Genomic DNA, 57,671 nt, shown 5'->3' with positions numbered 1-57,671 from the left:
ATCTTCGTGATGACCGGGGGTGGTCCGGCCAATTCGACGCAGATCCTGTCCACCTATATTTTCACCACTGCGTTCCGCAAATTGGACTTTGGCTATGCCTCGACCATTGCGGTGGCGCTGCTGATTATCCTGTTGGCCTATGCTGTCATCCTGCTTTGGATGCGCAAGCGGCTGGTCAAGATCTGAGGTTTTCCAATGGGTTCTGTCGCACGCTCAAGCAGCCGTCATCCGGCACTGGCGTTCGGGAAATATGCCGCCATCGCCTTCTATCTGGGCTTTGCGCTGTTCCCGCTTTACTGGCTGATGAAAATCGCAATCACACCGGATGCGTTGATCTTCTCAGAGGGCACGCGGATGCTGCCGTCCGCCGTAACGTTCGAGAATTTCACCACGGTGCTGTTTGAGACCGAGTTCCTTGCCTATTTCCGCAACTCGCTGACAGTATCGCTGGGGACTGCGTTCTTTACCACGCTGATTGCCGCCGGGGCGGGCTATGCTTTTTCGCGGTTTGTCTTTGCGGGCAAGCGGATCATCATCGCGGTGATGCTGATCACCCAGATGTTTCCGCTGCTGATGATCATTGCTCCGATCTACAAAATCGTGGCCGACCTCGGGCTGCTGAATTCGCTCACCTCGCTGATCGTGGTCTACACCGCGTTCAACATCCCGTTCGCCACCTTCCTCATGCAATCCTTCTTTGACGGGATCCCGAAGGATCTGGAAGAAGCCGCGATGATGGATGGTTGCTCGCGGTTTCAGGCGCTGCGCACGGTTGTGTTTCCGCTGACGCTGCCGGGGCTGGGGGCCACGCTTGGGTTTGTCTTCACCGCCGCGTGGTCTGAGCTGCTGTTTGCGCTGATGCTGATCTCGAAAAATGACGCGATGACTTTCCCGGTCGGGCTGTTGACCTTTGTGTCGAAATTCTCGGTGGACTGGGGACAGATGATGGCGGCTGGCGTGCTGGCGCTGGTGCCGAGCTGCCTGTTTTTCATTTTCATACAACGCTACCTCGTGCAGGGCCTCACGTCCGGCGCGGTCAAGGGATAGGGGGCCGGATCATGGCACGGATCGAACTCAGAGATGTGGCGAAACGCTATGGCGCCGTCGAGGTGCTGCGCGATATCAATCTTGATATTCGGGACGGTGAATTCATCGTCCTGGTGGGGCCATCGGGCTGCGGGAAATCTACGCTGCTGCGGATGATTGCGGGGCTGGAGCCGATCACCTCCGGTGATTTCGAGATCGACGGGCAGCGTATGAATGACGTCCGCCCGCGTGATCGCGATATTGCGATGGTGTTTCAGTCTTATGCGCTCTACCCGCATATGGATGTGGCGCGGAATATGGGGTTCTCCATGGAGATCCGCAAAGATCCCGCAGAGGAGCGCCGCTCCCGCGTTGCCAGAGCGGCGGAGACACTGGGGCTTTCATCTTTGGTTGATCGCCTGCCCAAGGCATTGTCTGGCGGTCAGCGGCAGCGCGTTGCCATGGGGCGCGCCATTATCCGGGATCCACGTGCGTTCCTGTTTGATGAGCCGCTGTCCAATTTGGACGCTGCATTGCGCGTTGAGATGCGGCTGGAAATTGCCCGGCTGCACAAACAACTGGGCGCCACCATGATTTATGTGACCCACGATCAGGTGGAGGCGCTGACCCTCGCCGATCGCATCGTGGTGTTGAACGGCGGCGATATTCAGCAGGTCGGCTCGCCGCTTGAGCTTTATGAACGCCCCGCCAACAAGTTTGTCGCGCAGTTTATCGGGTCACCCACAATGAATATTTTACCGGTGTCCGGTGCGGCCTCTGGCGTGATGGCGACAAATGGGATGATGCTGACGCTGGATCATATGCACGACACGGCTGCAGCGGTTGAGCTGGGCATCCGGCCTGAACATCTGGATGTGGTCGAGCCGGGCGAGGGGCATCTGATCGCTGTCGCCGATGTGGTGGAGCGCTTGGGCTCTGACACCAATATTTATGCCAAAGTTGACGGGCTTGGGCCGCTGATGGTCCGTAAGCACGGCAATGTTCCGGTCCAGAGCGGAGAGCGTCTGGGCTTGCGCCTGCAGGCCCAAAATGCGCATATTTTCGATGATCGCGGCATTGCCCTCAGGCCTGCAGCCTGAGCCGTTGCGATTGCGACCCTGGCAGCAAAAGGAGAGCAGCCGATGAGCACCCATTCCGCAGTCGGAGATCTGTCCGCGCCCGGGGTCTGGTTGGAGGATACGGGCCATCAGGCCTATCTGAGGGCAGATGCCAGACGGCAGCTGGATTTCTTCGCAGGCAGTCTGCGGGCGGTGCCGGGGTTTCACACTCTTGATGCAGCTGGTCGGCCCTTGCCGGATGACAAGCAGGAGCTGCATACCACCACACGGTTGGTCCATTCCTACGCGTTGGCGCATATCTGCGGCTATGCGGGTGCGGAGCAGATGATCGATCACGGTATCGCCTATCTCAACAGCCACCACCGCGATCAGATTCATGGCGGATACCTTTGGGCGCTGTCCGGAGATGCCATCGCGGATGATCGCAAGCTGGCCTACGGTCATGTCTTTGTCCTGCTGGCTGCGGCCTCGTCGAAACTGGCCGGGCATCCCGGTGCCGATGCCTTGCTAAGTGATGTGGCGGAGGTTCTGGATCAGCGGTTCTGGGAGACGGGGCCAAAACGATTTGCCGACGAATGGAACCGCGACTGGACACCGTTTTCAACCTATCGCGGGATGAACGCCAATATGCACGGGGTGGAAGCACTGCTGACGGCATATGAGGCCACCGGTGAGACGGTGTTTCTGGACCGCGCAGGCCATATCCTCGATTTTTTTGTGGGCGAGGTTGCGCCCGCAGAGAGCTGGCGCCTGCCTGAGCATTATACTGAGACCTGGCAAATCGACCGCACCTATGCCGGGGACCCAATGTTCCGGCCTGCTGGGACCACCCCTGGGCACTCCTTTGAACTGGGGCGGTTGATGTTGCAGCACTGGGATCTGGCAGGACGGCGCGATACGGGCGCTCCGACGCGCGCGCGCAGCCTGGTTGAACGGGCACTTGCCGATGCCTGGTTAGCTGATGGTGGTTTTGCCTATACGCTTGATTTTGAAGGCAAGGTCGCGATGCGTAACCGGTTCTGGTGGCCGGTGACAGAAGCGATTGGTGCCGTCGCTACGCTTGTGAAACTGGACGGCAGAGACGAAGACGAGCAATGGTATCGCCGCCTCTGGGGATTTGCGCAGGCGCATTTCATCGATGAAGACCGCGGCGGCTGGTATCCTGAAATTGATGGGAACGGACAGGTGACGCGGACGATCTTTACCGGGAAGCCGGATATCTACCATGCATTACAGGCCTGCCTGCTGCCGCTGGGGGCGCTGCCGCTGGGCCATGTGGCGGGGCTGAAGAAATTGCCCGCGCCGCTGTTGTCCTGAGCGGGGCCGGAGGCGCCTCAATCGAGTACCCGGCGCGCTTGGCAGAACGCGCTACCCTGCACTGGTCAATCGCGGCAAAATACGGACGTACAGAGACCAAAAAGGGCTTAGCGTATACACGCTAAGCCCTTGAAAACTTTGGCTCCGGCGGTAGGGATCGAACCTACGACCAATTGATTAACAGTCAACTGCTCTACCGCTGAGCTACGCCGGAATGTGGGGCTGATATATGGCCTCAGTTCTGGCGCGTCCAGAGAAAAAATGCGCTGGTTTCAAATTTTTTCGCTCCGGGGAACAGATCATTGCGCCAATGGTCAGAGACCCAAACTTGCCACTATGCCGCCGGGCAATCCTTGATGGTTTGACACCTTTCGCCAATCAATGCCGGAGTGCGCTGTCAGCCTACTGCCAACGCTGAAACTATGGTAGGCTCATCCCGAGGTGGGTTTGCGTTTGCAGCGCATCCGACGTTCGAAGCGGCGGATACCGTGGTCCATCAGCGCACCTCCAATGAAATGACGGGATTGAAAAACCGCGTCTCCCTTCGCTGAATGGCGGCAAATTATGTCGTTACACTGTTGCTGAGGGCCGTTCCTGAGGATGTCGGGTGATCATTATGGCACAGACATAGCATGCCCAGCGGCGCATGCACGAAGGGGGATGACATGGCGAAACTGACACATCCTGGCAAATGGCCGCCCACTGATATTGCTGGGGGCACAGCACCGCGGGCCTGGTTGCGATATGAACGGCAATATCCGGGGTCACGCCGCCCGTCGCGCCTGATATCGCATCCGACAGTGCCTTATGTGGCTGCGGCGCGTGTGGGCGGTACGGATGGTGAGATTGATCTGGCGGCGTTGAGTGCGGCGGCAGAACATTACCTCAAACAGCTGAAGCAGTATGTTAATGCAACGCCGCCGCCGCTGGGAAAGGCTGACCCGATGCTGGATCTGCTGGCCGATGTTGCCGCAAGCGGCAGCCTGCTGCATTGGTGTGATATCTGGCCCAAAATTGATGCCGAGCCAAGCCGTCTTGACGGGCAGATCGCCAGTTGGAACATGTCGCGCCATCCAAAGAGTGCGATGCCGGGCACCGTCATTCTGGTGGCGACAGAAGGCATTCCTGACCCCATGCATGGATCCTTTCTAATGCGGTTTCCGTCCGCCGGATTTCGGGTCCCGGTTGAGGTGCGCGCCACCGCTGATGGCTTTGATCTGGTCATCCGTGGCTTGACTGCGGAGTTTCCCGGCGGGTCCCATCAAGCGCTGTCATCGCTGCTGGCAGGACGCAGCGATGCTGAAAAACGAATGGTGCTGGGCGGATTGTCGCGCAGCCTCTCCGGCGTTCCCTTGGGGTTCCAGGCCGGTGTTGCACCGGCAACATTGGTTGCATCCTCCGCGACCGATGCCGACGATGCGCCCGTCGAGGCTGCGGTCTCAGACGACGGCAGCAGTACGACATCGCCACCGCCCTCTGATCCGGCGCCTGTCCCACCGACACCGCAAGCCGGTGCGCAGCCTCCGGCCCGATCCTCGGTCTATCGGATGATCTCGATGCTTGAGGATAACATTGCTAAGCAGGCCGGAGTTGTTCCGAAGTCCCTGTTGCTGCAGGACATTCGGTTTTCGGCGGAGCCTGAGAACGTCACCGACGGGGCCTGGGATATTACCCTGACCCTGCTGGCGCGTGGGCAGGATACGCCGCGGGGCGAACCGGTCAGTTATCGTCTGACAGTTCGGGTGCGTCTGGCGGAGCCAGGCGCAAATGAGGTTGAGTTGCTCTCGGTCACGCGGGTGCCGCTCGTCAGTCACGCGGTGGCCGGAACGGGGGTGCCGCTGCCTTTTGTGCGGGTATTTCCGGTGCCGCCGCCCGATTGGCGGGCCCCGTCGGGGAGAGTTCCGCCGCACCCCGCACCACCGCTTGCATGGCGCCGCCCGACGCGGCCGGACAGGATTTTGGATCTCTTCCGGGAAGACCGGGCGATTCCGCTGGCTCTTGGCATGAAGATGCAGCAACCGGCCTACGAGGTGCGCAACTGCCCGCGATTTGTGCCTGGCGACGGGGAGGGCCGTTTCCCCAAAGCCCTGCCGACCATCGGGTTGTCCGATCTGCCGCCGCGCCGCAATGTATCCAGTGCAATCAGCGCCTACTGGCACAGCAAAACCTTCTTCGACAATATGCGTGGGCTAGGCCTTGCACCGGAGAGTTACATGGCCACGGCGGAGGGGCCGCTGGCGGTGCACTACCGGTCGGGGATCGTGCCAGGGCCGGGCCGGGATGGGCGCACTATAAATGCCCAGGTGCGCTATGAGGTGGCACCGGATGCCACCCTGCAGAGCAAACCCAGCATCGATATGCATCTGGCGCTGGCCAATCTCAACCGTTGGGCGAGGGTGAAGACAGGAACGCCGGACAGTCGATTGGAGCCGTTGGGTATCGCCAGCTGCGGGCGTTGGATGTTGCATGAATTCGGGCATTACCTTTTGGCGGCCCGGATTGGGCAACTGGAGTTCGACTTTGCGCATAGTGCAGGGGACTCGCTGGCGGCAGTGTTCTTTGATCCGTTGTCCGATCTGTCCAGCCCGACCTATCCCGGCGATCCGAGGATGCGGGGGTGGACGTTTCCCTTTGTCTTTGCGCCGCGGCGGCACGACCGGACGCCCGCAATGGGCTGGGGCTGGTACGGGTTGCTGAACCGCTCGGTAATTGAGGATCCGCCTGATTCCGGCAGCGAGCATAAGGCCTATCTGACCGAGCAGATCCTGTCGTCCACCTGCTTCCTGCTTTATCGGTCATTGGGCGGCGATACGCTTGCAGGTGCGGAGGCAGACTGGACACAGCGCACCCGGGCCTCCGATATGACGCTATATCTGCTGATGCAGGGCATGGCCGGGCTGGCACAATCGCCGTCACGCGCTGAAATGCTGGAGGTGGGCATGGAAGAGGCCGGCTGGAGCGCCTCGGCCTCCGTCCCCTTGCCAAGAGGCGGAGCAGACTGGCAGCCCGCCACCTCTCACAAGGTGACGCGATGGGCCTATGAAACCATGGGCATGTTCCCTTCAGATCCGAGTGAGATCATCAGCAAGGCGGGGGCGCCGCCGCTCGTGGATATCTACATTCGCGACCGCCGCCCCAATGTCTTCCCCACCGGGGACGGGCCGGTGGAGGTTGGACCGGGCAGCTATGTGCCCGTCTCGCTTCATTGGGCCGCGGATGCCAATTGGGTAATGCCCGGGTGGTGGCCGAGCTGTGGCAACCGGGGGTCCGTCGCCGCCAATGGCGCGCGGCTGCGCGCCTGGGCCGGTTGGGTGCTGAGTGACAAACCGCTTGCTCAGATCATGGAACGCAGTGTTGTCTGGCACGGGGACCTTGATATCGGGCCGTTTGACATTGCGCCGGGCGGGGCCGACATGGCGCTGGCGCAGACCGATCAGCAACAGATCACGCAACTGACCACAGCAGCACGCAATGCCGCCCCTGCCGGAACCCAGCTGGTGGCCTTCTACGAGCTGAGCCAGATCAATGACCGTGCCAACACCGACCCGTCAGCCGGGTTCACAGTCATGATCGGGCCGGGGGCATCACCCCCGACGACGGTGCAGGCGCTTGTTGATTTGGTTGCCGGTGACAATAATCTGGGCCTGCATATGGAAGGTTAAGAGGCCCCGGCGGACGTGTCATGTGATATCAGCGGAGACCCAGGGTGTCGGCCATTCGGTCTTCGCCTTTTCCAGGATACGGTGCAGCGTGGGCACCGAGATATGCGCCCATGGGGTGCCGCCGGCCGCCGGGTTCACAGGGGCACTGTCCATCAGGCAATACCAGATCCCTGCCGCGATATGCCGCCCTGCGGTCGAGTCGGAGGAGTAGTGAACCCCGATCCGTTCGCGGTTCACCGCAATCCGGTTCGCCATGGTCAGCAAAGGCGAGGCGATTACATCGCTGCCAAGCAGATCGTTATAAGTTGGCTTGCGCAACAAGGTGCCGGCCGGGATTTGAACATCCGTGCCTGAGCCATCGGACTTATACCCTTTCACCACACCAAAACGCTGCGCCACACCCGGGATTTCCAACAACAGCAGGGACAGGAAATGTGCGAGGAACGCATGCCCACTGGGAAAGGCGGGATGGGCCGGTGGACCGAAGGGCACCGTCAGCCCGGGCCGCAGTATCGACGGGCGCACCCGTTTGAAATAGGCCTTGTAACTCATATAGGCGACATTGCCGACCGCCAGTCCAAGATCAATAAGCTTGAGCGTGAAAGGATGGTCAAAGCTGTTGGCCCCCAGGAAATGGATCAGATAGGCCGGCAGGCCATCGGCCTGAATATCGCATTCAACCATATATTGCTGACGATCATCCTCCATATACATCTTGAGCACTTCCAGCTCGGCGACAATGATGTCAAAGGCGGCCTCAGCCGCAGTGCGCGATTGTGCAGCGGTGCCGGTTCTGACGTATTGCCAAAGCAGATCCTTGTCTTCCAGCCAGCGATTGCCGACATGGGCCGGATGCCAGTTGTTAAACTGTGATGCAAATTCCAGCGCCGCCATGGTGCCGGGTTCGGATCTGTCGGCGGCCCGCAGCCATTCCCCGAGATTGGGGTCAAACGGCAAGCTCCAAAACCGCAGGGCAGGGTCCCAGTCTTCGGTCGTCCATTCCAGCGCCACGGGATAAGCGGCAGTGTCTGTCGGCAGCTGATAAGGGCTGATGATCATCGACAGAGGGAACGGGTCACCGCCGTTGTTGTCTGGGCTGAAGTCCAGCGTCCAGGGCAGCAGCCCCAGCTCCTTGGGTGTCGCGTAGTAGCTGCGCAATGTGCCGATCCCAGCGTCAGCCCCATTGCCGAGCAGATAGCCGTTGTCCTCAAGTCCGAGGCCCAGCCCTGAGCCGAGCCCCAAACCGTTCCCGAGTCCGAGACCGGATCCTAGTCCAAGACCAAGGCCGGATCCCAAACCCAGGCCAAGCCCCAGGCCCTGACCCGCGCCCAACCCGTTGCCAAGACCGAGTCCATTGCCCAATCCCAAACCGTTTCCAAGACCCAGACCATTGCCGAGGCCCAGCCCCAACCCGAGACCCAGACCGTTCGACGCACCTTGTGAACTGCCATGTTCCGCCATCATAAATCCCCCTTAAATCGTTGAATACGAGTTAAAAAACGTCCTACGTGGCTGCTGATATCTGGCCTTTGCCGGTCTGCCTCTCATGTTATTTTGTTATTGTCGGGTATCCCGATAATGCGCTGTGGCTGCCGTTTACTCGGGCAGTCCCGCGCGTATCAAACCGTCGATCAGACGATCCAGGGCCTCCTTTGATTTCAGCGGATACCAGGTCGCAAATTTCGAGACCGAGAATCCGGGATCGAGAGCGAGTATTTCCTGCGCTACTTTGTGCGCATTTTCGGCCTGACCGCTGAGGGCAAAAGACGCCGCAAGCAACCGCAGGCTGGCCATGAAACGGGGCTTGTTGCGGCGGGCGTTTTTCAGAAAACGGATCGCCTCCGGCAGGTTGTCATCGACAAATTCAGCGAGGCCAGCAGCGGTCAGAAAAAAGAAACTCAGAGGATCGTAGGGCGCCAGCCGCCAGACATTGAGGAGCCTGTCGCGGGCCTCTGCACCGTCGCCGAGGTAGGCATATGTCGTCGCACTCAGCCCCCAGGCCAGCGGCAGGTTCATATTATGCGCCAGCGCGTCCTCAAAGAGTTCCAGCGCGTCTTCCGGGCTGTTTTCATGCAGGCTGAGCACATGCGCGCACACAGACAGCGTCAGCGCGTCATCCGGGTCCAGTTCCACCGCGCGCCGGGAATGGTTGATCATGGTCAGTATGTCGTCACGCGGGTTGTGCGAATGGCCCTCCGCCAAAAAGAAATTCATACACCAGGCGAGATAAGCGTGGGCCTGGGGATATTTTGGATCAAGTGAGACGGCGCGCTTCAACAGGGCAATTGCCTCTTCATAGCTGTGGTCGTCCAGCTGATAGAGCCGGGCGAGGGCGCGCAGCACACATTTATAAGCATCCAGACTGTCAGTGCTGCGGGCGCTGATATGTTCAGCCTCCGTTGACAGCACCTTAGGTTCCAGCATCGCCAGCACACCGGAGGCGATTTCATCCTGAAAGGCAAACAGTTCCTGCAGATCCCCGCGATAGGTCTGAGCCCAGATGGCGCGGTTGCGCAGCACATCCATCAACTCAACAAAAATACGCAGCTGATCCCCGTGTCGGTCGACCGAACCAGTCAGCAGATAGGAAACCCCGAGGCCGCGACCGATCTCGGCCGGGTTCTCGTTGCTGCCCCGGAATTTAAGTGTCGAGGTGCGCGCCATGACAAACATCGTGCGGCTGCGGGACACACCTGAGATGATCTCTTCGGTGATGCCGTCGCCGAAATATTGCTCCTCAGCCTGCGCGCCGCGATCCTGAAACGGCAGCACCGCCAGCGTCGGGCGGTTTTTCCAATCGGCATGGGGGTGCAGGGGAACGGTATCACCGCTGCCGTCGCAGACCTGATAGACCTGAACCGGGCGATCAATGTTCTTCAGCAGCGGCGATCCAAGGTCGTGAAACCGCAGCGACAGTTTTCCGCGCACGATATCGCGGACCATCTTGGTGACCACCACGGTGCCGGGATCGGCCAGTTGATGAATGCGTGAGGCGATGACAACGCCATCAGATTGCACAGTGCCCTGATCATCGATCACGTCGTCAATATTGACGCCAATGCGGATCTTCATCGGGTTGGCATCGTCATTCTGCTGGCCCAGCCGGTCCTGAACCGCCATGGCCCATTGCACCGCATCTGTGGCGCTGGAGAATTCCACCAGCAGCGCATCTCCGGCATCGGACCGCCGCACGCCGTCGTAACGCTTCAACTCATCCAGCAGCACTGTATCGCGCAGGTGACACCAACGGCGCACCGTATCCGTTGTGCTGATTTCGATATGCCGCGTGTAATCGGCCACGTCAGCAAAGGCAAACGCCGTGAGCCGCGTAGAGATCTTGGGTAGGATTGTCGGGATGGGCCCCTGCATGGATGATGTCCTGCCGCCAATAGGGGGGCAGTATATCGAATAGTATAGAATTATAAAGAATGTAGCGCAGGGGAAGTCGTATCTTCGCCGACCATCCGCAAATCAGAGAACCCGCTGGGTGATCAGCTTTTGGAGATCTCAACCTCCGGGTAGACTGCGGTCTTTTTAACGACGCCGTAGACAAAGCTGGTGTCGATGGAGCTGATACCGCCAATGGGATGCAGACGCGCGCGCACGAAGCGTTCGTAATCCTCCAAATCCGCCACCACCACGCGCAGCAGGTAGTCGGCCAGGCCGGTCATCACAAAACACTCCAGCACCTCCGGTGTGTCGCGGATCTGGCGTTCGAAATTGGCCACCACGCTTTCCGTGTGGTTCTCAAGGCTGACCCGGACAAAGACCGTGACCGGCAGCCCGTAGACCTTTGCATCGACATCGATACTGTAGCCCTGAATGACATTGGTGTTTTCCAGAATACGCAATCGGCGCAGGCAGGGTGAGGGGGAGAGATTGACCTCAGCCGCGAGGTCGAGATTCGTCATCCGCCCATTGCGCTGCAGCGCCCGGATTATTCGGCGATCGGTGGCATCCAGTTTGGCTATCTCTGGCATAATATGCCAATCCTTTTCCAGTTTGAGGGTAAATTAGCAACTAATCACCAGCGTGGCCATCCTAAGATGCTGGAAACACAATAGGGTGATTTCCATGACAAAAACCGGCTCCAGCTTCTCCACACGCGCAATCCACCATGGCTATGACACGCAGTCGCAGCAGGGATCGCTGAACCCGCCGCTCTATCTGACGTCGACGTTCACCTTCGATTCCGCCGAGGCTGGTGGCGAGATGTTCACGGGTGAGCGCGAGGGGCATTTCTACAGCCGGATCTCCAACCCGACGCTGGACCATCTGGAGCAGCGCATTGCCAATCTGGAAGGAGGCGAAGCAGGGCTCGCCACGGCGTCCGGCATGGGCGCGATCACTTCGACGCTATGGTCGTTCCTTGCCGCGGGTGACGAGATCATCCTCGACAAGACACTCTATGGCTGCACCTTCTCCTTCATGACCCATGGTTTGCCGCGTTTTGGTGTGAAGGTGCGCCTTGTGGATATGACAGATCCGACCAATCTGGCAGAGGCGATCAGCCCAAAGACCAAGCTGGTCTATTTCGAGACGCCGGCGAATCCCAATAATCGCTTGATCGACATTGCTGCGATTTCCGAGATTGCGCACAAAGCCGGTGCCAAAGTGGTGGTCGACAACACCTTTGCCACGCCGGTCCTCACACGACCGATCGAACTGGGCGCAGATATCGTGGTGCATTCGGCAACCAAATTCATCAGTGGTCATGGCGATGTCATCGCGGGGCTGGTGGTGGGCTCCAAGGAGGATATCACCCAGATCCGTCTGGTGGGGCTCAAGGATATGACCGGTGCGGTCATGTCACCCTTCAGCGCAATGCTACTGATGCGCGGCCTGAAGACGCTGGAACTGCGCATGGAGCGCCATTGCAAATCCGCACTGAAAGTCGCTGAGGCACTGCAAGCGCACCCTGCGGTAGAGCGGGTCTATTATCCGGGCCTTGATGATTTTGCCCAGGGAGATCTGGCGCGGCGGCAGATGTCGGGCTTTGGTGGCATGATCCCGTTTGAGGTGGTCGGCGGCAAGGCCGGTGGTATCGCCATGATGAACCGGCTTGAGATGATCCAGCGCGCGGTCTCGCTAGGTGATGCGGAGACCCTGATCCAACACCCGGCCAGCATGACCCACTCGACCTACACCCCTGAGGAACGCGCCGAACATGGCATCGCTGAGGGTCTGGTGCGGATGTCGGTAGGGCTTGAAGGTGTCGACGATATCATCGACGATCTGATGCAGGCGCTGTCCTCGCATAACGCCTACGCCGCTGCCTGATCTCGGCTGTGCCCGGCGCCCCCGTTGGGGCGCCTTATGGTGACGGCCGCGCCCTTCGGGCCGCTCCATGTAAAAGGCCCCCTCCGCACTCCGGCGGGAGGGGTAGCTTCGACTTATGCCAACGAGTTTGACCATGACCCCGACAACCGCCGCGCCGCCACCCTCTCCTGAAATGCTGAAGACGATTGAGCAGCGGTTGCTGTGGCTGTCACATTGGATGATCCACAACGCCAACCACCTGCGCGCCAAGGAAGATGGCATCAAGATCGGCGGCCATCAGGCCAGCTCTGCCTCCATGGTGTCGATCATGACCGCGCTCTATTTCAGCGCGCTGCGGCCCGAGGACCGGGTGGCAGTGAAACCCCATGCCTCGCCAATCTTTCATGCGATCCAGTATCTGATGGGCAATCAGACCCGTGAGAAGATGGAGAATTTCCGTGGTTTTGGCGGGGTGCAGAGCTACCCGAGCCGGACCAAGGATATTGATGACGTGGATTTCTCCACAGGATCTGTGGGGCTTGGCGTGGCGATCACCTCTTTTGCGTCCATGGTACAGGACTACATCACTGCGAAATCCTGGGGGGCAGACGCGCCGCAGGGGCGCATGGTGGCGTTGGTCGGCGATGCAGAGCTGGATGAGGGCAATGTCTATGAATGCCTTCAGGAAGGCTGGAAGAACGACCTGCGCAATACCTGGTGGATCATTGATTACAACCGCCAATCCCTTGACGGGATCGTGCGCGAGGGGTTGTTTCAGCGGATTGAGAAGATCTTTGACGCCTTTGGCTGGGATGTGGTGAAGGTAAAATATGGCGCCTTGCAACGCGCCGCGTTTGAGGAGCCGGGCGGCGACAAACTGCGTCAGTGGATTGATGATTGCCCCAATCAGACTTATTCGGCGCTGACCTTTATGGGCGGGGCTGTCTGGCGTCAGCATCTGATGGAGGATCTGGGCGATCAGGGGGATGTGACTGCACTGATCGAGCGGCGTTCGGATGCGGATCTGGCAGCCCTGATGGAAAACCTCGGCGGTAATTGCGTGACCACCATGGCCGAAACCTTTGCCGCCATCGACCATGACCGTCCGGTTTGTTTCCTGGCCTATACGGTGAAGGGGTGGGGCACGCCCATCGCGGGCCATAAGGACAACCACGGCGGCCTGATGAACAAGACCCAAATGGCCGAATGGCAGCGCTATATGGGTGTCGCTGAGGGTGAGGAATGGGCGCCGTTCGCAACGGTCGAAAATGTAGCTGCGCTGCAGGGCTTTCTTGATCAGGCCCCGTTTTTTGCCAAGGGAGCGCGGCGCTATCAGGATGCGCGCTTACCCGTGCCAACGGTGGAGGTGAAGACCGATCGCGAGATGTCGACACAGATGGGATTTGGCAAGATCCTTGATGATCTCTCCAAAGGTGACAGCGACCTGGCGACACGGATTGTCACCATGTCACCGGATGTGACCGGGACCACCAACCTTGGCCCTTGGGTGAACCGGCGCAAGCTCTTCGCCCGCACGGCTCAGGCGGATGCTTTCATCGAGCATAAGATCCCGTCGACCGCCAAATGGGAGTTCACACCGGACGGCCAGCACATCGAGCTGGGCATCGCTGAGATGAACTTGTTCCTGCTGTTGGGGGCTGCCGGCCTGTCTCAATCGCTGTTTGGCAAGCGGTTGATCCCTATTGGAACCGTCTATGACCCCTTCGTCGCGCGCGGCCTCGATGCGCTCAATTATGCTTGCTATCAGGATGCCCGTTTTATGATCGTGGGCACACCGTCGGGGGTGACACTCGCGCCTGAGGGTGGTGCGCATCAATCCATCGGCTCGCCGCTGATCGGGATGAGCCAGGACGGGTTGGCCGCGTTTGAACCTGCTTTCGTCGATGAGCTGGCGGTGATCATGGAATGGGCGTTTGATTATCTTCAGCGTGACGGCGAGGGCGACCCGGATGAGCGCACATGGCTGCGCGATGAGACCGGCGGCTCGGTCTATCTCCGGCTGACCACCAACCCGATTGAACAGCCGGGCAAACGTGTTGACGATGATTTCCGGCAAGGCGCCATTGATGGCGCTTACTGGCTGAAAAAGCCGGGGCCGAACTGTGATGTCGTGATCGCCTATCAGGGGGCTGTTGCACCGGAAGCCATTAAAGCCGCTGCCGCCATTGGCGAAGGCCGCCGTGACGTGGGCGTGCTGGCGGTCACCTCGGCCGACCGGCTAAATGCGGGCTGGACCGCAGCGCAGCGGGCGCGGGCCCGTGGTCTGCCGCAGGCACAAAGCCATATCGAGACGTTGCTCGCCCAGCTGCCCAGCCATTGCAAGCTGATCACAGTGATTGACGGGCACCCCGCAACCCTGAGCTGGCTGGGGAGCGTTCAGGGTCATCAGTCTATTCCGCTTGGCGTCGAACATTTTGGTCAGACCGGTACCATCGGTGATCTCTACCGCCATTTCGGCATCGACGCGCAAGCCATCACCGCGGCTGCAGACGGGTTGACGGCAGGGCGACGGCTGAAGGTGGTGTAACGTCTGACCTCTCCTGAGGCAGGTCAAAGACTACAGATGTGGAACATGAAAAAGGCGCAGTCACCTGCGCCTTTTTTGAAATGTGATTGCCCTATGTGAAGGCGATCAGCTGTCAGTCTCCTGCGCCTCGCGGAAGATCCCGACCAGTCGCGTCACATCACCATTGTCGTCGCGAATAGCCATCCCCTGGCTCTCCACCTGGATCTCGACGCCATCAGGACGGATCAAACGTTTGATGAATGAAAAACCGTTACCCGTTTCAATGGCCTCGGAGACGATGCGCTGCACATCCTCACGGTCATCGGGGTGGAAGAAGGCAATCGCGCTGTCGATTTCCGGACTGTACTCCTCGGGTTTTACACCATGGATCTCATAGACCTTGGGCGACCAATAGGGGGTCTGGCCATCCGCATCAATGGACCAGAAACCGATCCCGACCATGTCCTGAACCAATTCGGCCTGCATCAGCAGCTCTTCGGCCCGTTCGCGTGCCTCCACGGTTTCTGTCACATCGGTGCCAATGGTGAAAACAGTCGGTTCCTCGGTGATGTGATGCGGGAACCGATGGCGGTCCATGCTGATCCAGCGGTCGCCCTCACCATCGGGCAGGCTCACTTGCAGCAATTCATTGTCGAACCCGTCCTTACTGTCGAGTACCTTTGCATCTTCCTTGAGCATCTGTTCATCGGCACCGGCGTCAGATGCGAGGGAAAACAGGTTCTTTGACAGGGCTTTCCCACGGCTCAATCCCAGGAGTTCCGCATAGGCTGAACTGATCCGGAGAATCTCACCATTGCGGGTTCGGTTCAGCAGAAGCAGCTTGGAATTGTCGAGGATCATTTCCATCTCATGGGCCATGCCGGGGAATTCCGACACCACCATGGTCACGCCGAGGATCTGTCCATTGACATCAAAGTAGGGCGAGCAGGTCAGCCGGATGCGGGTGCCCTTGGAGGTGAATTCCTCGGTCACGGTCTGGCCAAGGCGCAGCGCCTCGCTGCAGATCGGTGCCAGGATCGGAAAACCTTCGGGCAGGGCACATTGGCTGATGTGCGGGCTGGAGATGGGGCGGCGGATATTGAACATCCGGGTTGCCGCCAGAGTTGCCTGAGTGATCTGCAAAGCGCTGTCCGCCACAACAATCGCCAGCGGCGTGCTTTCGAGAACGGAGATCAGCTCGCCGGTACGACCACTCAGCTCGGACGCGGTGACCTGCAGTTCCTCGTTGACGGTAATCAGCTCTTCGTTGGTGGATTGCAGTTCCTCGTTGGAGGTTTCCAGCTCTTCATTGGTGGCTTGCAGCTCCTCGTTGGTGGATTGCAGTTCCTCATTGAGCGATTGCAGTTCCTCATTGGAGGTTTCCAGCTCTTCAATGGTCTGCTGCAGCGCTTCGCGGGTGGTTGCGACCTCATTCTCCAGGTTGCGGATCCGCTCAAAGGTGGCATCGCCTTCTTCGCCTACAATCGGTGCCTCATTCATCCGGGACCGGTCAACCGTGACCGGCGTGAAGACCACCAGCGCGGCGCGTTCGCTGATGTCCTTGGCGATAATCGGATAGACGTCGAGACGAATCTCCTCGTCATCATTCTCTGCCAGCAGGTGGCGCACGCCGCCCTTATGGGCCCCGTTTTTCAACGCGATGGTAATCAGGCTGCGGGCCTCTTCGCGCAGGGGGCTGCGCAGCAGATCAAGATGCATCCGCAACGAGCTGGTCTCATTGACCTCGATAAACTGACTGACCGAGCCATAGACCCGCGCGATGGAGAAATCTTCGGTCACCAGTAGGGAATTCTTGCCCAGAGACTGCGCGAGCGCCTCGAACAGCTGGCGATCCGTTGATGGCCCTTGCGGCGCTGGTGGTTTGATGGTCGGCCGTTGCGCCATCATCGGCACAGACGGCATGTTATAGGGTTGCTGGGTCTGATGTGCGCGCAGAGATCGCTTACGATAGACATGCGATGCAGAGCGGTCCTGGACGAACAGTTCATCAGATCCGGCGACACTCTCGGCGGTGCCGAGGAACAGCAGCCCATGCGGTGACATCGCATAGTGGAACCGCGACATGACTTTCTGCTGCAGCGGGTTGCCGAAATAAATCAGTAGGTTGCGGCAGCAGATCAGATCTACCTTCTGAAACGGCGGATCCTGACAGACGTTGTGGTCGGAGAACAGAACCGCATTGCGCAGGTTGTCGACCACCCGGACGCCATCGGTCTGGCGGATCAGGTATTTATCCGCAAGTTCAGAGGGGATATCGTTCAGCGCCGCAAGGCTGTAGACCCCTTTACGCGCCGTTTTCAACGCATCCTTGTCGATATCGGTCGCGAAAATCTGTACCCGTGATTTGAGCTGATTGGTCGGGTTGCCGAGCGCCTCAGAGACCACCATGGCAATGGAATAGGCCTCTTCGCCGGTGGCGCAGCCAGCCACCCAGATCCGCAGCGGGCCGGGACCGCGCTCCTTGATCAGTTGGGGCAGCAGCGCTTTCAGCAACTCGAATTCTTCGCGGTCGCGGAAAAACCGCGTGACCGAAATCAGCAAGTCCTTGAACAAGGCATCAACCGCATGAGGGTTGTTGCGGCAGAACTGGGTGTATTCCTCCTGGGTTTCGATCCCAAGGGCAATCATGCGCCGCTCGATCCGGCGGCTGATGGTTGTCTGTTTGTAGTCGCGGAAATCCACGCGGGTGCGCGCCAAAAGAATTTGTAGCAGATCCGACACCGGCGAGTCCCGCAGGCTGTTCTCATGCCGGAAGGAGGTGAAATCACGCGGGGAAGAGAGGATCTTCTGCAGGTTGGCGCCGATATCTTGCGGCCGCAGCACGAGATCGACGCAGCCGGTCTGCACCGCAGCTACAGGCATTCCATCGTATTTCGCGCTTTCGGCGTCCTGCGCAATGGTAATGCCGCCGGCCTCTCGAATGGCCTGTACACCATAGGCGCCATCACTGCCGGTCCCCGAAAGGATGATCGCCATGGAGTTGTCGCCGTTCTGCTCCGCAAGGCTGACCAGGAAGCGGTCGACCGAGGGGCGCGGCGTACCGGGTTCGGCATTGGGATCCTGCAACAGGTGCAGGCGACCATCTGAGAAGATGACATCGCTCTTGGGCGGGGTGATATAGACGACATTGGCCTCGGGGATCGTGCCATTTTGTATGGTGCCGACCTTCAGCTGGGTCTGCCGCGCCACCAGCTCCGTCATCAGGCTTTTGTGGTGTGGCGACATATGTTGGACAACAACATAGGCCGCAGGCACATCCACCGGGAGCGTCGCAACCAGCTCACGAATGGCTTCAAGTCCGCCTGCGGAAGACCCGATGCCGATAATGGTCAGGTCCTGAGTTGTTTGCGTTGTCATATGTGTGCCTATCGTCTACCGTCTTTTTTATCTATTAACGCCTTCAGCGCTACAAGGTCCATGACCAATTGGGAAAGAGTTCGATCTGGGAGTGAGCTGACATGGCGTGCTAGGTTTGGGGGCGGGATGAAGAAATTACAATTTAGGGTTGCATAAAGCTTGACTGAGATTGTTACCCCAACCTACGCTGTATCAATGGTTTGTAAACTACTCCTAACTAGAAATTAAAACATCTCCAGTGATACAGGTTGGGTGTAATGAACGTGGTGGCTATGACTGACAGTACCGAGACTGGAGAAGACCAACAACGGTTCATCGTGAACCTGATGGCAGAGAAGGGGGAGACGCCCTATGTCCGGTCCTGTGAAGTGGTCAGTTCCGCGTTCCGCAACCGAACCTCATTCGTGAATACGATGCCGCTTGAGGAGGTGTTTTGCGATCCCATTGCCGAAGGATTGAACGACTGCGTCAACCTGCTGTCGGGCGAAACACAGGTTATTTCTCTGCCGTCCCTCATCCTTGAAGTGCCAGGCCTGGTGCTGGCTGGGGCTCATGTCCTCGCAACCGTTAACGATGATGGCAGTCAGTCGATCATCATCCGGTTTCGGATCAGTCTTGGCGGGATCGGCTATGCATTCCGCCCTGATGTGGGCTTCGGTGCCGGGCTTGAGGATCTGACCCGAGAGGTGAGCGCGCAGGTGCTGACCGATCTGGCATTGCCGCTGCTCAATGTGCTTTCCGCGACAGAGGCCGGTCTGGTCGATGCAGAGAGTGCCATCGGATCCCTGAGCCAGCAGCTCGCCGACCGGGTTCATGAAATCCGCTTTCAGATCGAACTTGTGAAACGCTATACCGACGGTCTTGAGCGTCAGCGCAATAACCCTAAAGGCGCGGATGCCGTGAAAGATCAACCGCGCCGACTTAGTTCCTGCTAACGAATACTATTTCTTCACAGCTCTCAGTTGTTATTAATGTTATTGCGATGGCTGACCTACCACGCAATACATTCTGTCATAGGCGTTTGCAGTCCCATCTTATGGATCTCGCGCTTAGTTCCGGTTAAAATCCCTCAATCGCGTGCTCGTCGTTGTATGTGACAATAGTCCTCTTGTCATATGCGACGCCGCCTTCCACGGTGTGCTCTCTCCCTACCGACATCAGGTGACGTAACGGTGGTTCTCCATCGGAAAATCCCGACATGACCGCCGTGCCTGCCGCGATGATAAGTTTTAAGGTTAGATATTTTAATCTTGAAATAAATGCGGACTTCGGCCTAGGCTTCCTTAAGGGATCGATAAAGCGATCCTTGGACATCGTGTGATCGGTCTCCTGCGCATGTGCTCTGCCTCCGGTATGAGTGCGCCCGCGCAGGCCGACAAATGTGAAGAACGCCGCAAAAAGCTGGCGCAGCGCAGTCCAATCAGAAAGAGTAAGCGGCGGGGAGTTGCCACAGAAGCGGCCCCCATTGCTCAGACAGATCAGGGAGATGGATCAATGACGACACTGAAGACCATGGCACTGGCCACAGCCGTATCAACACTGGCCTTGGCCGCCGGCGCTGAGACAAAGATCGGTATGATAACGACGCTCTCCGGTGGCGGCGCGGGCCTTGGCGTTGATGTGCGCGACGGCTTCATGCTGGCAATGGAACAGGCGGGCCGCGACGATATCGAAGTGGTGATCGAAGATGACCAGCGCAAACCTGAAAGCGCTGTGCAGATCGCCGATCAGATGATCCAATCGGAAAAGGTCGATATTATGACCGGCATCATCTGGTCGAACCTTGCAATGGCGGTGGTTCCGGCGGCAACGGCACAGGGCGTATTCTATCTGTCGCCCAATGCCGGCCCGTCAGCGCTGGCCGGGAAGCGCTGCCATGAAAACTACTTCAACGTGGCTTGGCAGAATGACAATCTGCATGAGGCGGCGGGCGCCTACGCCAATGATGCGGGCCTGAAAAACAGCTACATTCTCGCCCCGAACTACCCGGCGGGCAAGGATGCATTGACCGGCTACAAACGGATGTATCAGGGCGATCTGGCGGGTGAGACCTACACCAAACTGGGGCAGACTGACTATGCTGCTGAGATTGCGCAGATCCGCGCCTCCGGTGCCGACAGCGTCTATTTCTTCCTGCCGGGCGGTATGGGGATTTCCTTCCTCAAGCAATATGCAGACAGCGGTGTTGATCTGCCGGTGGTTGGCCCGGCCTTTAGCTTTGATCAGGGCATCCTGCAGGCAGTTGGTGGCGCGGCCTTGGGCATCAAGAACACCTCGCAGTGGAACAAGGATCTGGACAACCCGGCCAACACAGCCTTTGTCGCCGCCTTCGAGCAGAAATATGAACGTCTGCCGTCGTTGTATGCAAGCCAGGGTTATGACACCGCGAACCTGATCCTCAGCGCGCTGGACAAGGCAAGTGTCGATGACAAAGAGGCCTTTCGCGCAGCGCTGAAGGCGGCGGAGTTCGAGTCCGTTCGCGGGGATTTCAAATTCGGTGACAACCACCACCCGATCCAGAACATCTATGTCCGTGAAGTCATTCAAGAAGGCGATGTTTTCACCAACAAGATCATCGCAACCGGTCTGGAAAATCACGCGGACGCCTACGCGGCTGAGTGCAAGATGTAAGACCGCATGGGGCGTGCGGGCCGGTGAGAGATCCGGCTCGCATCACCCAATTCCAATTGCTGCGGGGCGTGATGCCTCTGCCTTGGTGGAACTAACTCATGTCCCTCATTCTTATTCTGGAGCAGATCCTGAACGGATTGCAGTTCGGGGTGATGCTCTTTCTCATGGCGGCCGGCCTGACCCTGGTCTTTGGCGTTATGGGGCTGATCAATCTGGCGCATGGTGCGCTTTATATGGTTGGTGCCTTTGCCGCCGCTGTTGTGGCCGCCTGGACCGGCTCTTTTGTCCTGGCCCTGATCGCTAGCCTGGCAGCCGCCGCTGCCGCCGGCGCGCTGGTCGAATTCCTGGTGATCCGGAAACTCTATGACCGGGATCATCTGGATCAGGTGCTGGCCACCTTTGCGCTGATCCTGATCTTCTCGGAGGGCACGCGCTGGGTCTTTGGATCCTTCCCGCTGTTTCTGGATGTGCCGAGTTATCTTTCGGGTCCGATCAGCCTGCCGGGGGGCATTGAATACCCCCTCTATCGTCTGACCATCATTGCCATTGGCCTGGTGGTTGCAGCCGGTTTGTTCTGGCTGATCGCACGCACGCGCATCGGCATCCAGATCCGCGCCGGCGAAAGTGACCGGGAGATGATCGCGGCCCTTGGTGTCGATATTTCAAAGCTTTACACGCTGGTCTTCGCCCTTGGTGCTGCACTGGCCGGATTGGCCGGTGCCTTGGTCGGAGCCATCCAATCGGTGCAGGTTGGCATGGGTGAGCCTGTGTTGATCCTTGCCTTCGTGGTGATTGTCATTGGCGGCATCGGCTCGATTAAGGGCGCCATGGTCGGCGCGCTTTTGGTCGGGCTCACGGACACGCTTGGCGGCGTGTTCCTGCCGCAGATGTTCGCGCTGTTCATGGAACCGGCCAGTGCAACATCCGTCGGGGCATCGCTGGCGTCGATGCTGATTTACATCCTGATGGCGGTCATCCTGCTGGTGCGCCCGTCCGGTCTCTATGGGGGGCAGCACTGATGAACCGTGAAAAACTGTTGAACGCTGCGGTGATCCTGCTGCTGCTCGCGATCCCACTATGGGCGCATATGACAGAGGAGCCGTTTCTGATTACTCTCGCAACGAAGGTGGCCATCCTTGCGCTGGCGGGGGTTGGTCTCAATATTGCACTGGGGATTGGCGGTCTTGTAAGCCTTGGCCATGCGGCATTTTTCGGGATCGGTGGTTATGCGATGGGCATCCTGGCCGCCCATGCGCAGAATTACGAACCACTGGCCGAGTGGCCACTGCTGATCGAAGGCACCAACCAGATGCCGGTGATCTGGCTGGTGGCGGTTGTTGCCAGTGCGCTTGCAGCACTGGTGATCGGCGCGCTGTCGCTGCGCACCTCGGGCGTCTATTTCATCATGATCACCTTGGCCTTTGGTCAGATGCTCTACTACTTTGCCATCAGTTGGTCAGCCTATGGCGGTGAAGACGGGCTATCGATCTGGGTGCGCAATGAGTTTCCGGGTATGAATACGTTGGCTCCGCTGCAGTTTTTCCTGATCTGTTACGCCATTCTCTGTGTCGCGCTGTGGTTTGCCGCCCGACTGGCGCGCGCGCCCTTTGGTCTTGCGCTCTCTGCTGCGCGTCAATGCGAGGCGCGGGTGGAGACGGTTGGCATCACCCCTTACCAGCTGCGTCTGACGGCCTTTGTCATCTCAGGAGCGATCACCGGTCTGGCCGGCGCGCTGTTTGCCGATCTGAATCGTTTTGTCAGCCCCACCATGCTCAGCTGGCACACCAGTGGCGAGATCATGATTTTTGTTATCATCGGCGGCGTCGGACGGCTTTTCGGCCCGGTGATCGGGGCTGCGCTGTTCATTCTGCTGGAGCACCTTCTGGGTGGGATCAGCGATTACTGGCAGATCTATCTGGGCGGGCTGCTGCTTATCATCGTGCTTTACGCCCGTGGCGGCGTGATCGGTGCGATCAGCGGACGGGAGGTGGCCCATGACTGATCCAACGGGCGCAAAGCAGGTTTTGGAGGTCAGGGATCTTAGCAAATCCTTTGGCGCGTTGCAGGCCAGCAAGAACATCTCGCTGGATCTGCGCGCCGGTGAAATCCATGCCTTGATCGGTCCGAACGGTGCCGGAAAATCAACACTTATCAAGCAGATATCCGGGGAACTTCGTCCTGACAGCGGGTCCGTTTCGCTGCTTGGTCACCCGGTGGATGATCTGAGCCGTGTCGCACGAGCCCGGATGGGGCTGGGGCGTACCTTCCAGATCTCAGCCCTCGCGATGGACTTCACGGTATTGCAAAACGCGGTGCTCGGCGCGCTTGGCGCGCGGGGTGGCGTGTTTCGGTTCCTAGGCAATGTGATGCGGGACAAGGCATTGGTGGCGCAGGCGGAACAGGCCTTGGAGCGCGTGGGCCTACTGAGCGACGCAAAGCGGCGGACCGCGGACCTGTCACATGGCCAACGGCGCCAACTGGAGGTGGCGGTGGCGCTGACGCTGCAACCACGGCTGTTCCTGATGGATGAGCCGATGGCAGGCCTTGGGGCAGGTGGATCGCAGGCGCTGACAGGGTTTCTGAACACCCTGCGCCATGAGGCGCCGATCCTTCTGGTGGAGCATGATATGGATGCTGTCTTTGCTTTGGCGGATCGGATCAGCGTGTTGGTTTATGGCGAAGTCATCGCCACCGGCACCACCGATGAGATCCGCAACAACGCAGAGGTGCGACGCGCCTATCTGGGTGAGGAGGAGGCGGTATGACTTTGCTATCTCTAAAAAAAGTTACTGCGTCCTATGGGCCCTCTCAGGCCTTGTTTAGTGTGGAGCTGGACATCGGCGAAGGCGAGGTGGTGGCGCTGATGGGCCGCAACGGCATGGGTAAGTCGACCACGATCAAGACCATCTGCGGCATGTTGCCAGCGAGTGAAGGCACGCTGAATTTCGCAGGAAATGACCTGCGCAAGCTGCCCTCACATAAGATCGCGCGCTTGGGTATCGGGCTGGTGCCTGAGGGCCGTCGATGTTTTGCACCGCTCACGGTCGAGGAAAATCTGAGAGCTGCTGCAAGGCCCGGCCCCTGGGATTTCGCCATGGTCGCAGACCTCTTCCCCCGCTTGGCGGAGCGGCGCGATCAGACCGCGTCTTCTCTCTCCGGAGGGGAGCAACAGATGCTCGCCATTGGTCGTGCGTTGATGATCAACCCGCGTCTGTTGATCCTGGACGAGGCGACCGAAGGCCTCGCTCCCGTGGTGCGTCAGGAAATCTGGGCGGCGATTGCGCGGCTGAAACGCGACAGTGGTCTGTCGATCCTGGTGGTGGACAAAACACTGCGTGAACTCGCCGCCGTGGCGGACCGAGCGGTGATTGTGAACAAGGGCGCGACGGTCTGGACGGGTGCAATGGACGCGCTGACTCCCGAGCTGAAGGACCGCTATCTGGGCGTTTAGACAGGTCCCTGGCTTGGACTCGTGACCCGGCTTTGCTAGGCAGGGCAAAACACTCCCGGCCAAGGAACCCACCATGCCTGCAATCACCCTCTGCATTCCCGCCTATGCTATGGGCGGGGATGGTGCGCGCTACTTGGCGGATTCCTTTGACCATCTCTGCCATCAGAGTTTCAGCGATTTTGATATCGTTGTATCAGATCAATCCGATGATATGGCGGTTGCTGAGGTCTGTCAGACCTATGCCGACCGGCTGACCATCACCCATCTGTGGAACCGCGAGGGGCTGCGACAGGCATCGGCGAATGTGAACAACGCGATAGCCCATGCAACCGGCGATATCATCAAGGTTCTGTTCCAAGATGATTTGATTATAGACCCCAACGGGTTGGCGCACATACATGATGCAATGGGGCAGGGTGCGGACTGGTGTCTCTGCGGCTCTGGCGTTACGCGGGATGGCAGCAGTGTGACCCGTCCGATGCGACCTCGTCTGACGGATCGGATGCATTTTGGCAAGAATACCGTTTCCAGCCCCTCTGTTCTCGCCATGCGCCGTACCTCCGCGATGGAGTTCGACGAAGCCTTGATCTGGCTGATGGATGTGGACCTCTACAAACGTCTGTGGGACGCCTACGGAGATCCGGTGGTGGTGCCCGACACCGTGATCGCCAACCGTATGCATGAGGGGCAGGTCAGCGCGTCTGTCAGCAAGGCGTTGCGGCAGAAAGAGCTGCGATACATGGGCAGAAAATTTGCCAGGACCACCAGTTTTCGCGGCTGGTTGGAATATCTGCGGCAGCGGCTGAAGGCGCTCTAACATCGAAACGTCAGAATACATCTATGGGCAGCCTGAGATGATGCCCATAGGTATTTCAATTACTTATCGGGGCAAGTGAATGTTAAATCGCTCTCGTAAAGCCTGATCCAGAACTGGATCAAATTGTGCCTGCGAGGCTTGGCTCAGGATCTGTTCCTTGCGAGCTATCGCCTTTTCGATGAGGTCGGGTTTGTCCAGTTCAGCCCATTCCTTGGGAGAGGTGCGATCCCCGAATGTGGGATAGACAAAATCCTGCTGCATCCGGCTCAGCGTAGCGTCCGTGCCCAAATAGTGGCCAGTTCCGCTAAGGCAGACTTCAGCGATCTGATCGATGGCAACGGTGTCTTCGCTCACCTCAATACCGCGCACGCAACGCAGCGCCTGGCCGAGCATATCGTCGCTCAGGATCAGCGACTCAAGGCAGAAACCAAGCAGAGAGGCATGCATTCCGGCCGCCTCATACACCATATTGCACCCCGATAGCCCCGCCATCACGTTGGAGCACATCTGCTCCCATCCGGCCTGCATGTCGGGCAGTTTGCTATCAGAGGCGCCAGCGGCGGCGCCGCCCGGCAGGTCATAAAAATGATGCATCTGCGCGCAGCCCGCAGTCAGCAGGGCCTGCTCCCCGGATCCGATCGACATCGCCCCGGTTCGCAGATCAAGCCCGAAAGGCCAGGTGCCAAAGATCGCAGGCGCCCCGGGTTTGACGGCGTTGACGTACACCAGACCGGCGAGGCATTCGGCAACCGCCTGCACAATGGCTCCGGCAATCGTTGATGGTGCGGTGGCGCCGGCCATGCCCGCGGACAGCAAGAGAACCGGCATACCGCCCTTGATGCACAGCTCCATCACCTCGCAGCTTTCGGTGGCAAACTTCATCGGGGGCACAACAAAGCAGTTGGAATTGGACATAAACGGACGCTCGCGCCATTTGTCCTCACCGCCTGCAATCATATGCAGCATTTCCAATGCCGGCGGCACATGGCTCGGCTCGGTAAAGGATGTTCCGATATGTTTCAGCGTGCCAGAGCAGCTCGCGTAGACCGTATTCAGGTCCATTTCCATATTGTCGAGAATATCGCGGCACACCATAGGCCGCTGCAGGAAGTGGACGTTGTCCAATTGGTCGGTGATCCGGGCCGCGTCGTGCAAATCCTGCACGGTTGAATCGCGATATGTCCGGCCATGAACATCAACCACATGGACCGCAGCACCGGCGGTGCCGTAATGCACCCGCGTGCCTGAGAGTTCGAGGTCGTTCTTGCCGTCCCGGCTGAACAGGGTGACCGATCGGTTGGCCTTGGCAATCGTGTCTTCAACCAGGGCACGGGGGAACCGGATACGGCCATCGTCGCCTTCAATGCAGCCCGCAGCTTTCAGATAGGCAACCCCGCTTGGTGGCGCGTCGGCAAGGCCGATCTGCTCCAACGCGTCCAGCGCGGCTTCGTGGATACGTGCAACACCGGCGTCGCTGAGCGGGCGATACAGGCCGCCCTCCAGCCCGGCCCGAACGGGGCGCAGATGGTCGGCGAGGGGGGCTGCGCGGGCAGCACGGCGGGCAGCGCGGCCACCGCTTCGGGACGCACGAGGGGAGTTCGATTGATCTGTCATAAGGTCTCTCTGGGTCTGAAATGGAAGCTGATCGTTTCAGATCCGCCTCGGTCGTCCCCGCGCCGCCCGACCACGGGACGCGCCGATTGTGCGGCCGATCAGACTGATGAACCACCGTTCTCCTGACTGTTTCCCTGGCTGGCTGGCTGCCATGTCACTGCTCCGTTGTCGTCTGTACATCGTTGCACAGAGGGCGACCGATTCTATCTCATTTGCGACTTATGTGAAATTTGCGACCAATATTTCACAACGGAGATGCGCCAACTGCCAAATTCACCTCCGAGCATGATCGGTAAAAATGTATAAATATTAGCGCGTTAAAGGGTGAATTTCGTCTATATTGGTGTTACCAACTGAGGCACTCTGAGAACGCCATCATGCTGAACCCGGTGTTAAGCATTTGCAGAGATACTGGTCGGAGATGGGCAATCACGCGCGCCTGAACGGCGCGCCGTCAAAAAAAGGGCAGTGCCGATGACACCGGCCTTCATTCGCAGCACAGACCATGATCTCTCGGCGCATCGTAAGCAGCGGCGCCGGTGGCTTCGGACAGATGGTAGCGGATCAGCCCGGTGGGCAGCGATTGCAGGCCTCACGGCGGCGGCCCTTGCGGCTGCGCCCGGTTCTGCCGGTGACTGGAGTGGTTTTTTCCTCGGTGCCTCCATGGCGCGCGCGCAGGCCGCGCAATCAGTGCGGGGTTCAGTAAGCGCGTCGGGGCTTCACCTTGGCTATGATCATGATTTTGGTCGCGTGGTGCTGGGCGGGGAGGTCGAGGTTGATCGCAGCGGGCGTGTCCGCTCTGACCTGACGGAGGATCAGACCCGGCGGATCAAACTGCGGGCGGGTTACGATATGGGGGAGACGCTGGGATATGTCACCGTCGGCTCAGCCCGCAATGAAACCGCCACAGATAGCGACAACGGGGCGGTTTATGGCCTTGGGCTCAGCTACTCCCTCAACCGGGCTCTGCGTGTCAGCGGGGAATACCTGCATCAGGACGCAAGCGATGGCGCCGCCGTTCAGACGCCCTCGCGTGATATCCTGTCGATCCGCGCATCTTTTCAGTTCTGACGCCCCCCCTCTCACCATCCGTCAATAGGCGTGGCTGCCGGGATCGACCTCTTGGGGCTAGTGTCCAAACACACCTAGATCTGGCCATCACTTCGCAGCGTCTCATCCATCGTCGCGCGACTGGCGCAATGGGCAGATCAAGAGTTGCATGACGGCCCCGGTTTCAGAAGCCAGATGAGCGGTGGTTGGCCGGTCCGGCAAGGCACCGGCGCGGATTTGCCAATCGGCGATTAGACGCCCGAAATCAATCGGCAGGAACCTGCCTCACGCCCCTATTTTGGGCCAAATAATGCGCAGAAATTCGGAAAAACTCGACGGGGTCTGGAACAAAACCGCTGTCGATCTTCTTTAGGAGGGGCAGACGCGAGAGTAGCGCGTCTTTGAAAAGACACATGTCGAAAGACAGACAAGGAGAAGTCGAGATGACTCGTATCGTATCCATGGCCGCCATCGCCGCCGCCCTGAGCACCCCAGCCTTTGCCGGCAATCTGGAAGAGCCCGTCGTGGCCCCAGCCCCTGCCGCACCGCCCGTCGTGGTTGCCAATGACGGTGGTGATTGGACCGGTGCCTATATCGGTGGCCAAATCGGGCAGCTGGACGCAGACACCAGCAACGGCCTGTCAGGCGATGATGTCTCTTACGGTGTGCACGCTGGCTATAACTATGATTTTGGCCGCTTCGTGCTGGGTGGTGAGATTGACTATGACGCTACAGATGTCGATCTGGGCGGCGGTGCCGCCACTGTGGACTCCGTGATGCGCGGCAAGGTGAAGGCCGGGTATGACTTTGGTCCCGTCCTCGCCTATGTGACTGGCGGTGTGGCGCAGGTCGACACCTCTGTTGGTGATGAAACCGGTGAATTTTACGGTATCGGCGTCGCCTACCGCGTGACCGACCAATGGACTGTCGGTGGTGAAGTGTTGGAGCATGACTTCGATAATCTGGGCAGCTCCGGCATCAGCGCCGATGCGACCACCGTATCGCTGCGGGCTTCCTACCAGTTCTGATTTGCCCCCCAGTGATAACAGCGGCGCGTCCATTTCGATGGGCGCGCCGTTTTGCGTCGGCGTGAGGCTTAAGTCTGAATTGCAGGCTTGGCGGGGCTTTCTTGCTGTGTTATGCCAATCTTATGAACCGGATTTGCAACATTATTACCTGCTGCATTACCTGCTGAAATAGTCAGCGGGCTGGTTTCTGTCGTTCCCTTCTTTTGAACAAGTTGCTAAGCCCGCGCTGCGCGCCGCGTACCTGCGGCACCCGTTGGGAGATTGGCCAGAGGCGCATTGCGCCGCGGTCAGACGAAGGATTTGTGATGACGACGATCAAGCTGCACAACACCCGCACCAGAGGCAAAGAGGTGCTGAACCCGATCAATCCCGACGATGTGCGCCTCTATCTCTGCGGGCCGACAGTCTATGACCGCGCCCATTTGGGCAATGCGCGCCCGGTGGTGGTGTTTGACGTGCTATATCGCCTGTTACGCCACGTCTACGGCACTGATCACGTCACCTATGCGCGCAATTTCACCGATGTGGATGACAAGATCAACGCAACAGCGCTGGCCCGCAAGGAAGCAGGCGCGCCGGGCACGCTGGAAGAGCTGGTGCAGGAGCGGACCGAGGAAACCATCAGTTGGTATCTGGCGGATATGGCTGAACTGGGCGCGCTGGAGCCGGATCATATGCCGCGCGCAACTGCCTATATCCCGCAGATGAGAACGATGATCAAAGAGCTGATCGCCAAGGGCCATGCCTATGCGGACGGCGCCGGTCATGTGCTGTTCTCGGTGAAGAGTTACAAGGATTACGGCGCGCTGTCCGGCCGGTCGGTGGACGATATGATTGCCGGTGCGCGGGTTGAAGTGGCGGATAACAAACGCGATCCGATGGATTTCGTGCTGTGGAAGCCCTCCACCGATGAGCTGCCCGGTTGGGACAGCCCCTGGGGCCGGGGTCGTCCGGGCTGGCATATCGAATGCTCCGCCATGAGCCACAAGCTGTTTGGTGATAGTTTCGACATTCACGGCGGCGGCAACGACCTGATGTTCCCGCATCACGAGAATGAAATTGCGCAAAGCTGCTGTGCCCATCCTGAGGGCGATTTTGCAAAAATCTGGCTGCACAATGAGATGCTGCAGGTCGAAGGAAAGAAGATGTCCAAGTCACTGGGCAACTTTTTCACCGTGCGCGACCTCTTGGATCAGGGGTATCCGGGGGAGGTGATCCGGCTGGTATTTTTGCAAACCCACTATCGCAAGCCGATGGATTGGACCGACAAAAAAGCAAAGGAAGCAGAGGCAACGCTGCGTAAGTGGTATCAGCTTGCGGCAACGGCCCTAGACAATGAAGAACCATATGTTGGGGTGATCAATGCACTATCCGATGATCTAAATACAGCCCAAGCAATTGCCGAATTGCATCAGCTTTCTCATGCCGGAGATGCTGCAAGCATGCGGGCTAGTTTGAAGTTCATGGGTCTTATGGGTGCGGACACTCCAACATGGGCTGCCGGTGAGAACATTGATCTAACCTTATATGAGAGAAAACTATTCGATGCGCGGGAAGTCGCTATGCAGAGTAAGGATTTTTCCGAGGTTGACCGCCTGAAGGCGGCCTTTGTTGCTGCCGGGGTTGAGGTCCGGATGAGTAAGACCGGCGTTGAACTGGTGCCCGGCCCCTCATTCGATGCCAGCAAACTGGACGCGATCTAGCACCAAAACAGACCACTGCCCTCAGAGGTGGGGGCCACCCTCATTTGCCAAGCCATAAGGCCAGCCATGACCAAAGAACGTCTTTACCTCTATGACACCACGCTGCGCGATGGGCAGCAGACCCAGGGTGTGCAGTTCTCGACCATCGAGAAGGTGCAGATTGCGACGGCGCTGGACGGGCTTGGGGTGGACTACATCGAAGGAGGCTGGCCCGGCGCCAATCCGACCGACAGCGGGTTCTTTGACGCAGCCCCCCGGACGCGCGCGACCATGACTGCCTTTGGCATGACCAAACGGGCAGGGCGTTCCGCGGAAAACGACGATGTGCTGGCGGCGGTGTTGAATGCGGGCACAGCGGCGGTCTGTCTGGTCGGCAAAAGCCATGATTATCACGTCACCCATGCGCTGGGGATCACGCTTGAGGAGAACCTCGACAATATCCGGGCCTCCATCGCGCATCTTGTGGCGCAGGGGCGCGAGGCGCTGTTTGATGCCGAACATTTTTTTGACGGCTACAAGGACAACCCGGACTACGCGCTGGCGGCATGCCGCACCGCGCTTGAGGCGGGCGCGCGCTGGGTGGTGCTGTGTGATACCAATGGCGGCACCTTGCCGGGGGACGTGGGGCGGATCGTGGCGGAGGTGATCGCGGCCGGACTGCCGGGGGATCATTTGGGCATTCACACCCATAATGATACCGAAAATGCGGTGGCCTGCTCGCTGGCGGCTGTGGATGCAGGCGCGCGGCAGATCCAAGGCACGCTGAACGGTCTGGGGGAGCGCTGCGGCAATGCCAATCTGACCACACTGATCCCCACACTGCTGCTGAAACACCCCTATGCGGACCAGTTTGACATCGGTGTCAGCCACGAGGGCTTGAGTACGCTGACCGCGCTCAGCCGGATGCTGGATGAGATCCTGAACCGGGTGCCCACGAAACAGGCGGCTTATGTCGGTGCGTCGGCCTTTGCCCATAAGGCCGGGCTGCATGCCAGCGCGATCCTGAAGGATCCCAGCACCTATGAGCATATTGACCCGTCATTGGTGGGCAACGCGCGCATCATTCCCATGTCCAATCAGGCAGGGCAGTCAAACCTGCGCCGTCGCCTTTCGGAGGCGGGCCTGAGTGTTGAGAGCGGTGATCCAGCCCTCGCGCGGATTTTGGAGCGGATCAAGACCCGTGAGGCCGAGGGGTATTCCTATGATACCGCGCAGGCCTCGTTCGAGATCCTGGCGCGCGAGGAGCTGGGGCAGCTTCCAAGCTTCTTCGAGGTGAAGCGCTACAAGGTCACGGTAGAACGGCGCAAAAACAAATACGACCGGATGGTCTCCCTCTCTGAGGCGGTTGTGGTCGTCAAGGTAGATGGGCAGAAGCTGCTGTCGGTGAGTGAATCGCTGGACGAAACGGGCAGCGACCGGGGGCCGGTGAACGCGCTGGCCAAGGCGCTGACCAAGGATCTGGGCCAGTACTCCAAAGCGCTGGATGATATGCGGTTGGTCGACTTCAAGGTGCGGATCACCCAAGGCGGCACCGAGGCGGTGACACGGGTCATTATCGACAGTGAAGATGGCGCAGGGCGGCGCTGGTCCACGGTGGGTGTCAGCGCCAACATAATCGATGCGTCGTTTGAGGCGCTGTTGGATGCGATCCGATGGAAACTGCTACGCGATACCGTTGCCGGGGGCGTTGGCGTCTGATGACGACATTTGATGACGACCTGATTGCCTGCGCCGATCTGGTGCAGAAAGGCGATCCCGACCGGTTTGCCACGGTGATGGCCTCGCCAGTCTCTACGCGCGCCGCCCTGTTTGCGATCTACGCGTTTAATCTGGAATTGGCACGGGCACCCTGGGCCTCAACCGAGGCAATGATTGCCGAAATGCGTGTGCAATGGTGGCGCGACGTCGGCGCCGAGATCGCCGCCGGTGGCCCTGTGCGTCGACATTTTGTCGCGACACCACTGGCCAGGGTGCTGCGGCCTGACCTCGCGGTGCATATTGATGCGATGGCAGAGGCCCGGCGCTGGGACATCTACCGAGATCCGTTTGAAGATGAAGCGGCGCTGGCGGATCACATCGACAAGACCACAGGCTCGCTCATGTGGATGGCAGCGGCGACGCTGGGCGCGCGAAATGAGAGGCTTGTGCGCCGGTTTGCCTATGGCGTCGGGGTCGCCAATTGGCTGCGCGCAATACCCAAATTGGTTGCAGAGAAGCGCGTGCCGCTTCTGGATGGCACCCCCGAGGGAGTACGGGCATTGGCCCAGGATGGCCTCGCGGCGTTGAAAGACGCCCGCGCCAATCGCGGAGCGATGGCGGCATCTTCGCTGCCGGCGCTCCTGCCAGGCTGGCAGGCGGACAAGATCCTGCAACAGGCCGTCGCCGCGCCGCAGCGGGTTGCCGATGACGCCTTGGGAACAAGTGAATTCCGCCGTCGCACCAGCCTGATCTATCGGGTCTCGACCGGGCGCTGGTAGGTTCACTGAGCTTCAGATGGAAAAAAGACGCCGACGGATTTCCGTCTGGCGTCTTTTTCGTTTTTCTGCAGCGGGTTAACCGGAGATCACATGTCACGTACAGCTCGGGGTTTCAACGCAAGCCACAAGAGCGCGCCGCCCGCCAGCACCAAGAAGGGCGCCATCGCCATGTTCACGGCGGTCCAGCCTTCGACCGCACTACCGCCTGAACAGTTCATCAGCCCGCCCGAGGCCAGCGAGGCAAAGGTGACGCCGCCAAAGACCAAGAGATCATTCAGCCCCTGCATCCGGCCGCGCTCATAGCTCTCATGTGCGCCGGCCAGCATGGTGGTTGCACCAATGAAGCCAAAGTTCCAGCCAATGCCCAGCAAGACCAAGGCGACAAAGAAATTTTCCAGATCCACGCCCTGCAGCGCGACAGCCCCGGCTGCGGCAAGAATCACAAGGCCGGCGCCAACAATCTTTTCAACGCCGAACCGCGCAATCAGATGACCGGTAAAGAAGGAAGGCACATACATCGCCAGCACGTGGGCGGTCACCACGTCAGCCGCGCTGCCTTCGGTGAAGCCACAGCCAACAACCGCCAGCGGGGTGGAGGTCATCACCAGGTTCATCAGCGCGTAGGACACCATTGCGCAGATCACGGCCACGGCGATGGTGGGTGTCCGCAGCAGCTCCAGACGGCTGCGTCCCTTGGGCGCGTCCTCGCTGGGCACCGGGGGTTTGGGGATCTTGAGGAACAGAAACAGGATCGCGCCCAGAACATTGACTGCGACCACGGCCATATAGGTGCCGAGGAAGGGGATCACAAAGGCTTGGCTGGTCGCCTTGACGATCTGCGGGCCAATAATGGCTGAGAGCAACCCACCCGCCATTACATAAGAAATTGCCTTGGGTCGAAACGCATCGGACGCGGTGTCAGTGGCGGCAAAGCGGTAAAAGCCCTGCGCGCTCATGTAGATACCGGTCAGAAAACTGCCAAACAGAAAGATGGGGAAGGAACCAAGGTAGAGCCCATAGGCGCCAATGACCCCGCCAAGGGTGCCGCCTGCAGCCCCGACAAAGAATCCAGCCTTGCGCCCGTAACGCTGCATGATCGCGGAGATCGGCGTTGCTGCCAGCATGGAACCGGCGACGATCAGCGAAATCGGCAGGGTCGCGAAACAGGCATTGCTGGCAAGCGATTGACCTGCGAGACCACCAATGGTGAAGATCATCGGCATCTGCGCGCCCAAAAAGGCCTGCGCAAGCACGAGAATGACAACATTGCGTTTGGCGATGCGGTCGTCGGGGAGGGGGAGGCTGTCAGTCATGACAGATGCGTATCCCTGAATATCCGGCAGGGCAAGATTGATGCGGCATCAGTGCGTTATGCGCGCGAAAAAGACGCAAGGAGAGGTGACACATGACACGATCGAAAAATCCGGATGCAGCGGGGGCATTCAACGTCGGACGGATCATCACCAGTGACGCCTGCGTATCTGAAGGAGCAGCTTGGCTGGCCGATCACGACGCGCGATTTGCCGCCGCGATTGACCTCTGCGGACCGCTGCCCCTGCGCCGCAAACCCGAGGGCTTTGCCGAACTGCTCAGCGCGATTGTCAGCCAGCAGGTGAGCGTCGCCTCTGCCAATGCGATCTGGGGCCGCATGGTTGAGGCAGGGCTGGACACCGCCACTGCCGTTGCCGCCGCTAGCGAGGATGATCTGCGCGGTGTCGGTCTCAGCCGTCAGAAAATCCGCTACGCCCACGCCCTGGCTGCGGCCGGCATTGATTTCGACGCCCTACGCCAGTTGCCGGATTCCGAGGTGATTGAGACCCTGACGCAAGTTTCGGGCATCGGCACTTGGACCGCGGAAATCTATGCGATGTTCTCGCTTGGGCGGGCCGATGTTTTTGCCCATGGTGATCTGGCGTTGCAGGAGGGTGCGCGGATCCTGCTCGACCTGCCAGAGCGGCCCAAACCCGCCGCGATGCGCCGCATCGCCGAGGCATGGTCGCCGTGGCGGTCGGTTGCGGCGCGCGTGCTCTGGGCCTATTACCGGGTGGCAAAGGACAGGGAAGGGATCCGATGACACGAGTTTTATCAGCCGAGCGCAGAGCGCCCTTGTCGGGGCAGACCCGATCCGTGGTGGTGTTTCTGCATGGCTATGGGGCCAATGGCGCCGACCTGCTGGGGCTGGCTGACCCCTTGGGCGAACACCTGCCGGATACATTGTTTGTGGCGCCCGATGCGCCGGAGCGTTGTTCAGGCACGCCCTTTGGCTTCCAATGGTTTCCGATCCCCTGGATCGACGGCTCCTCCGAAGAGGAATCCATGCGGGGCATGATGGCCTCCATCGAGGATCTGAACGCGTTTCTGGATGCGTTGATGGTGGATGAAGATGTGCTGCCCGAGCAAGTGGTGCTGTTTGGATTCTCCCAAGGCACGATGATGAGCCTGCATGTCGCACCCCGCCGTGAAGATGCGGTGGCGGGGATCGTCGCCTTCTCCGGGCGGCTGCTCTCGCCGGAGACGCTAAAGGATGAGGTGGTCTCAAAAATGCCGGTGCTGCTGGTGCATGGCGATGCTGACGATGTGGTGCCGCCGCAATCACTGCCCGAAGCCGCAGAAGCGCTGGGGGAGGCCGGGTTTCAGGATGTCTTCGCCCATATCATGAAGGGCACAGGCCACGGCATTGCCCCCGACGGTCTGAGCGTGGCGCTTGCCTTCATGCGCGACAAGCTGAGCCTGTGACACCACTGCGACCGGTTCCGGTTGCAGCAGGATCAGAAAACAACACCAGCCGCGCAGCTTAACGCTTGCGCGGCTTTCTTGGTTTCCGCAGTTTTAAGCCTGCATCCGGCTCCGGTCGAGCGGGCTTTGACGCGGCGGCCTTGCGCCGGGCAATGGCCTGCCGGTTTGGCGCGGGTTTGGGTTTTGGTGGACCGGGAATAGTTGGCGCCTCCAGATCCTCCCAAGTGCCGGGGGACAAGCCGTCCAGCGTCCAGATCCCAATCGCCGCCCGGATGAGGCGCAGGGTCGGGTGGCCGACAGCGGCTGTCATCCGCCGCACCTGGCGGTTGCGGCCTTCGCGGATGGTGAGCGCGATCCAGCTGTCAGGCACGGACTTTCGCACCCGGATCGGTGGATTGCGTGCCCAGATCCCTTCCGGTTCCTCAATCAACGCGGCTTTGGCTGGGCGGGTCATCCCGTCTTTCAGCTCAACGCCGCTGGCCAGCGCCTGAATGGCGGCGGCATCCGGTGTGCCCTCTACCTGTACCCAATAGGTTTTCGGCATCTTATGCTGCGGGTCCGAAATCCACGCCTGCAAACGCCCATGATCGGTCAGCAGCATCAGCCCCTCGCTGTCACGGTCCAACCGCCCCGCAGGGTAAACCCCCGGCAGATCAATCCAGTCGCTGAGCGTCGCACGCGGACTGCTGTCGCTGCCACGATCGGTGAACTGGGGCAGGACATCATAGGGTTTGTTGAAGCGGATCAATCTGGTCATCAGCCTGCAATAGGCAGCGCTTTGCTGAGTGGCAAGGGTGACGAGCGCCTCCAGCGTGGTTTGGCCGGGTGCAGATCAGCGTCTGGCCGTCATGCTGCTGTCATGGAAGCATCCTAGTGATCGATCAGAAAGCTGGTCCGAGGCCGTGTCAGAATCATTGATAATGGGGGCTTGCCAGTTGCAAGCCACGATATATAGTTAATTCAAAGCAGGGGCGGGTTCCCCGCTCTGATGTCGGAACACAGGCAGACAGGGCGGTAGAGCCGTTGCAGAACATGCAGATACACCAGCAACAGATTTCAGATGGGTGTACAGCCGTCGCCCATGGTGAGCCTGTGAGCTGCTGCAACAAGGGGATGCGTCCGCTGATCGGTCTGCGAATACCCGTCTGGCCGCATCGAAGCCCTCTGTCGGTTCGCCCGCAGTATGCTGAGATTCATATGACTGATCCAAAGACAAGCGCGTGGGCTCCACGCGCTTTTGTTTTTTCTGAAACCACCGCTGTGTCGGCCCGTGCGCGGGGGCAGGGTGGTGGTCGATGGCCGGGACCTTGGCGCAGGTCCAGGCCATTGAAACGAGGAGGTGCAGTATGACCGTCGCCGTTGGCAATCTCAGAACCTTGATTCTGAACGCAGATATGCAGCCGCTCAGTTGGGCACCGCTGTCTGTCTGCAATTGGCAGGATGCCTTTGTCGCCGTTCATCAGGAGCGTGTGATCCAGGTCAAAACCTACGAAGATGTCGAGGTGCATTCTGCCTCGCAATCCTTCGAAGTCCCTTCTGTTGTCGCCCTAAAACGCTATCGCAAGCGTAAGAAAGTCGCCTTTACCCGCTATAACGTCTTCCTGCGCGATGAGTTCTGCTGCCAGTATTGCGGCAAGCGGTTTGCCGCCAAAGATCTGACATTTGACCATGTCATCCCCCGCAGCAAAGGCGGCGCATCTTCCTGGACCAATATCGTGGCCTGTTGCAGTGCCGATAACCTGCGCAAAGGCAATCTGAAGCCACAGCAGGTCGGGCTGAAACTGCGCCGCAAACCCTTTGCCCCCAGTCCGCATGAGCTGGACGCCATTGCCCGGCGCCTGCCGCGTCCCAAACCAGAGCTGCACCAGACCTGGATGGACTTTCTCTATTGGGACAGCGAATTGGACAGCTGAGAAACCACAACAGATTTATCCATAAAAAAAGCCCCGATTAGCAAAGCTGTCGGGGCTTTTGGTTGTCTATATCCCGAAATCTCAGCCCTTGGCGCGTTGCACCATGCCAAAGAGATCGCGCGGATCGTCAGGGTCGGCCAGCATATCCAACTCAAGGAAGAAATCCGTATCCTTGATCCGGTCGCGGATGTAGCGCAGGGCCGAGAAATCCTCGATCGCAAAACCGACGCTGTCGAACAGGGTGATCTGCTTGTCATCGCGGCGACCGGGTTTCTGGCCCAGGATCACCTGCCACAGCTCGGTGACTTCAAAATCCTCAGGCATCTGTTGGATCTCGCCTTCGATCCGGGTCTGGGGCGGGAATTCCACAAACACGTCAGAGCGGGACAGGATGCCCGGTGCAAGCTCCGTTTTGCCGGGGCAATCTCCGCCGATGGCGTTGATGTGGACACCGCTTCCGACCATGTTGTCGGTCAGGATCGTGGCATATTGCTTGTCGGCGGTGCAGGTGGTCAGGATCTGCGCGCCCTCGATGGCCTCTTCCGGCGTCTTGCAGGCCACAACGTCCAGCCCGCTGGTCTTCAGGTTCGCCGCGCATTTCGCGGTTGCAGCCGGATCAACATCATAAAGCCGCACGGATTTCAGCCCGCAGATCGCCTGCATCGCCAGTGACTGGAATTCTGACTGGGCGCCATTGCCGATCATCGCCATCGTCGTCGCCCCTTTGGGGGCCAGATGCTTTGCCACCATAGCCGAGGTCGCAGCGGTGCGTAATGCGGTCAGGATCGTCATCTCGGTCAGCAGCACCGGATAGCCGGTATAGACATCCGCCAAGAGGCCAAAGGCAGTGACTGTCTGCAGCCCCTCAGAGGTGTTTTTCGGGTGGCCGTTTACATATTTGAAGCCATACGCCTCGCCGTCGGAGGTTGGCATCAACTCAATCACGCCCACATCGGAGTGGCTGGCCACGCGCGGCGTTTTGTCAAACAGCTCCCAGCGTTTAAAATCTTCTTCGATATAGGTGGCCAGATCTTTCATCACGGTGTCAATTCCAACATGATGAATGAGGCGCATCATATTGTCGACGCTGACAAAAGGCACAAGTGCCTTGTCCGAGGGTTGGGTCATGACTGGGTCCTTTCACGGGGGCTGAGGTGGATGGCTGCCAGCATGCAGCGCACCGACCCGCCAGCGGTTTCAATAGTGGGAATGGTGAGCGGCAGCAGGGTCGCACTGCGCTCAATTATGGCAATTTGGTCCGCGCGCAGCACCTCTGCCGCACGCGAGGACAGCGCCAGCAAGCGGCTGTGCCCGGTCAGCTCCAGCGCATTGCCCGCAAATCCGGCGATCTGTTCGGGCGTAAGATCAATCACCCGGCGTCCGGTTTCCTCCAGCCGCGCGGCAACTTCGGCCCGACGCGTTGGATCGGTGATCATATCAAGGCAGATCAGCGCATAATCCGTGCCGATGCCCATCAGAACATTGGTGTGATAGACATCACGCCCCTGCGCGTCCCGCGCTTCAAACACCATCGGTTCAAAGTTGAAATGGGTGCAGAAGCGTTCCAGCAGCACCGGATCGGCACGGTTGGATTTCACGGTATAGGCGATGCGTCCGATATGATCGAGCACCATGGCGCCGGTACCTTCGAGCGCCAGCCCGTCCTGTTCCAGCCCGGAATAGTCGATCACATCCTGAACGCGGTAGTCCCGCTTCAGCAGTTCGATCACATCCCAACGGCGTTCCTTGCGCCGGTTGGCCGCATACATCGGGTAGACCGCAACATGGCCGCCGGCATGGGTCGAAAACCAGTTGTTGGGGAAGACGCTGTCCGGGGTCTCTGTGCTTATGTCGTCAAACACATGCACGTTCACACCTGCGCCGCGCAGCGCTGCAACAGCTGCGTCGAATTCAGCCAATGCCTGGGCCGAGGTGACATCGGCAGTCTCACGCGCAAGGGTCTGAAACGCATTATCGTCGCGCGTCTCCGGATTGGAGCAGAAATGATGCGGTCGGATCATCACCACCGCACCGGGGGCCTGAAGCTGGCTCATTGATAGCTCCGTGTCGGGCGGTCAAAGACGCGGCGACCAAGGGCCGAAGCGCAGAGATCCACCATCAGATGCGCGGTACGACCGCGCTCATCCAGAAACGGGTTCAGCTCCACCAGATCCAGCGAGGTCATCAGGCCGGAATCATGCAGCATTTCGCAAACCAGATGACCCTCGCGTACTGTGGCGCCGCCGGGCACGGTGGTGCCGACTGCGGGGGCTACAGACGGATCCAGAAAATCAACATCGAGCGAGACATGCAGCATTCCGTTGGCATCTTTGACCCGCTGGAGAAAGGCAGAGAGCGGACCGGCAATTCCATTTTCGTCGATGTCACGCATGTCATGACGGTGAATATCGCTGGCCTCAAGCGCGAGGCGTTCCGGGGTATCCACGGAACGCAGGCCAATCATGCAGACGTTTTCTTGCGGGACCGGATTGGCAACCTCGGGAAAGCCTGCAAAATCAGGGCGCCCGGTGAAATAGCCCACTGGCGTCCCGTGTAGATTGCCGCTGTCAGAGGTTGCAGGCGTATGGAAATCGGTATGCGCATCAAGCCACAGCACGAATTGCGGGCGGCCTTCCTTGGCCGCGTGGTTGGCCACGCCAACAACCGATCCCAAGGACAGCGAATGGTCGCCACCAAGGAAGATCGGCAGGCCATCTTTCATCGCCTCTTCGGCGGCGCGGATCAGGCGATTGGTCCAGCCGATCGTTTCATTGCGGGCAAAGACCAGACCGTCGTTGGTATCGGGTTCATGGGTGGCAGGACGCAGATTGCCCTGATCGATCACCTTGTGACCCAGACTTTCAATTGCGCGCCCCAGACCGGCGGTGCGATAGGCATCCGGCCCCATCAGGCATCCGGCGCGTCGCTTGCCGCTGTCCACCGGGGCGCCGATCAGAATACAGGTCTTGGATGTCACGCGCATATCTCCTCTGCGAACTGTAGATACTCTTAGAAACCTCCGATTTGAGGTGGATTCCAGCGATCAAATCGCCCATATAGTAGGGCAAATAATCAAGTCGGAGGTTAAATTGGACAAAACGGATGAGCGCCTGATTGCTGCGCTACGTCATAATGCACGCGCATCCCTGTCGGATCTGGCGTTGCAGCTGAACCTGTCGCGGACCACCGTCCGGGCCCGGATCGAACGGTTGCAGACCAAAGGTGATATCCTTGGGTTTTCTGTTGTACTGAAAGAGGATGTCCTACGCGATCCGGTGCGCGGGCTGATGATGATCGGCATTGAAGGCCGTGGTACCAGCCGGATCACCCGGCAGCTTCAGGGGCTGCCAGAGGTGCGGGCGATCCACACGACAAACGGGCGCTGGGATCTGATTATTGAGCTGGGCACCGAAACGCTCGAAACCCTGGATGCCGCCCTTGCCAAGATCCGCACATTCGAAGGGGTGGTCAGCAGCGAAACCAACCTCCTGCTTGCCACAAAAAAGGACAGCTAATTCGGGCAACGCCAGGCCGATCGATTGTGGCGCCCAGCATCTGTGTTCCTGTCAGATCCGGTTCTTGCGCATGTGGTTGGCTGCAGCGACCCAAAGTACGGCCAGAAAAAGCGAGGCAATCGCATTCCAGCTGGCCATTGAGAGGCTGAACAGCTCCCATGGTACATCGTCGCAGCGCACCAGAGGTGCCGACATGATTTGCTGCATCAGATCCTCGCCGCTGAGGTTGCCAATCGGGCCGGAGGTGCAGGAATTCGGACCTTCCCACCAGCCACGCTCAACACCGCTGTGATAAGCACCGATACCCGCTGTGGCCAGCGCAGCCAGCGCGCCGAGATAGGGCAGGATCACCATTGGCACCATCAGGGCCAGCACCCCAATCAAAATCGCGGCGCCATGCGGGTAACGCTGCCAGATGCACAGCTTACACGGCGGCATCTCGCCCAGATACTGGAACCCGAAGGCCCCCAGCAGAAGCGCAGCTGAGCCAGCGGTGGCAATCAGAATGAGAAATCGGCTCATGTTTACAAGACCTTTAGTGCGAAAAACCCGCCAAACAACAACACGACAAAGATCGTGAAGACAAGGCCCAGATGCCGTTCAATAAAGTCGCGGATGGGCGCGCCGAATTGCCACAGAAGCCCCGCAACGATGAAAAACCTCATAGCACGCGCCAGAATGGAGGTCGCAACAAAGGTTGCGATGGGCATTCCGGTCCAGCCTGACATTATTGTGATCACTTTATAGGGGAAGGGTGTGATGCCCGCGATCAGCACGGCCCAAAACCCAAAATCATTGAAGCGCTGATTGAATTCCGCCATCGCATCCGCCTTGCCCATGGCAGCAAGCACCGGTTGACCGATGCTGTCGTAAAAAAACGCACCGATCGCGTAGCCCAGCAATCCCCCCGCGACCGAAGCCACCAGCGCCACCAATGCGATCAGCCAAGCCCGAGAGGGGCGGGCGAGGATCATCGGGATCATCAACACATCTGGCGGGATCGGAAAAACCGAGCTTTCAACAAAGGCCACACCCGCGAGGCACCACAGCGCCTTGGGATGATCGGCCAGAGCCATAGTTCGGTCATACAGCGCGCGCAACATCCTCGGGGCTCTCCTTGGCAATCCGATGAGAGCGGTGCCACGTGGGGGCGGGCGGGTCAACCACCATGGCCTCATGAGGCGCCCAAACGTCGTTCAGACTTCAGGTGCATTTTTCACCACTTCGGGCGCGATTTGCCTATGGACCTCCGCGACCGCCTTGGGTAGGAACAGGACAGAGGCCCAAGTGGCGGAATGGTAGACGCAGGGGATTCAAAATCCCCCGCCTTTGCGGGCGTGCCGGTTCGAGTCCGGCCTTGGGTACCAAGGGTTTCAAGGGGCTGTGCGATTGCGTCGCGCGGCCCCTTCTTCTTTTCGACATCCTCGGAAGCAGAACCCAAGCCCGGCAACTGCCTCGCCGCCGGGCAACTTCGCCGGCGGCGAGGGCGAACACTTTCGCTGTAATCGCGCAGGGATGAGAGCAAGCGCTACAACTGCAGATGTCTGAGTCTCCTTCCGATGCGCATGGCTGGAGCCCGGCCGCGTCACATCTGCATGCGTATCTCTCACAGTCAGAAGACCGCGCATTCGCGGAAACGTCAGTATCTGGGCGAGAATGGGCGCGTTTCGCGGGCGGGCCATGGGCTCGCTGCGATGGCGTCTTTCAGGGCGTGGTAGATCTTCGGGTCGATGGCTGTGCCCTGCATGTCGTCCATAACTGCAAATGCCTTCTCCAGCGGCAATGCCGAACGATAGGGACGATCCGCAGTCATCGCGTCAAAAATATCAGCGACGGTGAGGATGCGCATTTCAACTGTCAGATCCGCCGCTCCGAGGCCGTGCGGATAGCCGGTCCCATCCAGCCGTTCGTGATGCGCCGCCACCACTTCTGCGACATCTTCGAAAACCGAAATCCGTCGCAATATGTCATGACCCAGAACTGGGTGCAGTTTCACCTGCTCCATATCCTGATCGTTCAGACGGCCGGGTTTATCCAGAATCGCGTTGGACACGCCTAACTTACCCAGATCATGCAGAAGCCCGGCACGGACCATCCAGCGCCGATGAGGCAGGTCAAAACCGAGCGCCTCACAGATCATATCTGTGTAATGTGCGACCCGTTCGGAATGGCCATATGTGAAAGGACTTTTGGCATCGATCACCTTTGAAAAGGCGTAAGAAACCTCATCCAGATAGTCGTCATCGACGGGCATGCTCACCCGTGCTGCGCGATCAGAGAACACGCTGGTCTCCAGCCTGTTGCTGGTTAGCCTGTCGTAAAATCCGGGCGCGCGGATCACGCGGGTAAAGATGGGCACCAGCTCCGGATCGAACCAGCTGCCTGCGCGGGTTTCCAGTTCATCCGCCGCGGCGCCGGAGCCGAGCTGTAGCGTGAACACATCCGTGACCTGCGCCATAAGCGCGATACGGGAGAACAGCGGAATCTCCTTTTGGCTGGTTCCGGCCGGATGGCCGCCACCATTCCAATGCTCGTCCAGACCGGCAATCCCATTGGCAACCTGTTCCGAGAAGCGCATCAGCCGGGCGATTTCTGCGCCCCTGTCACAGCGGGTCTGGATCAGTTCAGTGGCCAGACTGCCACTGCGGCCAATCACGCCAGTGACGGTTTTCAGCCGCTTCAGACGGCCGTCCCCCTGACCGGTGTGGCGCAGCACGAAATCCAGCTTTTGCCGGGTCGTGCCATCGACAAATTTGAAGTTGCGCTTAAAGGTGAGATCATCGGTTCGGTAGAGCGCGCAGATCCGGGCGGCGTTGGAGCTGCATCCCAGATCCTTGAGCAGAAGCGTAAAGTACAGATCCGCGCGCTCCTGCTGCGACAGATGCAGGTAATCTGCCACCTGCATGCCAATCCAACAGCAGCGGACGCAATGCCCCTCTGGCTGACCTTCGGTGAGATCTAGCGCATGGCTGAGTGCACCCAGCAGTTCGCCCAGCTGGATGGTCTGGCCACCGACCCGCGAATAGGTCACATCGTGCAGCACGCCAGTGGAGGCGGCCGCAAAACCGGGGGCCGGATCCGATCCGGGCAGCGAATACGGGGTCGGAGTGGCCACCATGGCGCGCATCCTTGTTCAAACGCGCGCCTAGCCTACTATAGCAGCCTTAATCTCAGGTTACTGCGGCGATCATCCGCCCTGTAGGCATCGGCATCAGGTCAGGCGACACGATTTGCCGAGGCCTCAAGCAGCGTTTGGGTATAGGGATGCTGTGTCCTGCCCGCACGCATCGCCTCAATGCTGAGCACCTCAACGATCTTGCCATGCTGCATCACTGCTGCTTGGTCGCACATATGCGCCACCACCGCGAGATCATGGGAAACCATCACAAAGGTCAGCCCATGTTCGGCACGCAAATCACTGAGAAGGTTCAGAATTTCTGCCTGAACAGAAACATCCAGCGCTGAGGTCGGCTCATCCAGCAGCAAGATATCCGGTTGTGGTGCCAAGGCGCGGGCAATGGCGACGCGCTGGCGTTGTCCTCCCGACAGCTGATGCGGATAGCGAAAGCGGAAGGCCGGGCCGAGACCCACGTCTTTTAGCAATTGATCGACCCGATCGTCGATATCGCGAAACCCGTGCAGGTGCAGCGTCTCCGACAACACCTGATCCACCGACTGGCGCGGATGGAGCGAGGCATAGGGATCCTGAAACACCATCTGAACGGTCTTATAGAACTCCCGGTCGCGGGTGGGGCCAAGTCGGGTGCCTTCGACCGAGATTTCACCGTTCCATTGCGGCGCAAGTCCGGTGATGGCTTTCAGAATAGTGGATTTTCCCGATCCGCTCTCCCCGACAAGGCCAAAGCTGGCACCTGTCTCAACGCGGAGAGAGGCCGCTTTGACGGCATGGACCAGCGCGCCGCGGTCGCCAAAATAGACGTTCAGATTGTTGATTTCCAAGGCGGTTGTCATCACCGTCCCTCCACGCTGGGGGCATCTCGCCAGGCGGGATCACGTTGCAGGACCTCCAGCCGTGGACGCGGTGCGTCAAATCGGGGCAGGCTGCCCAACAATCCCTTGGTATAGGGGTGCTGGGCCTCATGCAGGCGATTGGCGTCGCAGACCTCGACGATGCGACCCGCATACATGATCAGCACGCGGTCGCAGAATTGCGAGACAAGGTTCAGATCGTGGCTGATAAAGATCAGCCCCATGCCGCGTTCCTTCACCAGCCGATCCATGATCGACAGCACCTGCCCCTGTACCGAGACATCCAGCGCCGAGGTCGGCTCATCCGCGATCAGAATTTCGGGGCTGGGGATCAGCATCATAGCGATCATGATCCGCTGGCCCATACCGCCCGACATCTCATGCGGGTAGGCGGTCATCACCCGTTCCGGGTCGCGGATCGACACGGCCTCCAGCATTTCCAGTGCTTTGGCATAGGCCTCGGCCTTGGTGGATTTGCTGTGCAGGCGGTGCGCTTCGATCAGCTGATTGCCAATGGTCATCACCGGGTTGAGCGAGAATTTCGGATCCTGCATCACCATGGAGATCTGCTCGCCGCGCACATTGCGCATCTCGCGCTCTGATTTGGCCAGAAGATTTTCACCATGCAGATTGATGTGATCGGCCTCAACAATGCCAGGATGACGGATCAAGCGAAGGATGGCACGACCGGTCATGGATTTTCCCGACCCGCTTTCGCCAACAATCCCAAGCCGCTCACGCCCAAGCGAGAACGACACGCCGCGCACGGCATCAAAGATACCGTTGCGGGTGGGAAAGCGCACCCAGAGGTTTTCTACATCCAATAGCGTGCTCATGAGGCGCTGTCCTTCGGGTCCAATACATCACGCAGGCCATCGCCCAGCAGGTTGAAAGCCAGCGAGACCGCAAAGATGGCGAGACCGGGCATGGTGGCAACCCACCAGTGATCCAGAATAAACCGGCGCCCTTCGGAAATCATCGCACCCCATTCCGGGCTGGGCGGCTGTGCCCCCAGACCCAGGAAGCCGAGGCCAGCCGCGGCCAGAATGATGCCGGCCATATCCAGTGTCACCCGCACAATCAGCGAAGACACGCACAGTGGCCAGATATGCTTGATAATGATCCGCAGCGGACCTGCGCCTTGCAGTCGGATCGCGCTGATATAGTCTGAGGACCGGATCGTCAGCGTCTCTGCCCGCGCCATCCGCGCATAGGGCGGCCAAGCGGTAAGAGAGATCGCCAGCACGGCGTTTTCAATCCCGGCGCCAAGGGCGGCCACAAAGGCCAGCGCCAGAACCAGCCTTGGAAAGGCGAGGAAGATATCAGTGATCCGCATCAGGATGATATCGGCCCAGCCACCGACATAGCCCGAGACCGTCCCCACGAGAAGCCCCGCAATCGGCGCAATCATTGCAACCAATGCGACGATATAAAGCGTGATGCGGGCACCGTGGATCAAGCGGCTGAGGATGTCACGACCAAGGGAATCCGTGCCCAGAATATGCCCCTCACTGCCAAGCGGTTGCAGCCGGTTGGCGAGGTTCTGCACATAAGGGTCATGCGGTGCGATCACCGGTGCCAGTAGCGCGATGGAAATCAGCAGGATCAGAATGCCAAGGCCAACCATGGCCATATGGTTCTGCCGCAACGAAAGCCAGCCCTGATAGAGCGCGGCCAGCCGCGCCTGACGACGTGATGTCGGCGTATCAGTCAGCAGCCACGCGCGCAGGCCCTGCTTTGGGGCCGGGGTTTGCGAAGACATGCTCATTTCGACCTCGGATCAAAAACTTTGTAGAGAAGGTCGGAGAAGATGTTGAGGCAGATGAACACCAACCCAACAACAACGGTGCCGCCCAGAACTGCGTTCATGTCAGCGGACAAAAGTGCGGTGGTGATATAGCTGCCAATTCCCGGCCAGGAAAAAATGATCTCGGTCAGAACCGATCCCTCAAGCAGATTGGCATAGCTGAGCGCGATCACGGTGATCAGCTGCACGCGGATATTGCGAAATGCATGCGTCCAGACCACGGCCCATTCGCTCATACCCTTAACGCGGGCGGTGGTGACATATTCCGCCGAAAGCTGCTCAAGCATGAAGGACCGCGTCATGCGGCTGATATAGGCAAGGCTGTAGTACCCCAGCAGCGCGGCAGGCAGCACGATATGTGAGAACGCATCGCGAAACGCGCCCCAGTCGCCGGCAATCAGCGAGTCCAGCAGGATCATCCCGGTGACTGACGGGATCATATCCTCATAGAATATCCCCTGACGGCCCGGCCCACCGACCCAGCCCAGGATACCGTAAAACAGCAATAGCCCCATCAGGCCGAGCCAGAAAATGGGCATGGAATATCCGACCAGCGCAATCACACGGGCAATCTGGTCAATCCAGCTCCCCCGGCGCACAGCGGCGATGACGCCCAGTGGCACGCCAAGGATACAGCCGAAGAAAATGCCAATGGTGGCCAGCTCAAACGTCGCCGGGAACACACGGGCAATATCGGTGGACACATCGCGTGCTGTCAGCAATGAGGTGCCGAAATCGCCCCGCAGGACATCGGTGACATAATAGAAAAATTGCACCGCCAGCGACCGGTCGAGGCCCAGCTCTCGATAGGCGGCGTTATACTGCTCCTCCGTGGCGCGTTCGCCGACGATGGCCAGCACCGGATCAATGGGCATCACCCGACCGATCAGGAAGGTCACAAATAAGAGGCCCAGCATTGTGACCGCGATGGACGACAGCGTCACCAGTGTGCCGCGCGCCCAAGGGGGGAGAGGCAGCCAAGGCCGCCGCTCCGTTTCTGTTGCGAAATTCGCCATTTTACTTGGTCACGTCCCAGTACGCGGCCGAGGTAATGGCCCCGCCGAGGCTCAGCCCTTCGACATTGTCGGCCATGCCAGCCTGTTCGATCAGCTGGAACATGACGGCAAAGGGAGCAGTGTCGCGGAACTGCGCCTGGATCTCGTGGTACATTTCCGCGCGCTTCTCGGTGTCGCCTTCGACCACAGCAGCCGCAACCTTTTCAGTCAGCCCGCCAGTGTCCCAACCATTGCGCCAGGCCAGAAGACCGGTTGCATTGGCTTCGTCCGAATTGTCAGGATTATAGGCAAAGGTGCCTGCGTTGGTATGCGGATCGGGATAGTCCGGGCCCCATGCGCCCAGATAGATATCCAACTCGCGTGCGCGGTATTTGCCCAGGATCTGCTTGCCCGTGCCAACCTCAAGGTTGAGCGTGATTCCCGCCTGCGCGAACGTGTTCTGCAGCGACTGTGCAATTTCCAGACGCTCTTGTGCCTCGCGCACACCGACGGTCAGCTCCAGATTTTCGACACCGGCCTCAGCCAACAATGCCTTGGCCTTTTCGACATCGAAGGAGAATGGGTTTTCATCCACCGCGCCGAGATACGTCTTGGGCAAGAAGTTCTGATGGCCGACATACCAGTTCTTGAGGAAGCTGTTTTCCATGCCGTCATAGTCGATCAGATATTTCAGCGCCTGACGGACCTGAGGTTTGGACAGCTCCGGATGTTTCTGATTGAAGGAGACATACATCAGGCGGCCCCGCATTTCGCGCAGCACCTCGACACCGTCCACACCCTCCAGACCGTCCACATCCGACGGTGTCAGGTCGCGGGCCACGTCAATGTCGCCACGTTCCAGCATCAGACGCTGGGTGGCGCTTTCCTGAACGTGGCGCACGATAACGCGCTTCATTGCTGCCTCGCCGCCGTAATAAGACGGGCTGGCGCTCAGGGTGACGCTTTCCTTCGGCTTCCAGCTGGCAAGACTGTAAGGGCCGGAACCTGCAGAATTGGTGGTCAACCACTTGTTGCCCATATCGCCGTCGACTTCATTGGCCATGACCAATTCCTTGTCAACGATCGCGCCAATCGTGGCGGTCAGGCAGTTCAGGACAAAGGATGTCGCATAGCGCTTGTCCGTTGTGATCGACAGCGTATTGCCGTCGACCTTGATGGTGTCATCGACGTTTTCGGGCGTAAAGCCAAACTGCGTAATGATGAAGGACGGCGTCTTGTTCAGAAGAACCGCGCGCTTCAGCGAGAACGCCGCATCCTCAGCGCGGACCGGGTTGCCGGACTGGAAGGTCACGCCGTCGCGCATGGTGAAGGTGATGGTGCGGCCATCCTCAGAGACGGTCCAGCTTTCGGCCAGATCCGGCTGGTAGCCTGCGTCCAGATCGGACGGGTCAAAGTTGACCAGTTTGCCATAGATATTGCGGATCACATCTGCGCCTGCAAACTCAAAACTCTGCGCCGGATCCAGTGTGGTGATATCATCAATACGGTTGGCAATGACCAGCATATTGGCCGGTGTTTCTGCCATCGTGGCCATCGGGGTGAGGCCAATCGCCAGCCCCAGCGCGGCGGTGCCAAGAAGGGTTTGAATGGTTTTCATTTTTAACTCCCTATCGTGTTTTTAATCTTGGAATATCGCGCTGTTGTCAGCGTCTTGTTGTTGTTTGGGTCTAAAACGGGCGCGATTACGGGCCTGCGTTCTTGGCTGGGTATTGCCAGGTGGCATCAAGGACCCGCAACCAATTGTCGTGGCACAGTTTCTTCATCAAAGAACCGTTGATTCCGTGCTGGCGCAAGGCGGCACGAAGGGCCGGGAGGCCCGCCACGGTTTCGATGTCCTGTGGCACTGTGGCGCCATCAAAATCCGAGCCGAACCCAACACGATCCTCTCCCAGATGGGTAACCAAGTGGTCGATATGGCGCAGCACGCGATCAAGCGGTGTATCAGCATCCATGCGGCCATCTTCCCGCAGGAAGGCCACGGCAAAGTTGAGACCAACCATCCCATCGCTATCACGGATGGCGTGCAGCTGGCGATCGGTCAGGTTGCGGCTGTGGGGCGTCAAAGCATGAGCGTTGGAATGTGTGGCCACCAGCGGCGCGCCACTCAGCTCCGCAACATCCCAGAACCCGGCCTCATTCAGGTGGGACAGGTCGATCATCACCCCCAGCTGATTGCAGCGCTGCACCAGCCGTTTGCCATCAGCCGTCAGACCTGGCCCGGTATCGGGTGACCCTGGAAAGCGGAACGGCACACCATGGCCAAACCGGGTCGGGCGGCTCCAGACCGGGCCGAGAGAGCGTAAGCCCGCCTGATAGAGCACCTCAAGCATATGGAAATCCGGGTCAATTGCCTCAGCCCCCTCCATATGCAGAACCGCCGCCATCACGCCATTTGCGAGACAATTGCGAATATCATTCGTGCTACGACAGATTTTCAGCGCGCCATCGCGTTCCAGCTGAAACAGGATTGCCGCTTGTGACAGGGCCACGGGGGCGGCTTCGGACCAGCTGATTTCTTGGGACAAGGGCAGGTCATAGCTGTCCGACGACATCTTGTCGTGCATATCGATGTTGACAACATCAGGCACATAGATGGCAAAGAAGCCGCCGCTAAAGCCGCCGTGGCGCGCTTTGGTAAGGTCAATTTGCCGCCCGCCATCACCCTGAAACCCGTCTTTGCCGGGAGAAACATCGCGATTGTGCAATTGCAGCAAAAGATCGTTGTGGCCGTCGAAAATCAGAGGATCAGTCATTTTACTTCCTAATTCCCTGATATGAGGTCGTATCTTTTGCGCTAACGCAAGGGAATTTACGCTGGTTTTAAAGATAAGTCAGAGCAACGCCCAAAAAGTAGCGTCTGACCAGCGGGATGCAGGAAGGGGCGGGTCGCCCTGTCCGAGGATCGCTCGACCGGGCCGGGAAGATGTTCGATTAACGCGCGAATGCGAGTCGGGACTTCAATCCCGTTTCAAGCCATAGCTCGCAAACGCCGCCAGCGCCTCGTCCATCTGCGTCGGGCTAAGCAGCCTTGGCGTGCCAATGCTGCGCGCGCGAATATAAGTTGCCGCCAAATGCTCCAGCTCGGCCATCCGCCACATGGCGCGCGCCAGTGTGTCGCCTGTGCAGATGGCGCCATGGTTCGCCATCAGGCACCCCTCGCGGTCCGCCATTGCCGCAACCACATGGGCTGATAATTCGGTCGTGCCGAACAGCGCATATTCTGCCAGCGGCACGTCATGCCCGCCAAATGCTGCAACCATATAGTGGCAGGCCGGGATGGGCATGTGGTTCACAGCGAGGGCACAGCAGTTCACCGGGTGGGCATGGACGACGGCCATCGCCTCTGGCTTGTCTGCGAGCAGTGCCTGATGAAATTGCCACTCAGAAGAGGGGGCAGGCTGCCCCTCATTTGGATCTGGGCTGCCGACCACGGGCATCCGGACAATCATGTCCGGGGTCATCGCCTCGTAGGGGATGCCGGATGGGGTGATCAGCATCTCCCCCCCGGCGATCCGCAGCGAGATATTGCCTGAGGTGCCCTGATTGATGCCACTCCGGTTCATCTCCAGGCAGGCATCAATGATCGACTGGCGCAGTGTGTCGCTGTCATCCGGGGCGGGTTTTGTCATCGCACGGTCACCCCGCCTTGCGAATGAGATCGGGGAAAAGCGCCGCCAGCCCCTCGGCAGAGGCGTCGCAGATGCCACGTTCAGTGATCAGCCCGGTCACCAGTCGGTTAGGTGTTACATCAAAGGCGGGGTTGCCGCAGGCGGTGCCTTCGGGGGTGACGCGCGCGAGGCCCATGTCACCACTATCAAGCACGCCTTGGACATGGCTCACCTCGCGGCTGTCGCGGTCCTCGATCGGGATTTCAGCAACGCCATCAGTCACTGTCCAGTCGATGGTGGGAGAGGGCAGGGCAACGTAGAAGGGCACCCCGTTGTCATGCGCGGCCAGCGCTTTCAGGTAGGTCCCGATCTTGTTGCAGACATCGCCCTGACGGGTGGTGCGATCAGTGCCGGTGATCACCAGATCAACCTGCCCGTGCTGCATCAGATGGCCCCCGGCATTGTCCGTGATGTAGCTGTGGCTAATACCATGGCTGCCCAGTTCCCAGGCGGTCAGCGCACCCTGATTGCGCGGGCGGGTCTCATCGACCCAGACGTGGATGGGGATACCGGCATCATGCGCCTGATACATCGGGCTGGTGGCCGTGCCCCAGTCAACAGTGGCGATCCAGCCGGCATTGCAATGGGTCAGCAGGCGCACTGGCTCACCTGCAGGTTTCTTGGCCGCGATATCACGGATCAGCGTCAGCCCGTAGGTTCCGATGCGTCGGTTGATTTCGACATCCTCATCGGCGATGGCATGGGCAAGCTTCAGCGCCGCCTTGGCGCGGTCTTCCTCAGGCAGAGGGATCAGCGTCTCCATGCATCGGTTCAGCGCCCAGCGCAGGTTGATCGCGGTGGGGCGGGTGGCATTGAGCTGTTCCCAGGCGGCCTTCAATGCGTTGTCGGACGGATCCAGATCCGCTGCCAGCGCCATACCATAGGCGGCCGTGGCTCCGATCAGCGGCGCACCACGCACCCGCATCTCGACAATCGCGGTGGCAAACTCGTCCAATGTAGCAACGGGCTGGATGCGAAATTCATGCGGCAACCAGCGTTGATCAATGATCATCAGGACCGATTGATCCTCATCCCACCAGAGCGAACGATAATGCGTGCCGTTGATTTTCACGTGGGGTCCTCCGTTGATGGCGAGCCCAGCGCCGCCGTTGGATGTTGTCCTAGCGCATTGGCGATAAAGTGCAATCATCTTGCACGCCTAGCCGCCGCGTAGTCTCTGCATCAGATATATTTCATTCTCAGGGGCGAGCGGTTCATCCAAACTGGCTGCGATGATGCGGCCATCCACAGCGACGGATACGCCTGCGTCCAAGGCCGGGGTGAGCGCGGGGTAGGTGGACTTCAAAGCAGCAATCATCGTGCCAGTGGTACTGGCCTCAACCTCTACCGCCTCTTGGCCGTCGGCAAAACGCCGCAATCCAGACCAAAGGTGAACGGTCAGGCGCAGCATCCCCGCGCCCTGACCTGTTGTGATGTGCTCAGACGCCATTTGCCGGGCCTCAGCCGTTGTTGGCGCGTTGCTGATCCAGGGCTGCCAGAATACGCGGTGGTGACATCGGCAGCGCATGCAGCCGCACACCCGCCGCCGCAGAAACCGCATTGGCGATGGCAGCGAGAGGCGGGCAGATTGATGTCTCGCCGACACCGCGCACGCCAAAGGGATGGCCGGGGTTTGGCACCTCGACAATCACCGTGTCGATCATCGGCAAGTCAGAGGCGACGGGGATCCGGTAGTCGAGGAAGACCGCATTCTGCAACCGACCATCCTCCCCGTAAATATATTCCTCATTGAGCGCCCAGCCGATACCCTGTGCGGCACCACCCTGAAACTGCCCTTCAACATAGGTGGGATGGATCGCCTTGCCCGCGTCCTGAATGACTGTATAGCGCGTCACGGCGGTTTTGCCGGTTTCCGGGTCAACTTCGGCATCGACGATATGCGTGGCAAAGGAAACACCGGCCCCTTCGGGGGTGGCTTCAAAATGGCCTGAGATAGGTCCACCGGTCTGGCCCATGTCGCGGGTGATTTCCGCCAGTGGCAGCGGGTCAAAATTGCCCGCATTCGGACCAGAGGGTACGGCGTGGCCATCCTCCCATTTGACAGCATCCTCAGGAATGCCCCATTTGGCCGCCGCGCGTTTGCTGAGTTTGGTCACGGCATCCTCTGCCGCCTTGATCGTGGCCAGGCCACTGGCATAGGTCACCCTGCTACCGTGGGAGACATCATTGTATCCCAGCGTCGCAGTATCGGCGATGGTGACACGGATGCTCTCATAGGGAATGCCCAGAACCTCTGCCGCCATCAGCGCCATGGAGGCACGAGACCCGCCGATATCGGGCGTTCCAACAGAGATCTGGCAGGTGCCATCCTCTGAAAGCGACAGCGAAACGGAGGTTTCGCCACCATGGTTGAACCAAAAGCCGCAGGAGATCCCGCGCCCCTGACCGGGATTCAGCGGGGCACTGTAGTGCGGATGCGCTTTGGCGGCCTCCAGCGTTTCGACCAGACCAATGCGTTCGAACTTTGGCCCATAGGAGGCTCTGGTCCCCTCCCGGGCGGCGTTCTTCAATCGGACATCAACAGGGTCGAGATCCAGTTTGCGGCAGAGCTCGTCAATCACAGATTCCACCGCATAGGCCGCCATCGGCGAGCCGGGCGCCCGGTAGGCGGCCTGTTTGGGCCGATTGCTCATGATATCATAACCGACCTGCTGAACATGTTGCAGATCATAGGGCGCAAAGGCACACATGGCGGTCATATCCGCAGGCGCACCCGGAAAGGCACCGCCCTGCAGGCGGAAGGTGCCCTGTGCAGCTGTGATGATGCCATCCGCTGTCATACCGATCTTGATATCCATGGAGGTCGAGGCCGTGGGACCGGTCGCGCGGAACACTTCCGGGCGACTCATCACCAATTTCACCGGGCGATTGGCCTTGCGCGACAGGGCAAGGGCGACAGGTTCGATGAACACCGTGGTCTTGCCGCCAAAGCCGCCGCCGATTTCCGAGGCGGTCACGCGCAGCTGCGATGTCTCAATCCCCAACAGCGCCGCGCAGTTCTTCTGTACATACCAGTGGCCTTGCGTACAGCACCATAGCTCACCTTTGCCGTCCTGGCCCAGCTGGGCCAGACAGGCGTGCGGTTCAATATAGCCCTGATGCGTGGCCTCTGTGACGAAATGCTCCTCCACCACCAGATCGGCCTTGGCAAAACCCGCCTCGACATCGCCATGGCCGCTTTCGTGATAGCGCACCACGTTTGGGTGCATCCCGTCGGGCACGGAATAATCGGCAGCGCCTTCGCGGATCACCGGCGCATCCTGCGCCATCGCCTTATCGACATCGGTCACATGGGGCAGCACCTCATACTCAACCTCGATCAGCTTTAGCGCGTCACGTGCGGCAAGGGCAGAGGTGGCAGCGACGGCGGCAATGGCATGGCCATCATAGAGCGCGGTATCGCCTGCCATCACGTTTTCCAGCACGTTCCACTGTTCGCCTTCCAGCCCCGGCGCGGGCTTGATCGCGTCGGAGAAATCGGCACGTGTCACGATCGCCTTCACATCGGCCAGCGCTTCGGCCTTGCTGGTGTCGATATGTTTGATCCGGGCATGGGCATGGGGGCTGCGCAGGATGGCCCCGAAGAGCATGCCCGGTGCCGTGGCATCGGCACCAAAGCGCGCCTTGCCCGTGACCTTGTCCAGACCATCAGGTCGGTTGGGGCGGGTTCCCACTTGGGTGAAGTCGGTTTTTCGTTGATCCAGAGCCATTATGACGCCTCCCGCATCTCTGCTGCCGCGTCCATCACGGCGCGAATGATCTTGTCGTAACCGGTACAGCGGCAGAGGTTACCCGCCAGCCAGTAGCGGACTTCAGTTTCGGTCGGATCCGGGTTCTTTTCCAACAGCGCCTTTGCCGCGACAAGAATACCCGGCGTGCAGATCCCGCATTGCAGCGCGGCATGGTCGATGAACTTCTGTTGCAGCGGATGCAGTGTTTCACCGGGCGCGATGCCTTCGACCGTGGCAATCTCCTGACCTTCGGCCTCAACCCCAAGGACGAGACAGGAACAGACCAACCGACCGTTCAAGGTGACCGAGCAGGCACCGCAGTCACCTGTGCCGCAGCCCTCCTTGGCACCGGTGAGATTCAAACGGTCACGCAGCACATCCAGCAGGGTTTCGCGCGGATCGCAGAGATAGTCGACCGCATCACCATTGATGGTGGCTGAGACGTGGATTTTCGAGCTCATACTGTGTCTCCCTTGGCACGGGTATAGGCGATTTCGGCAGCGCGGCGCGCCATCACACCGGCGACCTGAGTGCGAAAGGCAATGGTGCCGCGTTTGTCGGTGATCGGTGCGCAGGCATCGGAGGCGGCGGTGGCCAAGCGCTCCAGCGCAGCGGTATCCAAGGTGGCGCCAACTAGCGCATCAGCACAGGCCTGCACCCGCAACACAGTGGGGGCGACAGCCCCCAGTGCAACACGCGCCTCCGCAATGGTGTCCCCCTCCAGCCGCAACCAGACACCGCAGCCAACGACTGCGATATCCATTTCGGTCCTCGGAATGAACCGCAGATAGGCATCCCCCTGACCCGGTTGAGCGGCGGGCAGATGCACAGCTGTGATCAACTCGCCGGGGGTGAGCGTGGTCTTTCCGGGGGCGGAGGGAATATCCACGGCAGCGGCGCGGCGATGCCCCTTTGGGCCGGTGATGCTGACAGTTGCGTTGGCGGCCACTAGGGCTGGGACGCTGTCCGCAGCTGGCGAGGCATTGCACAGATTGCCGACAAGTGTCGCGCGGCCTTGCACCTGGGTTGAGCCGATGAGATCCATCGCCTCGACCACACCCGGCCAGGCAGCACACAGGGCAGGTTGCTCGCTCATCTCAGCCCCTGCCACGGCGGCGCCGATGGTCCAGCTGCCATCATCTTCCTGCCGGATCTCCCGAACCCCCTCAATCGACTTGATGTCGATCAGCGTATCCGGGGTCACGATATCGGCCCGCATCTGCACCAGCACATCTGTGCCGCCAGCCAGCACGCGGGTCACACCCTTAGCTGAAGCCGCCAGTTCTGCCGCCTCGGCAAAACTGCTGGGTCGGTGATATTCCATTGGGACTGTCCTTCTGCTGGCCTTGCTGCTGGCGACTGTGGTTGAATCCGGGGGACCCGCGTGGGGACCATAGGTAGGCGTGGCGTTGATCCTATGATCGCTAAATGGTCCCTGAACGTGGCGCGTGCCCGCCGGACCATCTTGCGACCAGATGTGCGCTTGGGCAAGCCGCCATCACGGCTTCGCCGGATCATAGGCGGGAAAATCACCTGTCACGGCCGTTCCATTCACATTCCGAGCGGGCCGTCACCGCTCTCCAAGCAACGGCAGCACACGATACAAATGGGGAGGGTTTTACGCTTTTGCCCCTTGCGGTGCCGGATCCACTCTTTTATGGCGTCGGCGTTTCCGAATTTTTGTGCAAAAAATATCGCCACCAAAGGGGTTTGACTGTCAGAGTTGGCTTGCACTCAGGTGTGACAATCTGCCACAGTGCGCCGAATCCAACGGATGTGGGTACGGGGGAAAACTTCGGGATCAGTGTCAGATACGCAGAAACCCAGTGCCCTTTGGCAATGGGGCGGACCGCAAGCCTTGACTTGGCCGGATGCGCCTGAAACGCTTAAACCTCTGGACCTGCCGGAAATTGTTGCCAGAACGCGCGACAAATCACACCTGGCGTCTACATGTCCCCAAGGGTTCAACGACCCCCAGCCGCACCTCATGCGGCTAACGGTTTCGACGACAAAAAACGTGGGAGAACAACACATATGACCAACACCAAGCTGGCCGTTAGCGCCCTAGTAGCAACTGCCTTTATGGCGCCTGCTGCCATGGCAGAAGAATTCATCACAATTGGTACCGGCGGCGTAACCGGCGTGTACTATCCGACCGGTGGCGCGATCTGCCGTCTGGTCAACAAAACCCGCAAAGAGCACGGCATCCGCTGTTCCGTGGAATCCACTGGCGGCTCTGTCTACAACATCAACAC

Annotated in this window: 49 protein-coding genes and 2 tRNA genes (2 of these 51 only partly in view); 25 read left to right on the top strand and 26 right to left on the bottom strand. The window is 59.5% G+C overall.

From position 1 onward, the window contains the following. The 4 genes in view from J4721_RS05915 to J4721_RS05900 are tightly spaced (at most 42 nt apart) and all read left to right on the top strand, a layout consistent with a single transcriptional unit that may run on beyond the window. A protein-coding gene (locus J4721_RS05915) for a carbohydrate ABC transporter permease (protein WP_211002270.1) crosses the window boundary here: on the top strand, positions 1–186 show its final stretch. Its footprint begins 765 nt before the window's first position; only the last 186 of its 951 coding nucleotides appear in the window; its start codon lies beyond the left edge, outside the window; its stop codon occupies positions 184–186. 9 nt (positions 187–195) lie between these two features. Beyond that, positions 196–1,047 carry a carbohydrate ABC transporter permease gene (locus J4721_RS05910; protein ID WP_076615463.1) on the top strand — a complete coding sequence of 284 codons (852 nt, stop codon included), beginning with the start codon at positions 196–198 and terminating at the stop codon, positions 1,045–1,047. A gap of 11 nt (positions 1,048–1,058) precedes the next feature. Beyond that, positions 1,059–2,126 (top strand): ABC transporter ATP-binding protein, encoded by a 1,068-nt coding sequence (locus tag J4721_RS05905; protein ID WP_102874200.1) that lies wholly within the window; start codon positions 1,059–1,061, stop codon positions 2,124–2,126. 42 nt (positions 2,127–2,168) lie between these two features. After that, complete coding sequence (locus J4721_RS05900) at positions 2,169–3,422, top strand: AGE family epimerase/isomerase (RefSeq protein WP_102874201.1); 1,254 nt, start codon at positions 2,169–2,171, stop codon at positions 3,420–3,422. Between the two features lie 139 nt (positions 3,423–3,561). Here the strand turns inward: J4721_RS05900 and J4721_RS05895 are convergent. Next, positions 3,562–3,636, bottom strand: a tRNA-Asn gene (locus tag J4721_RS05895). A 451-nt stretch (positions 3,637–4,087) separates the two neighbouring features. Between J4721_RS05895 and J4721_RS05890 the strand changes: the two genes are divergently transcribed. Next, entirely contained in the window at positions 4,088–7,084 is a 2,997-nt protein-coding gene (locus J4721_RS05890; RefSeq protein ID WP_211002269.1) for a hypothetical protein, read from the top strand. Positions 7,085–7,102: 18 nt separating this feature from the next. On the opposite strand, the gene J4721_RS05885 is transcribed toward J4721_RS05890, so the two are convergent. From J4721_RS05885 to J4721_RS05875, 3 genes are all read right to left on the bottom strand, one after another. Next, on the bottom strand, positions 7,103–8,548 hold the full coding sequence (locus J4721_RS05885) for a phosphatase PAP2 family protein (RefSeq protein ID WP_102874202.1): 1,446 nt from the start codon (positions 8,546–8,548) through the stop codon (positions 7,103–7,105). A gap of 132 nt (positions 8,549–8,680) precedes the next feature. Continuing rightward, the gene (locus J4721_RS05880) at positions 8,681–10,453 is read right to left on the bottom strand and encodes an adenylate cyclase (RefSeq protein ID WP_211002268.1); all 1,773 of its coding nucleotides are present in this window, start codon (positions 10,451–10,453) and stop codon (positions 8,681–8,683) included. 122 nt (positions 10,454–10,575) lie between these two features. Further along, positions 10,576–11,064 carry an Lrp/AsnC family transcriptional regulator gene (locus tag J4721_RS05875; protein ID WP_102876682.1) on the bottom strand — a complete coding sequence of 163 codons (489 nt, stop codon included), beginning with the start codon at positions 11,062–11,064 and terminating at the stop codon, positions 10,576–10,578. A gap of 94 nt (positions 11,065–11,158) precedes the next feature. On the opposite strand from J4721_RS05875, the gene J4721_RS05870 reads away from it, so the two are divergent. Continuing rightward, on the top strand, positions 11,159–12,364 hold the full coding sequence (locus J4721_RS05870; protein ID WP_014874763.1) for a methionine gamma-lyase: 1,206 nt from the start codon (positions 11,159–11,161) through the stop codon (positions 12,362–12,364). Positions 12,365–12,479: 115 nt separating this feature from the next. Further along, positions 12,480–14,891 carry a 1-deoxy-D-xylulose-5-phosphate synthase N-terminal domain-containing protein gene (locus J4721_RS05865; RefSeq protein ID WP_211002267.1) on the top strand — a complete coding sequence of 804 codons (2,412 nt, stop codon included), beginning with the start codon at positions 12,480–12,482 and terminating at the stop codon, positions 14,889–14,891. Between the two features lie 105 nt (positions 14,892–14,996). On the opposite strand, the gene J4721_RS05860 is transcribed toward J4721_RS05865, so the two are convergent. Beyond that, positions 14,997–18,248, bottom strand: a complete 3,252-nt coding sequence (locus J4721_RS05860) for a chemotaxis protein CheB (protein ID WP_102883473.1) — start codon at positions 18,246–18,248, stop codon at positions 14,997–14,999. Between the two features lie 272 nt (positions 18,249–18,520). Here J4721_RS05860 and J4721_RS05855 point away from each other — a divergent pair, with 272 nt between their 5' ends. The 7 genes from J4721_RS05855 (at position 18,521) to J4721_RS05825 (ending at position 25,147) form a co-directional block, all read left to right on the top strand. Next, entirely contained in the window at positions 18,521–19,183 is a 663-nt protein-coding gene (locus J4721_RS05855; protein WP_247655877.1) for a hypothetical protein, read from the top strand. 559 nt (positions 19,184–19,742) lie between these two features. Then, positions 19,743–20,879 carry an ABC transporter substrate-binding protein gene (locus J4721_RS05850; protein WP_014880068.1) on the top strand — a complete coding sequence of 379 codons (1,137 nt, stop codon included), beginning with the start codon at positions 19,743–19,745 and terminating at the stop codon, positions 20,877–20,879. Between the two features lie 98 nt (positions 20,880–20,977). Next, positions 20,978–21,898, top strand: coding sequence for a branched-chain amino acid ABC transporter permease (locus J4721_RS05845; protein WP_014874758.1), 921 nt, complete (start codon positions 20,978–20,980; stop codon positions 21,896–21,898). Beyond that, positions 21,898–22,881: a branched-chain amino acid ABC transporter permease gene (locus J4721_RS05840; protein WP_102849151.1), complete on the top strand. Its 984-nt coding sequence runs from the start codon at positions 21,898–21,900 to the stop codon at positions 22,879–22,881. The genes J4721_RS05845 and J4721_RS05840 overlap by 1 nt, the downstream gene beginning before the upstream one ends. Next, positions 22,874–23,644, top strand: coding sequence for an ABC transporter ATP-binding protein (locus J4721_RS05835; RefSeq protein ID WP_014874756.1), 771 nt, complete (start codon positions 22,874–22,876; stop codon positions 23,642–23,644). The genes J4721_RS05840 and J4721_RS05835 overlap by 8 nt, the downstream gene beginning before the upstream one ends. Further along, positions 23,641–24,330 carry an ABC transporter ATP-binding protein gene (locus J4721_RS05830; RefSeq protein WP_211002265.1) on the top strand — a complete coding sequence of 230 codons (690 nt, stop codon included), beginning with the start codon at positions 23,641–23,643 and terminating at the stop codon, positions 24,328–24,330. The genes J4721_RS05835 and J4721_RS05830 overlap by 4 nt, the downstream gene beginning before the upstream one ends. A gap of 73 nt (positions 24,331–24,403) precedes the next feature. Continuing rightward, positions 24,404–25,147 carry a glycosyltransferase family 2 protein gene (locus tag J4721_RS05825; protein ID WP_102888152.1) on the top strand — a complete coding sequence of 248 codons (744 nt, stop codon included), beginning with the start codon at positions 24,404–24,406 and terminating at the stop codon, positions 25,145–25,147. Between the two features lie 63 nt (positions 25,148–25,210). On the opposite strand, the gene J4721_RS05820 is transcribed toward J4721_RS05825, so the two are convergent. Next, positions 25,211–26,761, bottom strand: coding sequence for a trimethylamine methyltransferase family protein (locus J4721_RS05820; RefSeq protein WP_014880062.1), 1,551 nt, complete (start codon positions 26,759–26,761; stop codon positions 25,211–25,213). Between the two features lie 474 nt (positions 26,762–27,235). On the opposite strand from J4721_RS05820, the gene J4721_RS05815 reads away from it, so the two are divergent. The 5 genes from J4721_RS05815 (at position 27,236) to J4721_RS05795 (ending at position 33,019) form a co-directional block, all read left to right on the top strand. Then, positions 27,236–27,832, top strand: coding sequence for an outer membrane protein (locus tag J4721_RS05815; RefSeq protein WP_014874752.1), 597 nt, complete (start codon positions 27,236–27,238; stop codon positions 27,830–27,832). Positions 27,833–28,254: 422 nt separating this feature from the next. Next, positions 28,255–28,839 carry an outer membrane protein gene (locus J4721_RS05810; protein ID WP_014874751.1) on the top strand — a complete coding sequence of 195 codons (585 nt, stop codon included), beginning with the start codon at positions 28,255–28,257 and terminating at the stop codon, positions 28,837–28,839. A 305-nt stretch (positions 28,840–29,144) separates the two neighbouring features. Continuing rightward, a complete protein-coding gene (cysS, locus tag J4721_RS05805) occupies positions 29,145–30,542 on the top strand; it encodes a cysteine--tRNA ligase (protein WP_211002264.1) in 1,398 nt (465 codons plus the stop codon). A gap of 66 nt (positions 30,543–30,608) precedes the next feature. Then, a complete protein-coding gene (gene cimA / locus J4721_RS05800; RefSeq protein WP_211002263.1) occupies positions 30,609–32,240 on the top strand; it encodes a citramalate synthase in 1,632 nt (543 codons plus the stop codon). Further along, a complete protein-coding gene (locus tag J4721_RS05795) occupies positions 32,240–33,019 on the top strand; it encodes a squalene/phytoene synthase family protein (protein ID WP_211002262.1) in 780 nt (259 codons plus the stop codon). The genes cimA and J4721_RS05795 overlap by 1 nt, the downstream gene beginning before the upstream one ends. An 86-nt stretch (positions 33,020–33,105) precedes the next feature. Here the strand turns inward: J4721_RS05795 and J4721_RS05790 are convergent, their stop codons facing one another. Continuing rightward, positions 33,106–34,332: an MFS transporter gene (locus J4721_RS05790; RefSeq protein ID WP_102854668.1), complete on the bottom strand. Its 1,227-nt coding sequence runs from the start codon at positions 34,330–34,332 to the stop codon at positions 33,106–33,108. 92 nt (positions 34,333–34,424) lie between these two features. Here J4721_RS05790 and J4721_RS05785 point away from each other — a divergent pair, with 92 nt between their 5' ends. Continuing rightward, positions 34,425–35,093: a DNA-3-methyladenine glycosylase gene (locus tag J4721_RS05785; RefSeq protein WP_211002261.1), complete on the top strand. Its 669-nt coding sequence runs from the start codon at positions 34,425–34,427 to the stop codon at positions 35,091–35,093. Further along, a complete protein-coding gene (locus tag J4721_RS05780) occupies positions 35,090–35,755 on the top strand; it encodes an alpha/beta hydrolase (protein WP_211002260.1) in 666 nt (221 codons plus the stop codon). Before J4721_RS05785 ends, J4721_RS05780 begins: the two co-directional genes overlap by 4 nt. 58 nt (positions 35,756–35,813) lie before the next feature. Here J4721_RS05780 and J4721_RS05775 read toward each other — a convergent pair whose 3' ends face one another. Continuing rightward, positions 35,814–36,512 carry a pseudouridine synthase gene (locus J4721_RS05775; protein WP_102874215.1) on the bottom strand — a complete coding sequence of 233 codons (699 nt, stop codon included), beginning with the start codon at positions 36,510–36,512 and terminating at the stop codon, positions 35,814–35,816. A 589-nt stretch (positions 36,513–37,101) separates the two neighbouring features. Between J4721_RS05775 and J4721_RS05770 the strand changes: the two genes are divergently transcribed. Further along, positions 37,102–37,668, top strand: coding sequence for an HNH endonuclease (locus J4721_RS05770; protein WP_014874743.1), 567 nt, complete (start codon positions 37,102–37,104; stop codon positions 37,666–37,668). Positions 37,669–37,749: 81 nt separating this feature from the next. Here J4721_RS05770 and J4721_RS05765 read toward each other — a convergent pair whose 3' ends face one another. Genes J4721_RS05765 through rocF form a run of 3 tightly spaced genes read right to left on the bottom strand, consistent with a single transcriptional unit; the run spans position 37,750 to position 40,645 of the window. Beyond that, positions 37,750–38,796, bottom strand: a complete 1,047-nt coding sequence (locus J4721_RS05765) for an ornithine cyclodeaminase (RefSeq protein ID WP_102874216.1) — start codon at positions 38,794–38,796, stop codon at positions 37,750–37,752. After that, positions 38,793–39,722, bottom strand: coding sequence for a citrulline utilization hydrolase CtlX (gene ctlX, locus J4721_RS05760; RefSeq protein WP_102883464.1), 930 nt, complete (start codon positions 39,720–39,722; stop codon positions 38,793–38,795). Before ctlX ends, J4721_RS05765 begins: the two co-directional genes overlap by 4 nt. Then, a complete protein-coding gene (rocF, locus tag J4721_RS05755; RefSeq protein WP_027247280.1) occupies positions 39,719–40,645 on the bottom strand; it encodes an arginase in 927 nt (308 codons plus the stop codon). Before rocF ends, ctlX begins: the two co-directional genes overlap by 4 nt. 112 nt (positions 40,646–40,757) lie before the next feature. Here rocF and J4721_RS05750 point away from each other — a divergent pair, with 112 nt between their 5' ends. After that, the gene (locus tag J4721_RS05750) at positions 40,758–41,183 is read left to right on the top strand and encodes an Lrp/AsnC family transcriptional regulator (protein WP_014874739.1); all 426 of its coding nucleotides are present in this window, start codon (positions 40,758–40,760) and stop codon (positions 41,181–41,183) included. A 51-nt stretch (positions 41,184–41,234) separates the two neighbouring features. On the opposite strand, the gene J4721_RS05745 is transcribed toward J4721_RS05750, so the two are convergent. Continuing rightward, positions 41,235–41,705: a disulfide bond formation protein B gene (locus tag J4721_RS05745; protein ID WP_102874218.1), complete on the bottom strand. Its 471-nt coding sequence runs from the start codon at positions 41,703–41,705 to the stop codon at positions 41,235–41,237. 2 nt (positions 41,706–41,707) lie between these two features. Continuing rightward, positions 41,708–42,286, bottom strand: coding sequence for a YqaA family protein (locus tag J4721_RS05740; protein ID WP_211002259.1), 579 nt, complete (start codon positions 42,284–42,286; stop codon positions 41,708–41,710). Between the two features lie 178 nt (positions 42,287–42,464). Between J4721_RS05740 and J4721_RS05735 the strand changes: the two genes are divergently transcribed. Continuing rightward, positions 42,465–42,550: transfer RNA gene (locus J4721_RS05735), tRNA-Leu, on the top strand. 272 nt (positions 42,551–42,822) lie between these two features. Here the strand turns inward: J4721_RS05735 and J4721_RS05730 are convergent. The 13 genes from J4721_RS05730 to J4721_RS05670 all read right to left on the bottom strand — a co-directional run bounded on the left by J4721_RS05730 (position 42,823) and on the right by J4721_RS05670 (position 56,740). Continuing rightward, positions 42,823–44,301 carry an HD-GYP domain-containing protein gene (locus tag J4721_RS05730; RefSeq protein ID WP_102884322.1) on the bottom strand — a complete coding sequence of 493 codons (1,479 nt, stop codon included), beginning with the start codon at positions 44,299–44,301 and terminating at the stop codon, positions 42,823–42,825. 98 nt (positions 44,302–44,399) lie between these two features. Continuing rightward, positions 44,400–45,155 carry an ABC transporter ATP-binding protein gene (locus J4721_RS05725; protein ID WP_102874219.1) on the bottom strand — a complete coding sequence of 252 codons (756 nt, stop codon included), beginning with the start codon at positions 45,153–45,155 and terminating at the stop codon, positions 44,400–44,402. After that, complete coding sequence (locus J4721_RS05720) at positions 45,155–46,009, bottom strand: ABC transporter ATP-binding protein (RefSeq protein ID WP_211002258.1); 855 nt, start codon at positions 46,007–46,009, stop codon at positions 45,155–45,157. Before J4721_RS05720 ends, J4721_RS05725 begins: the two co-directional genes overlap by 1 nt. After that, on the bottom strand, positions 46,006–46,941 hold the full coding sequence (gene nikC, locus J4721_RS05715) for a nickel transporter permease (RefSeq protein ID WP_014880044.1): 936 nt from the start codon (positions 46,939–46,941) through the stop codon (positions 46,006–46,008). The genes J4721_RS05720 and nikC overlap by 4 nt, the downstream gene beginning before the upstream one ends. Continuing rightward, positions 46,938–47,996, bottom strand: a complete 1,059-nt coding sequence (locus tag J4721_RS05710; RefSeq protein ID WP_014874732.1) for an ABC transporter permease — start codon at positions 47,994–47,996, stop codon at positions 46,938–46,940. Before J4721_RS05710 ends, nikC begins: the two co-directional genes overlap by 4 nt. A 1-nt stretch (position 47,997) precedes the next feature. Continuing rightward, positions 47,998–49,593: an ABC transporter substrate-binding protein gene (locus J4721_RS05705; RefSeq protein WP_102915036.1), complete on the bottom strand. Its 1,596-nt coding sequence runs from the start codon at positions 49,591–49,593 to the stop codon at positions 47,998–48,000. Positions 49,594–49,678: 85 nt separating this feature from the next. Next, positions 49,679–50,749 (bottom strand): dipeptidase, encoded by a 1,071-nt coding sequence (locus tag J4721_RS05700; RefSeq protein WP_014874730.1) that lies wholly within the window; start codon positions 50,747–50,749, stop codon positions 49,679–49,681. Positions 50,750–50,953: 204 nt separating this feature from the next. Further along, complete coding sequence (locus J4721_RS05695) at positions 50,954–51,625, bottom strand: class II aldolase/adducin family protein (RefSeq protein WP_014874729.1); 672 nt, start codon at positions 51,623–51,625, stop codon at positions 50,954–50,956. 7 nt (positions 51,626–51,632) lie between these two features. Further along, positions 51,633–52,736 carry an S-methyl-5-thioribose-1-phosphate isomerase gene (gene mtnA / locus J4721_RS05690; RefSeq protein WP_102874225.1) on the bottom strand — a complete coding sequence of 368 codons (1,104 nt, stop codon included), beginning with the start codon at positions 52,734–52,736 and terminating at the stop codon, positions 51,633–51,635. Between the two features lie 87 nt (positions 52,737–52,823). Next, positions 52,824–53,114: a MoaD/ThiS family protein gene (locus tag J4721_RS05685; protein ID WP_102874226.1), complete on the bottom strand. Its 291-nt coding sequence runs from the start codon at positions 53,112–53,114 to the stop codon at positions 52,824–52,826. 10 nt (positions 53,115–53,124) lie between these two features. Continuing rightward, a complete protein-coding gene (locus J4721_RS05680; protein WP_102874227.1) occupies positions 53,125–55,395 on the bottom strand; it encodes a xanthine dehydrogenase family protein molybdopterin-binding subunit in 2,271 nt (756 codons plus the stop codon). Continuing rightward, on the bottom strand, positions 55,395–55,877 hold the full coding sequence (locus J4721_RS05675; protein WP_061049532.1) for a (2Fe-2S)-binding protein: 483 nt from the start codon (positions 55,875–55,877) through the stop codon (positions 55,395–55,397). Before J4721_RS05675 ends, J4721_RS05680 begins: the two co-directional genes overlap by 1 nt. Continuing rightward, entirely contained in the window at positions 55,874–56,740 is an 867-nt protein-coding gene (locus J4721_RS05670; RefSeq protein WP_102874228.1) for a xanthine dehydrogenase family protein subunit M, read from the bottom strand. Before J4721_RS05670 ends, J4721_RS05675 begins: the two co-directional genes overlap by 4 nt. Before the next feature lie 710 nt (positions 56,741–57,450). Here J4721_RS05670 and J4721_RS05665 point away from each other — a divergent pair. Continuing rightward, on the top strand, positions 57,451–57,671 hold the 5' end (the start) of the coding sequence (locus J4721_RS05665; RefSeq protein WP_014874723.1) for a TAXI family TRAP transporter solute-binding subunit. It continues 745 nt past the right edge of the window; only the first 221 of its 966 coding nucleotides appear in the window; it begins with the start codon at positions 57,451–57,453; its stop codon lies beyond the right edge, outside the window.

The organism is Phaeobacter sp. HS011 (assembly GCF_018101215.1).
Lineage (GTDB): Bacteria > Pseudomonadota > Alphaproteobacteria > Rhodobacterales > Rhodobacteraceae > Phaeobacter > Phaeobacter inhibens.
The sequence above is the reverse complement of the archived record's forward strand: the minus strand, read 5'-3'. Positions and strand labels throughout refer to the sequence as shown.

Coding starts and splice junctions, on each gene's coding strand:
- J4721_RS05910 (WP_076615463.1), top strand. CDS start 196: ATGGGTTCTGTCGCACGCTCAAGCAGCCGTCATCCGGCACTGGCGTTC.
- J4721_RS05905 (WP_102874200.1), top strand. CDS start 1,059: ATGGCACGGATCGAACTCAGAGATGTGGCGAAACGCTATGGCGCCGTC.
- J4721_RS05900 (WP_102874201.1), top strand. CDS start 2,169: ATGAGCACCCATTCCGCAGTCGGAGATCTGTCCGCGCCCGGGGTCTGG.
- J4721_RS05890 (WP_211002269.1), top strand. CDS start 4,088: ATGGCGAAACTGACACATCCTGGCAAATGGCCGCCCACTGATATTGCT.
- J4721_RS05885 (WP_102874202.1), bottom strand. CDS start 8,548: ATGATGGCGGAACATGGCAGTTCACAAGGTGCGTCGAACGGTCTGGGT.
- J4721_RS05880 (WP_211002268.1), bottom strand. CDS start 10,453: ATGCAGGGGCCCATCCCGACAATCCTACCCAAGATCTCTACGCGGCTC.
- J4721_RS05875 (WP_102876682.1), bottom strand. CDS start 11,064: ATGCCAGAGATAGCCAAACTGGATGCCACCGATCGCCGAATAATCCGG.
- J4721_RS05870 (WP_014874763.1), top strand. CDS start 11,159: ATGACAAAAACCGGCTCCAGCTTCTCCACACGCGCAATCCACCATGGC.
- J4721_RS05865 (WP_211002267.1), top strand. CDS start 12,480: ATGCCAACGAGTTTGACCATGACCCCGACAACCGCCGCGCCGCCACCC.
- J4721_RS05860 (WP_102883473.1), bottom strand. CDS start 18,248: ATGACAACGCAAACAACTCAGGACCTGACCATTATCGGCATCGGGTCT.
- J4721_RS05855 (WP_247655877.1), top strand. CDS start 18,521: ATGACTGACAGTACCGAGACTGGAGAAGACCAACAACGGTTCATCGTG.
- J4721_RS05850 (WP_014880068.1), top strand. CDS start 19,743: ATGACGACACTGAAGACCATGGCACTGGCCACAGCCGTATCAACACTG.
- J4721_RS05845 (WP_014874758.1), top strand. CDS start 20,978: ATGTCCCTCATTCTTATTCTGGAGCAGATCCTGAACGGATTGCAGTTC.
- J4721_RS05840 (WP_102849151.1), top strand. CDS start 21,898: ATGAACCGTGAAAAACTGTTGAACGCTGCGGTGATCCTGCTGCTGCTC.
- J4721_RS05835 (WP_014874756.1), top strand. CDS start 22,874: ATGACTGATCCAACGGGCGCAAAGCAGGTTTTGGAGGTCAGGGATCTT.
- J4721_RS05830 (WP_211002265.1), top strand. CDS start 23,641: ATGACTTTGCTATCTCTAAAAAAAGTTACTGCGTCCTATGGGCCCTCT.
- J4721_RS05825 (WP_102888152.1), top strand. CDS start 24,404: ATGCCTGCAATCACCCTCTGCATTCCCGCCTATGCTATGGGCGGGGAT.
- J4721_RS05820 (WP_014880062.1), bottom strand. CDS start 26,761: ATGACAGATCAATCGAACTCCCCTCGTGCGTCCCGAAGCGGTGGCCGC.
- J4721_RS05815 (WP_014874752.1), top strand. CDS start 27,236: ATGACACCGGCCTTCATTCGCAGCACAGACCATGATCTCTCGGCGCAT.
- J4721_RS05810 (WP_014874751.1), top strand. CDS start 28,255: ATGACTCGTATCGTATCCATGGCCGCCATCGCCGCCGCCCTGAGCACC.
- cysS (WP_211002264.1), top strand. CDS start 29,145: ATGACGACGATCAAGCTGCACAACACCCGCACCAGAGGCAAAGAGGTG.
- cimA (WP_211002263.1), top strand. CDS start 30,609: ATGACCAAAGAACGTCTTTACCTCTATGACACCACGCTGCGCGATGGG.
- J4721_RS05795 (WP_211002262.1), top strand. CDS start 32,240: ATGACGACATTTGATGACGACCTGATTGCCTGCGCCGATCTGGTGCAG.
- J4721_RS05790 (WP_102854668.1), bottom strand. CDS start 34,332: ATGACTGACAGCCTCCCCCTCCCCGACGACCGCATCGCCAAACGCAAT.
- J4721_RS05785 (WP_211002261.1), top strand. CDS start 34,425: ATGACACGATCGAAAAATCCGGATGCAGCGGGGGCATTCAACGTCGGA.
- J4721_RS05780 (WP_211002260.1), top strand. CDS start 35,090: ATGACACGAGTTTTATCAGCCGAGCGCAGAGCGCCCTTGTCGGGGCAG.
- J4721_RS05775 (WP_102874215.1), bottom strand. CDS start 36,512: ATGACCAGATTGATCCGCTTCAACAAACCCTATGATGTCCTGCCCCAG.
- J4721_RS05770 (WP_014874743.1), top strand. CDS start 37,102: ATGACCGTCGCCGTTGGCAATCTCAGAACCTTGATTCTGAACGCAGAT.
- J4721_RS05765 (WP_102874216.1), bottom strand. CDS start 38,796: ATGACCCAACCCTCGGACAAGGCACTTGTGCCTTTTGTCAGCGTCGAC.
- ctlX (WP_102883464.1), bottom strand. CDS start 39,722: ATGAGCCAGCTTCAGGCCCCCGGTGCGGTGGTGATGATCCGACCGCAT.
- J4721_RS05745 (WP_102874218.1), bottom strand. CDS start 41,705: ATGAGCCGATTTCTCATTCTGATTGCCACCGCTGGCTCAGCTGCGCTT.
- J4721_RS05740 (WP_211002259.1), bottom strand. CDS start 42,286: ATGTTGCGCGCGCTGTATGACCGAACTATGGCTCTGGCCGATCATCCC.
- J4721_RS05730 (WP_102884322.1), bottom strand. CDS start 44,301: ATGGTGGCCACTCCGACCCCGTATTCGCTGCCCGGATCGGATCCGGCC.
- J4721_RS05725 (WP_102874219.1), bottom strand. CDS start 45,155: ATGACAACCGCCTTGGAAATCAACAATCTGAACGTCTATTTTGGCGAC.
- J4721_RS05720 (WP_211002258.1), bottom strand. CDS start 46,009: ATGAGCACGCTATTGGATGTAGAAAACCTCTGGGTGCGCTTTCCCACC.
- nikC (WP_014880044.1), bottom strand. CDS start 46,941: ATGAGCATGTCTTCGCAAACCCCGGCCCCAAAGCAGGGCCTGCGCGCG.
- J4721_RS05710 (WP_014874732.1), bottom strand. CDS start 47,996: ATGGCGAATTTCGCAACAGAAACGGAGCGGCGGCCTTGGCTGCCTCTC.
- J4721_RS05705 (WP_102915036.1), bottom strand. CDS start 49,593: ATGAAAACCATTCAAACCCTTCTTGGCACCGCCGCGCTGGGGCTGGCG.
- J4721_RS05700 (WP_014874730.1), bottom strand. CDS start 50,749: ATGACTGATCCTCTGATTTTCGACGGCCACAACGATCTTTTGCTGCAA.
- J4721_RS05695 (WP_014874729.1), bottom strand. CDS start 51,625: ATGACAAAACCCGCCCCGGATGACAGCGACACACTGCGCCAGTCGATC.
- J4721_RS05685 (WP_102874226.1), bottom strand. CDS start 53,114: ATGGCGTCTGAGCACATCACAACAGGTCAGGGCGCGGGGATGCTGCGC.
- J4721_RS05680 (WP_102874227.1), bottom strand. CDS start 55,395: ATGGCTCTGGATCAACGAAAAACCGACTTCACCCAAGTGGGAACCCGC.
- J4721_RS05675 (WP_061049532.1), bottom strand. CDS start 55,877: ATGAGCTCGAAAATCCACGTCTCAGCCACCATCAATGGTGATGCGGTC.
- J4721_RS05670 (WP_102874228.1), bottom strand. CDS start 56,740: ATGGAATATCACCGACCCAGCAGTTTTGCCGAGGCGGCAGAACTGGCG.